Source organism: Kitasatospora sp. NPDC001547, from assembly GCF_042894165.1.
In the GTDB taxonomy this organism is placed as follows: domain Bacteria; phylum Actinomycetota; class Actinomycetes; order Streptomycetales; family Streptomycetaceae; genus Kitasatospora.
In genome coordinates this window covers 67,938-125,608 of the sequence record NZ_JBIAVL010000015.1, presented here as the reverse complement: position 1 = coordinate 125,608, position 57,671 = coordinate 67,938, and the positions used below count along the sequence as shown (strand labels likewise).

42 protein-coding genes and 1 pseudogene (2 of these 43 cut by a window edge) are annotated in these 57,671 nt (G+C 75.2%); 24 read left to right on the top strand and 19 right to left on the bottom strand.

The window, feature by feature from the left end:
• Positions 1-255 carry the beginning of an ROK family protein gene (locus ACFY0X_RS25835; protein WP_387757932.1) on the bottom strand. Its footprint begins 924 nt before the window's first position, so 255 of the gene's 1,179 nt are visible here — the first part of the coding sequence; it begins with the start codon at positions 253-255; its stop codon lies off the left edge, out of view.
• A gap of 471 nt (positions 256-726) precedes the next feature.
• Here ACFY0X_RS25835 and ACFY0X_RS25830 point away from each other — a divergent pair, with 471 nt between their 5' ends.
• Together ACFY0X_RS25830 and pepN are read left to right on the top strand one after the other, a co-directional pair.
• Positions 727-2,373, top strand: a complete 1,647-nt coding sequence (locus ACFY0X_RS25830) for a PQQ-binding-like beta-propeller repeat protein (protein ID WP_387757930.1) — start codon at positions 727-729, stop codon at positions 2,371-2,373.
• A 164-nt stretch (positions 2,374-2,537) separates the two neighbouring features.
• Entirely contained in the window at positions 2,538-5,117 is a 2,580-nt protein-coding gene (gene pepN / locus ACFY0X_RS25825) for an aminopeptidase N (protein ID WP_387757929.1), read from the top strand.
• A gap of 193 nt (positions 5,118-5,310) precedes the next feature.
• Here the strand turns inward: pepN and ACFY0X_RS25820 are convergent, their stop codons facing one another.
• Together ACFY0X_RS25820 and malQ are read right to left on the bottom strand one after the other, a co-directional pair.
• The gene (locus ACFY0X_RS25820) at positions 5,311-5,538 is read right to left on the bottom strand and encodes a hypothetical protein (protein WP_387757927.1); all 228 of its coding nucleotides are present in this window, start codon (positions 5,536-5,538) and stop codon (positions 5,311-5,313) included.
• Positions 5,539-5,558: 20 nt separating this feature from the next.
• Complete coding sequence (gene malQ / locus ACFY0X_RS25815; protein ID WP_387758040.1) at positions 5,559-7,664, bottom strand: 4-alpha-glucanotransferase; 2,106 nt, start codon at positions 7,662-7,664, stop codon at positions 5,559-5,561.
• 520 nt (positions 7,665-8,184) lie between these two features.
• On the opposite strand from malQ, the gene ACFY0X_RS25810 reads away from it, so the two are divergent.
• Positions 8,185-12,027 (top strand): beta-N-acetylglucosaminidase domain-containing protein, encoded by a 3,843-nt coding sequence (locus ACFY0X_RS25810; protein WP_387758038.1) that lies wholly within the window; start codon positions 8,185-8,187, stop codon positions 12,025-12,027.
• A gap of 356 nt (positions 12,028-12,383) precedes the next feature.
• Here ACFY0X_RS25810 and ACFY0X_RS25805 read toward each other — a convergent pair.
• Positions 12,384-12,887, bottom strand: a pseudogene (locus ACFY0X_RS25805) (HNH endonuclease); the annotation flags it as partial.
• A gap of 514 nt (positions 12,888-13,401) precedes the next feature.
• On the opposite strand from ACFY0X_RS25805, the gene ACFY0X_RS25800 reads away from it, so the two are divergent.
• The 8 genes from ACFY0X_RS25800 (at position 13,402) to ACFY0X_RS25765 (ending at position 22,770) form a co-directional block, all read left to right on the top strand.
• On the top strand, positions 13,402-14,580 hold the full coding sequence (locus ACFY0X_RS25800) for a mechanosensitive ion channel family protein (RefSeq protein WP_387757926.1): 1,179 nt from the start codon (positions 13,402-13,404) through the stop codon (positions 14,578-14,580).
• 206 nt (positions 14,581-14,786) lie between these two features.
• Positions 14,787-15,977 carry an ROK family transcriptional regulator gene (locus ACFY0X_RS25795; protein ID WP_387757924.1) on the top strand — a complete coding sequence of 397 codons (1,191 nt, stop codon included), beginning with the start codon at positions 14,787-14,789 and terminating at the stop codon, positions 15,975-15,977.
• Positions 15,978-16,096: 119 nt separating this feature from the next.
• The gene (locus ACFY0X_RS25790; protein WP_387757922.1) at positions 16,097-17,452 is read left to right on the top strand and encodes an ABC transporter substrate-binding protein; all 1,356 of its coding nucleotides are present in this window, start codon (positions 16,097-16,099) and stop codon (positions 17,450-17,452) included.
• Between the two features lie 26 nt (positions 17,453-17,478).
• Complete coding sequence (locus ACFY0X_RS25785; RefSeq protein WP_387757921.1) at positions 17,479-18,492, top strand: carbohydrate ABC transporter permease; 1,014 nt, start codon at positions 17,479-17,481, stop codon at positions 18,490-18,492.
• Between the two features lie 74 nt (positions 18,493-18,566).
• The gene (locus tag ACFY0X_RS25780) at positions 18,567-19,475 is read left to right on the top strand and encodes a carbohydrate ABC transporter permease (RefSeq protein WP_387757920.1); all 909 of its coding nucleotides are present in this window, start codon (positions 18,567-18,569) and stop codon (positions 19,473-19,475) included.
• On the top strand, positions 19,475-20,764 hold the full coding sequence (locus tag ACFY0X_RS25775) for a 6-phospho-beta-glucosidase (protein WP_387757918.1): 1,290 nt from the start codon (positions 19,475-19,477) through the stop codon (positions 20,762-20,764). Before ACFY0X_RS25780 ends, ACFY0X_RS25775 begins: the two co-directional genes overlap by 1 nt.
• A gap of 172 nt (positions 20,765-20,936) precedes the next feature.
• The gene (locus ACFY0X_RS25770; RefSeq protein ID WP_387757916.1) at positions 20,937-21,956 is read left to right on the top strand and encodes an N-acetylglucosamine kinase; all 1,020 of its coding nucleotides are present in this window, start codon (positions 20,937-20,939) and stop codon (positions 21,954-21,956) included.
• A gap of 127 nt (positions 21,957-22,083) precedes the next feature.
• Entirely contained in the window at positions 22,084-22,770 is a 687-nt protein-coding gene (locus ACFY0X_RS25765) for a hypothetical protein (RefSeq protein ID WP_387757914.1), read from the top strand.
• Between the two features lie 32 nt (positions 22,771-22,802).
• Here the strand turns inward: ACFY0X_RS25765 and ACFY0X_RS25760 are convergent, their stop codons facing one another.
• Together ACFY0X_RS25760 and ACFY0X_RS25755 are read right to left on the bottom strand one after the other, a co-directional pair.
• Complete coding sequence (locus ACFY0X_RS25760; RefSeq protein ID WP_387757912.1) at positions 22,803-23,459, bottom strand: response regulator; 657 nt, start codon at positions 23,457-23,459, stop codon at positions 22,803-22,805.
• Positions 23,456-24,682, bottom strand: coding sequence for a sensor histidine kinase (locus ACFY0X_RS25755; protein WP_387757911.1), 1,227 nt, complete (start codon positions 24,680-24,682; stop codon positions 23,456-23,458). The genes ACFY0X_RS25760 and ACFY0X_RS25755 overlap by 4 nt, the downstream gene beginning before the upstream one ends.
• Positions 24,683-24,815: 133 nt before the next feature.
• Here ACFY0X_RS25755 and ACFY0X_RS25750 point away from each other — a divergent pair, with 133 nt between their 5' ends.
• A complete protein-coding gene (locus ACFY0X_RS25750; protein WP_387757909.1) occupies positions 24,816-25,727 on the top strand; it encodes an ABC transporter ATP-binding protein in 912 nt (303 codons plus the stop codon).
• On the top strand, positions 25,724-26,563 hold the full coding sequence (locus tag ACFY0X_RS25745; RefSeq protein ID WP_387757907.1) for an ABC transporter permease: 840 nt from the start codon (positions 25,724-25,726) through the stop codon (positions 26,561-26,563). The genes ACFY0X_RS25750 and ACFY0X_RS25745 overlap by 4 nt, the downstream gene beginning before the upstream one ends.
• A gap of 9 nt (positions 26,564-26,572) precedes the next feature.
• On the opposite strand, the gene ACFY0X_RS25740 is transcribed toward ACFY0X_RS25745, so the two are convergent.
• Positions 26,573-27,136, bottom strand: a complete 564-nt coding sequence (locus ACFY0X_RS25740) for a DUF4291 domain-containing protein (RefSeq protein ID WP_387757905.1) — start codon at positions 27,134-27,136, stop codon at positions 26,573-26,575.
• Between the two features lie 82 nt (positions 27,137-27,218).
• On the bottom strand, positions 27,219-27,974 hold the full coding sequence (locus ACFY0X_RS25735) for a tyrosine-protein phosphatase (protein ID WP_387757904.1): 756 nt from the start codon (positions 27,972-27,974) through the stop codon (positions 27,219-27,221).
• Positions 27,975-28,305: 331 nt separating this feature from the next.
• Between ACFY0X_RS25735 and ACFY0X_RS25730 the strand changes: the two genes are divergently transcribed.
• The 5 genes from ACFY0X_RS25730 (at position 28,306) to ACFY0X_RS25710 (ending at position 38,043) form a co-directional block, all read left to right on the top strand.
• Positions 28,306-29,073, top strand: coding sequence for a GntR family transcriptional regulator (locus ACFY0X_RS25730; RefSeq protein WP_387757903.1), 768 nt, complete (start codon positions 28,306-28,308; stop codon positions 29,071-29,073).
• Between the two features lie 77 nt (positions 29,074-29,150).
• Positions 29,151-30,266: a PucR family transcriptional regulator gene (locus ACFY0X_RS25725; protein WP_387757901.1), complete on the top strand. Its 1,116-nt coding sequence runs from the start codon at positions 29,151-29,153 to the stop codon at positions 30,264-30,266.
• A gap of 215 nt (positions 30,267-30,481) precedes the next feature.
• Positions 30,482-31,195 carry a hypothetical protein gene (locus ACFY0X_RS25720; RefSeq protein WP_387758037.1) on the top strand — a complete coding sequence of 238 codons (714 nt, stop codon included), beginning with the start codon at positions 30,482-30,484 and terminating at the stop codon, positions 31,193-31,195.
• Between the two features lie 44 nt (positions 31,196-31,239).
• A complete protein-coding gene (locus ACFY0X_RS25715) occupies positions 31,240-33,270 on the top strand; it encodes a flotillin family protein (RefSeq protein WP_387757900.1) in 2,031 nt (676 codons plus the stop codon).
• Between the two features lie 45 nt (positions 33,271-33,315).
• On the top strand, positions 33,316-38,043 hold the full coding sequence (locus tag ACFY0X_RS25710) for a DNA repair ATPase (protein ID WP_387757899.1): 4,728 nt from the start codon (positions 33,316-33,318) through the stop codon (positions 38,041-38,043).
• Positions 38,044-38,047: 4 nt separating this feature from the next.
• Here ACFY0X_RS25710 and ACFY0X_RS25705 read toward each other — a convergent pair whose 3' ends face one another.
• Positions 38,048-39,211 (bottom strand): hypothetical protein, encoded by a 1,164-nt coding sequence (locus tag ACFY0X_RS25705; RefSeq protein WP_387757898.1) that lies wholly within the window; start codon positions 39,209-39,211, stop codon positions 38,048-38,050.
• 168 nt (positions 39,212-39,379) lie between these two features.
• Here ACFY0X_RS25705 and ACFY0X_RS25700 point away from each other — a divergent pair, with 168 nt between their 5' ends.
• Together ACFY0X_RS25700 and ACFY0X_RS25695 are read left to right on the top strand one after the other, a co-directional pair.
• The gene (locus ACFY0X_RS25700) at positions 39,380-40,234 is read left to right on the top strand and encodes a methyltransferase domain-containing protein (RefSeq protein WP_387757896.1); all 855 of its coding nucleotides are present in this window, start codon (positions 39,380-39,382) and stop codon (positions 40,232-40,234) included.
• A 7-nt stretch (positions 40,235-40,241) separates the two neighbouring features.
• On the top strand, positions 40,242-41,318 hold the full coding sequence (locus ACFY0X_RS25695; RefSeq protein WP_387757894.1) for a Rieske 2Fe-2S domain-containing protein: 1,077 nt from the start codon (positions 40,242-40,244) through the stop codon (positions 41,316-41,318).
• Between the two features lie 422 nt (positions 41,319-41,740).
• Here the strand turns inward: ACFY0X_RS25695 and ACFY0X_RS25690 are convergent, their stop codons facing one another.
• From ACFY0X_RS25690 to ACFY0X_RS25660, 7 genes are all read right to left on the bottom strand, one after another.
• Positions 41,741-43,435 carry an FAD-dependent oxidoreductase gene (locus tag ACFY0X_RS25690; protein WP_387757893.1) on the bottom strand — a complete coding sequence of 565 codons (1,695 nt, stop codon included), beginning with the start codon at positions 43,433-43,435 and terminating at the stop codon, positions 41,741-41,743.
• Between the two features lie 59 nt (positions 43,436-43,494).
• Positions 43,495-44,406, bottom strand: coding sequence for a diiron oxygenase (locus ACFY0X_RS25685; protein ID WP_387757892.1), 912 nt, complete (start codon positions 44,404-44,406; stop codon positions 43,495-43,497).
• Positions 44,407-44,658: 252 nt separating this feature from the next.
• Positions 44,659-45,921, bottom strand: coding sequence for an RNA polymerase sigma factor (locus tag ACFY0X_RS25680; RefSeq protein WP_387757891.1), 1,263 nt, complete (start codon positions 45,919-45,921; stop codon positions 44,659-44,661).
• Positions 45,918-46,295 carry a YciI family protein gene (locus tag ACFY0X_RS25675; protein ID WP_387757890.1) on the bottom strand — a complete coding sequence of 126 codons (378 nt, stop codon included), beginning with the start codon at positions 46,293-46,295 and terminating at the stop codon, positions 45,918-45,920. The genes ACFY0X_RS25680 and ACFY0X_RS25675 overlap by 4 nt, the downstream gene beginning before the upstream one ends.
• Positions 46,296-46,449: 154 nt before the next feature.
• The gene (locus tag ACFY0X_RS25670) at positions 46,450-47,499 is read right to left on the bottom strand and encodes an RNA ligase family protein (protein WP_387757889.1); all 1,050 of its coding nucleotides are present in this window, start codon (positions 47,497-47,499) and stop codon (positions 46,450-46,452) included.
• A 99-nt stretch (positions 47,500-47,598) separates the two neighbouring features.
• Positions 47,599-48,846 carry a 3-phosphoshikimate 1-carboxyvinyltransferase gene (aroA, locus tag ACFY0X_RS25665; RefSeq protein ID WP_387757887.1) on the bottom strand — a complete coding sequence of 416 codons (1,248 nt, stop codon included), beginning with the start codon at positions 48,844-48,846 and terminating at the stop codon, positions 47,599-47,601.
• Between the two features lie 251 nt (positions 48,847-49,097).
• Entirely contained in the window at positions 49,098-49,727 is a 630-nt protein-coding gene (locus tag ACFY0X_RS25660; protein WP_387757885.1) for a TetR/AcrR family transcriptional regulator, read from the bottom strand.
• Positions 49,728-49,849: 122 nt separating this feature from the next.
• On the opposite strand from ACFY0X_RS25660, the gene ACFY0X_RS25655 reads away from it, so the two are divergent.
• Positions 49,850-51,262, top strand: coding sequence for an amidase (locus ACFY0X_RS25655; RefSeq protein WP_387757884.1), 1,413 nt, complete (start codon positions 49,850-49,852; stop codon positions 51,260-51,262).
• A gap of 55 nt (positions 51,263-51,317) precedes the next feature.
• On the opposite strand, the gene ACFY0X_RS25650 is transcribed toward ACFY0X_RS25655, so the two are convergent.
• Complete coding sequence (locus tag ACFY0X_RS25650) at positions 51,318-52,076, bottom strand: response regulator (RefSeq protein ID WP_387757882.1); 759 nt, start codon at positions 52,074-52,076, stop codon at positions 51,318-51,320.
• Positions 52,073-53,293, bottom strand: coding sequence for a sensor histidine kinase (locus ACFY0X_RS25645; RefSeq protein ID WP_387757880.1), 1,221 nt, complete (start codon positions 53,291-53,293; stop codon positions 52,073-52,075). Before ACFY0X_RS25645 ends, ACFY0X_RS25650 begins: the two co-directional genes overlap by 4 nt.
• 191 nt (positions 53,294-53,484) lie before the next feature.
• Between ACFY0X_RS25645 and ACFY0X_RS25640 the strand changes: the two genes are divergently transcribed.
• The 3 genes from ACFY0X_RS25640 (at position 53,485) to ACFY0X_RS25630 (ending at position 56,469) form a co-directional block, all read left to right on the top strand.
• The gene (locus ACFY0X_RS25640; protein ID WP_387757879.1) at positions 53,485-53,724 is read left to right on the top strand and encodes a hypothetical protein; all 240 of its coding nucleotides are present in this window, start codon (positions 53,485-53,487) and stop codon (positions 53,722-53,724) included.
• A gap of 193 nt (positions 53,725-53,917) precedes the next feature.
• Positions 53,918-55,150: a hypothetical protein gene (locus ACFY0X_RS25635; RefSeq protein ID WP_387757877.1), complete on the top strand. Its 1,233-nt coding sequence runs from the start codon at positions 53,918-53,920 to the stop codon at positions 55,148-55,150.
• A gap of 68 nt (positions 55,151-55,218) precedes the next feature.
• Positions 55,219-56,469 (top strand): hypothetical protein, encoded by a 1,251-nt coding sequence (locus ACFY0X_RS25630; RefSeq protein WP_387757876.1) that lies wholly within the window; start codon positions 55,219-55,221, stop codon positions 56,467-56,469.
• A 101-nt stretch (positions 56,470-56,570) separates the two neighbouring features.
• Here ACFY0X_RS25630 and ACFY0X_RS25625 read toward each other — a convergent pair whose 3' ends face one another.
• A protein-coding gene (locus ACFY0X_RS25625; protein ID WP_387757874.1) for an AAA family ATPase crosses the window boundary here: on the bottom strand, positions 56,571-57,671 show its 3' portion. The gene runs 1,773 nt beyond the window's last position; only the last 1,101 of its 2,874 coding nucleotides appear in the window; its start codon lies off the right edge, out of view; its stop codon occupies positions 56,571-56,573.

Genomic DNA, 57,671 nt, shown 5'->3' with positions numbered 1-57,671 from the left:
GCCGACCACGATGCCGGCGTCCCCGCTGAGCGAGACGCTGCGGGCGCGGCGGCCGCCGGAGGAGGTGTCGGCGACCACGACGGTGCCGCTCTCCTTCAACTCCCGCACGATGTTGGAGACGGTGGCCGCGGACAGGCCGGTGCCGCGGGCGATCTCGGCCTGGGTCAGCGAGCCGGCCATCCGCACCGCGCGGAGCACCCGTTCCAGGTTCGCCCGGTGCAGCGAGGACTGCGAGCCCGGTGTGTCCGTCGACATGATCCACCCTCCCAGGGCGGGGACCCCTCCGCCGGGCGTCCCCTTCAACTCCTGAAGGGTACGGCCCGGGGGGCCGGACGGGGGCCCCGGTGGGAGCCGGCGGGCGCCCGGGGAGCGCGGACGGCGGGGCACCGGCGCACGCCGTGGCGCGGGGCGCGGGCGTGGCGGCCCGGTGATCGGAGGGTGAAGGTGTTGCACGGCCTGGACCTGCGAGGACGGGGATCCGCGGTCCTGGCGGCGGCGCAAATCTGCACACCACTACCATGGTGCCCAATTCTCACCCGTCCCATCGGAGCCGTGGACGGCACCGGCAGGGGGACGCTTCCAGACATGACGGGGAATCAGATGGCAGGGGATCACCCTACGCCGGGGGCAGGCGAAACGCCCGGCAACGGTCCGCAGGACAACCGGGGCGTCTCGTTCGGGCGCCCGCCGGGCGGTGGTGTCGATCCGGCCGCCGTCGCGGACCAGATGACGCAGCTCGACGGCGCGGCCGTTCCGGGCCCGGCCGCACCCGCGGGCCCGCCGCCCGCCCAGCCGCCGGCACCGCCCGCGCAGCCGCCCGTCGGCAGCCCGGAGTACGCGGCGTACGCGCCGACCGCGACCGGGTTCCCCACCCAGGCCCCGCCGCCGCCCGGCGCCGCGCCGGTCGGCCCGTACGACCCGGTCCCCGGCGCCCCGTACGGCGCGCCGGACGCCGGGCAGGGCTACAACGCCGGCGGCTACAACTACCAGCAGCAGCCCGGGTACGGCTACCCGGTCGCGCCCGTCGCGCCCAAGCAGCGCAACCCCGTGATGCTGTGGGGCGGGATCATCGGCGGCGTGCTGGCGATCTCGATCGTGATCGCCCTGGTCGTCCTGCTCAAGGACCCCGATCCCAAGCCCGACCCGGGCCCGGGCCCGGTCGCCACCGGCGGCACCGACAACGGCGGGACCACCGGCGGCCCCGGCCCCGGCACCAAGGGCGGCACCTTCACCGTCGCCTGGAGCGCACCCAAGCCGGCCACCTCGGACAGCTCCAGCCAGCTGCTCGGCGTCTGGGGCACCGACAAGCTCGCCGTGCGCGCCGACAGCTCCGGCATCAAGGCCTACAACCTGACCGACGGCAAGGAGGCCTGGACCATCCCCGTCCCGGCCGGCAGCAAGGAGATGTGCACCGCCTCGTACGGCGCCAACTCCAAGGGCATCGCCGCCGTCTCCTTCAACACCGGCGACAGCGACTGCTCCACCGTCGGCGCCGTCGACCTGGCGCAGGGCAAGCTGCTCTGGAGCGTCAAGGTCTCGGCCGACCGGATGTCCTCGCCGACCCTCAGCGTCACCGAGAACGTGGTCGCCGTCGGCGGCAACATGGTCGGCGCCCTGAGCATCGCCAACGGCCAGCCGGCCTGGCAGTACCAGCCCCGTGACAAGGACTGCATCCTGCGCGCCAAGGCGGCCGGCACCCAGATCGCGGTCAGCGACCGCTGCTACGGCACCAGCGGCCCGAAGTCGCAGCTGGTGATCGTCAACGCCGAGACCGGCAAGCCGGCCAGCACCCCGATCACCCTCACCGGCAGCATCGAGGAGGTCGACTCGGTCGTCCAGGACAAGCCGCTGGTGCTGCTGATGTCCAACGGTCCGCAGGGCGACTACGTCCTGCCGTTCGACAAGGACAACAAGCCGGGCAACCAGATGTCCGTCAAGGAGCCCGGTTCGGACAGCCTGCGGCTCTCCGGCCAGGACGAGGCCGTCACCCGCAACGTGGTCAGCGGCACCACGCTGTACGTCCAGGTCAGCGGCAGCAAGGCGGGCATCAACGCCTACGACCTGAACACCGGCAAGCGGCTGTGGGCGGCCAACTCCGGTTCGGCCAGCAACGACATGCGCCTGGTGGCCGGGACCGACAAGGAGGGCAAGGTCCGCGCCGTCGTCGACCAGGGCTACAACAAGCCGGCCCGCCTGGTGACGCTCTCGCCGACCGACGGCTCGCTGACCGACCTCGGCACCATGGCCATGCCGAGCAGCATGAGCATCGGCAGCAGCAGCACCGAGTACCTGATCTCGGACGACGGCGCCGCGGTCTACGCGTTCCGCCGCTACAGCGCCAGCGACGGTCCGCTGACCAAGTGGAAGAAGTGACGCCGGGGGCGTGCAGCCCCCGTCGTGGACCGACACGGTGAACCACCCGGGCGGGGTGGGCCGGGGCTGATCGCCCGGGCCCGCCCCGCCCGTGATTTTCCGGCCGCCCGGTCCGTTGGACGTGCGAGGATTCGGACCATCAGTCTGACAAAGGAGTGCAGCGAGTGCCCGGCACAAACCTGACCCGTGAGGAGGCCCGCACCCGGGCCGACCTCCTCCACGTGGACGCGTACGACATCGAGCTCGACCTCGGTTCGGCCCGCGAGGGCGGTACCTTCCGGTCCACCACCGTGGTCCGGTTCACCGCCACCACCCCCGGCGCGGACACCTTCATCGACCTCGTCGCCCCGAGCGTCGAGGAGATCACCCTCAACGGCGTGCGGCTGGACCCGGCGAGCTTCGCCGACAGCCGCATCCCGCTGCCGGACCTGGCGGCCGAGAACGAGCTGCGGGTCGTCGCGAACTGCGAGTACACCAACACCGGTGAGGGCCTGCACCGGTTCGTCGACCCGGTCGACGGCGAGACCTACCTGTACACCCAGTTCGAGGTGCCGGACGCCCGCCGGGTCTTCGCCAACTTCGAGCAGCCCGACCTGAAGGCCGCGTTCGCGTTCACCGTGACCGCGCCCGCGGGCTGGGTCGTGGTCTCCAACTCGCCGACCCCGGAGCCGGTCGGCGAGGGCGACACCCGGGTCTGGACGTTCGAGCCCACCGGCCGGATCTCCAGCTACATCACCGCGCTCGTCGCCGGCCCGTACGTCGGCGTCTTCGACACCTACGAGAACGGCGAGCAGAAGGTGCCGCTGGGCGTCTACTGCCGGCCCTCGCTGCGCGAGTACCTGGACCCGGAGGCCGTCTTCGAGGTCACCAAGCAGGGCTTCGACTACTTCCAGGAGAAGTTCGACTTCCCGTACCCGTTCGCCAAGTACGACCAGCTCTTCGTCCCGGAGTTCAACGCCGGCGCGATGGAGAACGCGGGCGCCGTCACGCTGCGCGACCAGTACGTGTTCCGCTCCAAGGTCACCGACGCCGCCTACGAGGCCCGCGCCGCGACGATCCTGCACGAGCTCGCCCACATGTGGTTCGGCGACCTCGTCACCATGGAGTGGTGGAACGACCTCTGGCTCAACGAGTCCTTCGCGACCTTCGCCGAGGCCGTCTGCCAGGCCGAGGCCCCCGGCTCCAGGTGGCCGCACTCCTGGACCACCTTCGCCAACCAGATGAAGACCTGGGCGTACCGGCAGGACCAGCTGCCGTCCACCCACCCGATCATGGCGGAGATCAACGACCTGGAGGACGTCCAGGTCAACTTCGACGGCATCACCTACGCCAAGGGCGCCTCGGTGCTCAAGCAGCTGGTGGCGTACGTCGGCCAGGACGCCTTCTTCCAGGGCGTCCAGGCGTACTTCAAGCGCCACGCCTGGGGCAACACCCGGCTCAGCGACCTGCTCGGCGCCCTGGAGGAGGCCAGCGGCCGCGACCTCAAGGCCTGGTCCAAGGCCTGGCTGGAGACCGCCGGCATCAACGTGCTGCGGCCGTCCGTCGTGCTGAACACCGACGGCGAGATCGAGTCCTTCGCGGTGCTCCAGGAGGCCCCCGCGCTGCCCGCCGGCGCCAAGGGCGAGGCCGTGCTGCGGCCGCACCGCATCGCGATCGGCCTGTACGAGCTCAACGGTGACGCGCTGGTGCGCACCGACCGGATCGAGCTGGACGTCGACGGCCCGCGCACCGAGGTGCCCGAGCTGGTCGGCCGGCACCGCCCGGCCGTCGTGCTGCTGAACGACGACGACCTCTCGTACGCCAAGATCCGGCTCGACGAGGACTCGCTGGCCGTCGTCACCGAGAACCTCGGCGGCTTCACCGAGTCGCTGCCGCGCGCGCTGTGCTGGGCCTCCGCCTGGGACATGACCCGCGACGGCGAGCTGGCCGCCCGCGACTACCTGTCGCTGGCGCTGTCCGGCATCGGGCGCGAGAGCGACATCGGCGTGGTGCAGTCCGTGCATCGCCAGGTCAAGCTCGCCCTCGACGCGTACGCCGACCCGGCGTGGCGCGAGGAGGGCCTCGACCGCTGGGCCGCCGCCGCGGAGGAGCACCTGCGCGCCGCCGAGCCCGGCAGCGACCACCAGCTGGCCTGGGCCCGCGCCCTCGCCGCGGTCGCCCGCACGGACGGTCAGCTGGGCCTGCTCGCCGGGCTGCTGGACGGCTCGGCCGAGATCAAGGGCCTCGCGGTGGACACCGAGCTGCGCTGGACCCTGCTGGTGCGCCTCGCGGCCACCGGTCGGGCCGACGAGGCCGCCATCGCCGCCGAGCTGGAGCGGGACAACACCGCGGCCGGCCAGGAGCACGCGGCCACCTGCCGCGCCGCCCGGCCGACCGCCGAGGCCAAGGCGGAGGCCTGGGCGTCGGTGGTGGAGTCCGACAAGCTGACGAACTATGTGCAGGAAGCGGTCATCGCCGGCTTCCAGCAGTCCGACCAGCGCGAGCTGCTCGCGCCGTACGCGGCGAAGTACTTCGCGGCGGTGAAGCACGTCTGGGAGACCCGCAGCCACGAGATCTCGCAGCAGATCATCGTCGGACTGTACCCGGCCCTGCAGGTGACGCAGGAGACGCTGGACGCGACCGACGCGTGGCTGGCCTCGGCCGAGCCGGCGCCGGCGCTGCGGCGCCAGGTCGTCGAGGCGCGGGCGGGCGTCGAGCGCGCGCTCAGGGCGCAGGCGGCCGACCGTGCGGCGGGGGCCCGCTGACGGTCCCCCGGAACCACGGAGGGGCGCCGGACGGGATCGTCCGGCGCCCCTTCGGGGTCGTGCGGGTCCTGGTGGACGCGACGGTCGGCTTGCTCCGAGGAGCTGCCTAGAGGAGGTGCCTAGAAGCGTTGCCTTGAGGCGTTGCCTTGAGGCGTTGCCTTGAGGCGTTGCCGTGAGGCGTTGCCTCGAGGAGTTACTTCTTCTTGCCCTTGCCGTACGGCAGGCCGGCCAGCCCGGCGATCAGCGCGAAGGCCACGAGCGGCAGAAACACGTACAGGCCGAGGGTCTCACCGACACTCAGGCCGGAGCCCGGGTCGTCACCGTCGTCCCGGGCGAAGGCCATGGCGGGCGACGTCAGCAGCATCATCAGCGTGACCGTTGCGGAGACCGCGCCGGCTCGCAAAGCGTTCCTCTTGTCCACGTTTCCAACTTACCCGCCGCTTATGGGACGGCGCGCGTCGGGGTCGGCCTGACGGAGGCGGCGGGGGCGAGGAGCTGGGAGAGCAGGCCGGCGGCGGGCGCGGCGGCGAGGCGTTCCAGGGTGACCGGCGCACCGGAGCCGTCGGCGACCGGCAGGCGCCAGTTCGGGTACTGGTCCCAGGTGCCGGGCAGGTTCTGCGGGCGCGGGTCGCCGACCAGGTCCGGCAGCCAGACCCCGACCAGCTCCGCCGGGGTGGCCCGCAGGAACCGGTACAGCAGCGGCGCCGTCAGCGGCTCGTCCTCGGCGAGCAGCCCCAGCCGCGCCAGCTCGGCCCGCCAGTCCGCCAGCTCCGCCGCCGCCTGCGCCTGCTCCTCCGCCAGCGGCCGGGCCAGCAGGCCCAGCCGGTGCCGCAGCTCGACGTGCTCGCCGGAGAGCCGGGCCGCCGTGCTGGGCAGGTCGTGGGTGGTGAGGGTGGCCAGGCAGCCCGGCCGCCAGCGGTCCGGACCGAGGACCGGAGCCCCGTCGGCCTGCCAGTCCCGCTCGAACCAGAGGACGGAGGTGCCGAGCACCCCGCGCGCCGCCAGCTCCTCCCGAACGCCCGGCTCCACCGTGCCGAGGTCCTCCCCGATCACCGCCGTCCCGGCCCGGTGCGCCTCCAGCGCCAGCACGCCGAGCATCGCCTCCGCGTCGTAGCGCACGTACACGCCCTCGGTCGGCGGGTGGCCCTCCGGCACCCACCAGAGCCGGAACAGGCCCATCACGTGGTCGATCCGCACCGCCCCGGCGAGCCGGGCGGTGGCCCGCAGCAACTCCGCGAACGGGGCGTAGCCGGCCTCGGCCAGCGCGTCCGGGCGCCAGGGCGGCAGACCCCAGTCCTGGCCGTGGGCGTTGAAGGCGTCCGGCGGGGCGCCGACCGAGATGCCGGCGGCCAGCACGTCCTGCAGTGCCCAGGCGTCCGCGCCGTCCGGGTGGACGCCGACCGCCAGGTCGTGGATCAGGCCGACCGGCATGCCGGCGTCCCGGGCCGCCCGCTGGGCGTGGGCGAGCTGCTGGTCGACCTGCCAGGTGAGCCAGCGGTGGAACCCGACCCGCTCCGCGAGCTCCTTCTCGGCCTGCCCGACCTGTGGGCCGTCCGGGTGACGCAGGCCCTTCGGCCAGTGGTGCCAGTCCGGGCCGTGCTCCTCGGCCAGCGCGTTCCACAGCGCGTGCCGGCGCAGCCACTCGCCCTCGCGGCGCCGGAACGCCTCGTACTCGGCCTGCCGCCCGGGGCCGCGCGGCACCTCGTACAGCAGCTCCAGGGCCTCGCGCTTGAGCCGCCACACGGCGTCCCGGTCGATCAGGGCGTCGTGGACGAGCACCTCCTCGCGCAGCCGGGCGGCGCGGCGGCTCAGCTCCTCGGCGCTCCGCCGTTGCTCCGCGGTCAGATAGGCGTACTCGGGGACGGCCTCGACCCGCAGGTGCACCGGGTCGGCGAAGCGGCGCGAGGACGGGCGGTACGGGGAGGGGTCGGAGGGGCTGGTGGGCACGCCCGCGTGCAGCGGGTTGATCTGCACGAAGCCCGCCCCGAGACCGGCCCCCGCCCACCGGACCAGCTCACCGAGGTCGCCGAGGTCGCCCATGCCCCAGGAGCGTTCGGACAGCACCGAGTACAGCTGGGCGAGGAACCCCCAGCTGCGGCCGGGCAGTTGCGGCAGCCGCTCGGGCGCGACGACCAGCGCGGCCCGGGCGGTCCGGCCCTCGCTCCGCGCCGTGAGCACGTGGCGGCCCAGCGGCAGGTCCCCCGGCACCCAGTGCGAGTGCCCCCGCGGCAGCTCCCAACTGCCGCCGCCCTCCAGCTCCACCCGCAACCGGGCGTCCGCCGGCACGTCCAGCGCCGTCCGCCTCCCCTGCCGCACCACCACGCACGGCGGCAGCAACCGGCCCCGCTGCCCGGCCCGGTGACGCTCCAACGCCTCCCGCACCTCCTGCGGCGACCCGGCCGCCACTCCCATCGCCCCCAGCACCGCGACCAGCGTCCGCGCCCCCACCGCCTGCCCGCCCGGCCCCGGGTACCGGGTGTCCACCCCGTACGCCTGCGCCAGCGCCACCAGTTCGGCGGGCGGCGGCGGAGCATCCTGCGCCGGCACCTGCTCGGCTCCGTCACTGTCGTGGTAAGCGGCCACTCGCGGCTCCTGCGATGTCTCGGCAACGCCCGGTCGGGACAGCCACAGTCCTACCCGCGTGACGCCACGATCACCCAGCGCGACACGACGGCCGAGCCAACCTGCCGGGCCGGGCCCCGCCGGCCCCGCGCGCGGGGCCGGCGCCGACACTGAGGACGGCGGTGCCGCCGGCTCCGCCGCGCTCCTGACCTTCGGGGCCGGGTAGGCGTCGGGGCTCGTGTCGTCGGGGGGCGGCGCGGGCCCTGACGTGGTGTCGGGGGCGGCGCGGGCCCTGACGTGGTGTCGGGGGCGGTTCGGGTGAAGAGACAAATCGGGGCAAGGTGGGAATATCCGTCGATGGCGTTGACACCCGGGTTGGCCAGCTGGTGGGGTGGCGGCGATGTGGTCGTGGCCTGGCGAGGAGGCTCCTGTGCAAGCCCGAGTGTCCGTTGTGGCCGGGCGGCGGCTGCGGTCGCAGTTGGAGCAGAGTCCGGCGTTGCGGGAGGTGTTGCAGCACCCCGCGGCGGTGGTGGCGCGGCGGGCCACCGCGCGGACGTGCCGTCAGCTGGCGCCGCGGACGGCGGACCGGCTGATCGCCGATCTCAAGGGGACGGAGCCGCTGTTGGCGTCGGTGCGGGAGGCCCGCCCGGGCCGGCGGACGATGCAGATCGCCGCCGGGGTCGCGGCCGCGGCGGTGGTCGGCGGGCTGCTGGCGGGCTCGTTGCCGTCGACGGCATACGCGGCGGCCTCGGCGCCGGACGTGGTGAGCACCGCGCCGCAGACGCCGCTGGGCAGCGTGACCGACCCGAAGGTGTTCCCGAAGCCGCAGCAGCAGACCGTGGCGGGCAGGCCCGTCGCGGTGCCCTCCGCGGTGACGCTGGTGACCGCCCCCAAGGTGGACCTCGGGGCGGTGCACGCCGTCCGGGAGGTGCTGGAGGTCGCCGGGGCGGACGAGGTGACGCCGCAGCCGGACGGCGGGACGCCGGCCGCCGGCGCGCTGGTGGTGTACGTCGGCGGGCCCGCCGAGGGCGCCGACGGGGAGGTGGACCGGGTGCTGCGGCAGCTGTCCGCGGCGGCCGGCGGGAAGGACGGCACCGGGCCGACGACCGCGGGGATGCCGGCCGGCGGCTACGTGCTGGCGGCCGGTCAGCTGCCCGCCCAGGGCGGCGGGACGTACGGCGCCGTGGTGCTGTCCGGCGTGGACGCCACCGGCACCTTCTACGCCGCGCAGAGCCTGCGTCAGCTGCTCGCCGCCGTACCGGCCGGGCAGGGCCAGGCGCCCGGCGCGGCCGGGCTCGGACTGCCCGGGATCACGCTGCGGGACTGGCCGACCGGCACCCCGGTGCGCGGCACCGCGGAAGCCTTCTACGGCACCCCGTGGACCGCCCAGCAGCGGCTGGAGCAGGTCGACTTCCTGGGCCGCTCCAAGCAGAACTTCTACCTCTACGCCCCCGGTGACGACCCGTACCGGCTCTCCCGCTGGCGCGACGCCTACCCCGAGGCGCAGGCCGAGGAACTGCGCGAGCTGGGCTTCCGGGCGCGGCAGAACCACGTCACGCTCGGCTACGCGATCGACCCGGGGCAGTCCTTCTGCTTCAGCTCGGGCAAGGACGTCGACGCCCTGGTGAACAAGCTGGACGGGCTGCGCAAGCTCGGCTTCACCGCCTTCCAGCTGCAGTTCCTGGACGTCAGCTACGACGAGTGGCACTGCGACGACGACAGTGACGAGTACGGCTCCGGGCCCACCGCCGCCGCCAAGGCGCAGGCCGCGCTGGTGCGGAAGGTGCAGGACCGGCTGATCGCGCGGAACCCGGGCCTGGCGCCGCTGTCCGTCGTCCCCACCGAGTACCACCAGCAGGGCTCCACCCCGTACCGCAAGGCCCTGGCGGCGGCGCTGCCGGAGGGCGTGCAGGTGGCCTGGAGCGGGGTCGGGGTGATCCCGGAGAAGATCACCGGCGCCCAGGCCTCGGACACCGCCGGGCTGTACGGGCGCCCGCTGCTCACCATGGACAACTACCCGGTCAACGACGCCAGCCCGGACCGGCTCTTCCTCGGCGCCTACAGCGGGCGCGACCCGGAGGTGGCCACCCGCTCGGCGGTGCTGCTGACCGGCGCCATGCGGCAGCCGGTGGCCTCCCGGATCGCCGTCTCGACGGCCGGCGACTTCGCCTGGAACCCGGCCGGGTACCAGCCGCAGGAGTCCTGGCAGGCCGCCGTGCGGTCGCTGGCCGGGCCGACCGGCGCCGCCCCGACGCCCGCCGGGACGGCGCTGTCCGCGGTCACCGCGCTGGCCGGGAACAGCACCTCCTCGCCGCTGTCCAAGCAGGAGTCCGGCTATCTGACGCCGCTGCTGGACCGGTTCTGGGCGGCCGCCGAGCCCACCTCCGGCAGCACCCCCGACCTGGCCAGGCTGATCGAGGCCGCCGCCCCGCTGCGGGACGCCTTCGCCAGCATGGCCACCGCCCAGCAGACCCTGGCGGGCACCCCGGCCACCACCCAGCTGGCCGCCGAGGCCGCGCCCTGGCTGGGCCCGCTGCGCGACTACGGGCTGGCCGGGCAGGCCGCCCTCGACATGCTGCTGGCGCAGCACGGCGGCGACGGCACGGCGGCCTGGAAGGCCCGGGTCGAGCTCAACCGGCTGCGCGAGCAGCTGGACCGGGCCCCGGCCACCGTCGGCGCCGGGGTGCTCGCCCCGTTCCTGGAGCGGGCCGTGCGCGCCGCCGACAACTGGTCGGGCGTGGGCGGCGGCGCGGTCGCCCCGACCACCACCATGGGCACCGCGCAGGACCACCTGCCCGCGCTGATGACCGACGGCGTGGCCGACACCTTCTACTGGAGCTCCGCTCCCCCGCAGCCCGGCGACGCGGTCGGCTTGGACCTCGGTGCGGGCCGCCCGGTCAGCGGCGTGACCGTGCTGATGGGCGGCTGGGGCAACGGCCCGGACGCCCGGACCGCCACGGACGACTACATCCGCGACGGCGTGCTGGAGTACTCCACCGGCGAGGGCGGCTGGAAGCAGCTCGCCACCGTCAGGAACCAGAAGACGGTCAGCGCCCAGCTCCCGCCGGGCACCGTGGTACGGGCCGTGCGGCTGCGGGCCACCGCCGCGCAGAAGACCGCCGTCGCGGTGCGCGAGTTCACCGTCACCGCCCCGGACGACTCCCCGGCCAGCGTCAGCGGCGGTCCCGACGCGGCGCCCGGCTCCCCCGCCGCCGCCGTGCTGGACGGCAACCCGGACACCGCGTACCGGGCCGCCAACGCGCCGACCGCGCTGGACGAGCCGCTCGTCGTCGAGCTCGGCGCGGCCCGTCCGCTGGACCGGCTCACCGTGCTGACCGACCCGGCCGTGCGCGCCACCGCCACCGTCGCGGTGCGCCGGGCCGACGGCACCTGGGCCGACATCGGCACCGTGCAGCCCGGCTACAACGAGCTGCCGGCCGGCGGGCTGGCCGCCGACGCCTTCCGGCTGACCTGGCGGCCCGGCGGCGACCCGCCGGTGGTCAACCAGGTGATCCCCTGGTACGCGGACGCCCCGGCGGCCCGGCTCAGCCTCTCCGACCCGGCCCTGGACGTGGTCACCGGTGCCGCCGCGCCCGTGCAGACCCGGGCCACCGTGGAGGCCGGCCGCCCCGAGGGCACCACCGGCGAGCTGCGCACCGAGGTGCCGGCCGCCGCCAAGGGCCTGACCGTGACCCCGGCCGGGCCGGTGACCGTGCCGCGCGGCGGCCGGGTGGGCGTGCCGCTGCTGGTCAACGCCACCGCGGAGACGCCGTCCGGGACGTACCAGGTGCCGGTGCAGTTCGTGTCCGGCGGGACGACCGTCCGGCAGCTGCTCCAGGTGCACGTGGTGCCGCCCACCGGCGGTCCGGACCTGGCGGTCGGCGCGAAGGCCACCTCCTCGGGCGACGAGACGGCGAACTTCCCGGCCTCGGCGGTCACCGACGGCGACCCGAAGACCCGCTGGTCCTCGCCCGCCAAGGACGACGCCTGGGTGCGGCTGGAGCTGCCGCAGGCGACCCGGCTGGGCGCGGCGGTGCTGCACTGGCAGGCCGCGTACGCCGCCTCGTACCGGATCCAGGTCTCGGCGGACGGGAACACCTGGACCGACGCGGCGACGGTGGACGGCGGCAAGGGCGGCGACGAGACGGTGCGCTTCGACGCGCCCGGCGTCCGGTACGTCCGGGTGCAGGGCGTGGCGCGGGCGACCAAGTACGGCTACTCGCTGTGGGGCGTCGAGCTGTACGCGGTGGCCCCGCCGGCCGCGCCGCAGCCCCCGGCCGGGCAGCCGGCCCAGCCGGGCGGCGCGCCGGTCGCCCCCGCGGCGCCCCCGGCGGCGACCAAGCCGTGACGGCCCGCACGGCCGGTCCCGGGAAGGGCCGCCGGAACGCGGCGGGACGCACGGCCGGTTCCGGGTAGGTCCCCCGGAACGCGGCGGGACGCACGGCCGGCCCCGGCAAGTCCCCGGGAACGCGGCGGGCCGCCGGCTCCCCGGTGCGGGGGGCTCGGCGGCCCATGAGGCGCGTACCGACGGTGTGACGGGCGGGCCCTTGTGGAGCTGGGTCAGGCGGAGAGCGGTGCGGGCTGCTCGCCGCGGCGGACGGGGGCGGGGTGGGCGGCGTGCGCCCGGCCGAGCGGGACGGGGTGGACCGGCTGCTCGGTACGGTCGTGGTGCTCGTACTCGCCCCACTGCGGGGCGCGCAGCTGGTCACCGCCGCCGTAGGGTTCCAGATAGGGCCGCCACCGCGGGTCCTTGATCCCGGTGCCGATGATGCGCCAGGCCAGGCCACTGGGCGGCGCGGGTGGTCGTTTCATCCGCCAGCCGAGTTCGGTGAGGTGGCGGTCGGCCTTGGTGTGGTTGCAGCGGCGGCAGGCCGCCACCACGTTGTCCCACCGGTGCTGGCCCCCGCGGCTGCGAGGGATGACGTGGTCGACGCTGGTGGCGGCGGCCCCGCAGTAGACGCAGCGGCCGTGGTCGCGGGCGAACAGCGCCCGGCGGGTGAGCGGGACGGGCCCGCAGAACGGGACCCGCACGAAGCGGGTCAGACGGACGACGGACGGCGCCGGAAGGGCGCTGGTGGCGCTGTGCAGAGTGACTCCCGAGTCCTCCAGGCTGACCGCCTTGTGGTTGAGGACCAGGATGAGTGCGCGGCGCATCGATACGACGCCGAGCGGCTCGTAGGACGCGTTGAGGACCAGGACATGCGGCACGGATGCCTCCTTGGACGCCTGCGGCGCGTGGCTCGCGCCGGGACGAGCGGTTGGACCGCGCCACGCGTGCGCGATCTCCCCCAGTGTCGCCTTACGCCTTTGTACGGCGCCACCACTCCTGTGTAACGGACCTGACGCGAACTCCGGGTGTGGTCTCTGTCATAGCCGGTATGCCCGGGGGAAGGTCGGGTTGCACCCGGGTGGCGGTGCGGCCCGCCCCGGTGACCCTGCCGGGTGGGCCTCCGGGGGCAGGGTTCGGCCGTCCGGAGCAGCGTCCCGAGTGGCCCCGGACGGCCGCGGACGGCCCCGGACGGCTTCGCGGCCCGGGTGGAGAGGGAGCGTGCGGGGGCGTTGACGGGGCGTTCGGGACGCTCCGTACGCCCTCGGGCACGCTCGCGGGAGGTTCCCGGCGCGTCCTGGCGGGCATCGTGCGGCGGATAGGCTAGCGCTCACGGTCCGCGGGCCGCTCGTCGGCGGTGCGGACCACCACGCACCCAGCCAGGAAGGTCCGCACGTGTTCAGCTCCGGTGCCACCGGTCCGTCCGACGCGTCCGCCGCGCTCGCCACCCCGACGCCGACCCCAAGCCCCACCGCGCAGCTGCCCGAGTTCGACCTGCGGATCCCGACCAGCGCGCAGGAGGTCTCGGACACCACCCGGCAGGCCGCCAGCTGGTTCGACACCCACTGGCAGGGCTGGCTGGCCTCCGGGCTGCGGATCGTCTTCATCATCGTGCTGGCCCTGGTGCTGCGGGCCGTGGTGCGCAAGCTCATCACCCAGCTGATAGGGCGGATGGCGCGCACCTCCGAGCACCAGGAGGAGAGCCGGCTGGGCGGGCTGCTGGCCAACACCGGGGTGGTGAACACGGAGCGGCGCCAGCAGCGCTCGGAGGCGATCGGCTCGGTGCTGCGCAGCGTGGCCTCCTTCACCATCCTGGGCACGGCGGCGCTGATGGTGCTGTCCGCGCTGGGGGTGAACCTGGCGCCGCTGCTGGCGAGCGCCGGTGTGGCCGGTGTGGCGATCGGTTTCGGCGCCCGCAACCTGGTCACCGACTTCCTCTCCGGGGTCTTCATGATCATGGAGGACCAGTACGGCGTCGGCGACGAGATCGACACCGGGGTGGCCACCGGCACCGTGCTGGAGGTCGGCCTGCGGGTGACCAAGCTGCGCGGCGCGAACGGCGAGATCTGGTACATCCGCAACGGCGAGGTGAAGCGGATCGCCAACATGAGCCAGGGCTGGGCGACCGCCTCGGTGGACGTGCAGGTCGGGTACAAGGAGGACCTCGTCCGGGTCGAGGACCTGATCCTGGCGACGGCCGAGCTGATGGCCAAGGAGGCCCCGTACGACGAGCTGATCTGGGCGCCGGTGTCGATCCTGGGCGTGGAGTCGGTCGCCCCGGACTCGGTGGTGCTGCGGGTCGAGGCCCGGACGGCCCCGGGCAAGGCCCTCTCCGTCTCCCGGGCGCTGCGCCAGCGGCTGAAGACGGCCTTCGACCGGGCCGGCATCAAGGTCAAGGAGGAGGTCCCGGCGGCCGCGGCGGCGGGGGCGACCGGCGTGGTGATCGCGCCCTCCCCGGTACCCGCCGCCGAGCAGGCCGCGCCGTCCGCGCTCGCCGACCCGAACTCCGCCCGTTTCAAGGCCGCCGAGCCGATCCCGTCCGCGAAGGGCGCGGACGACCCGGCGAAGGCGTAGCGGCTCCCCGACGGACCGCCCGAAGGCCCCGCTCCCACCCCGGGCACGGTGGGGGCGGGGCCTTCGGGCTGTCCGGTAACGCTTCGGCATCCTCCGCTCCACCCACCATTGACACCCCGACGACACGGCCCTTACGGTCCTTGCCAAGCGACTGGAAAGTTTCCTAACAGTTCACCGGAGCGAGCCGAAAGAGGAGGATTCCGGGCATGACCAAGAGCACCGCCAAGGCCCCCCTCGCCGGCACCCCCAGCCTGCTGCGCGCCATCAACGACCGCGCCGCCCTCGAACTGCTGCTGGAGAACGGGCCGCTCTCGCGCACCCAGATCGGCACCCTCACCGGCCTCTCCAAGCCCACCGCCTCCCAGCTGCTGGCCCGGCTGGAGGCGGCCGGGCTGGTGCTGCCGGTCGGCACCACGGCAGGGGGGCCCGGGCCCAACGCCCGGCTGTACCAGGTGAATCCGGCCGCCGGGTACGTCGCCGGACTGGACGTCACCAACAGCGAGATCCGGGTCGCCGTCGCCGACATCACCGGCACCACGCTGGCCGAGCACACCATGCCGACCAAGGGCGTCCCGGCCGCCGGGACCGTGTCGGCCGTGGCCGCCGCGGTGGCGGCGGCCGTCCGGGCCGCCGGCCTCCCCGAGGGCTCGCTGCGCACCGCCGCGGTCGGGGTCGGCGGCGCTCCCGACCCGGTCACCGGCCGGCTGCGCTACGCCTCCCACCTGCCGGGCTGGCACTCGCCGCGGCTGGTCGAGGAGCTGACCGCGGCGATCGGCGCGCCGGTGTCGATCGAGAACGACGTGAACCTGGCCGCCGTCGCCGAGCAGTCCTCGGGCGCCGCGGCCGGCTTCGAGGACTTCGTCCTGCTCTGGGCCGGGGCGGGGGTCGGCGCGGCGATCGTGATCGCCGGGCGGCTGCACCGCGGCTTCACCGGCGGCGCCGGGGAGGTCGGCTACATGCCGCTGCCCGACTCCCCGGTCGAGTGGGACGCCCGCCGCCGCAAGTTCGGCGGGTTCCAGGCCCTGGTCGGCGCCCCCGCCGTCCGGGCCCTGGCCCGGGAGCACGGGCTCGGCGCGGCCACCGCGCAGGAGTCCATCGCCAAGGCGCTGGCCACCCCCGGCGCCGGCGACGCCTTCCTCGCCGAGCTGGCCGGGCGGCTCGCCGTCGGGCTGGCGGTGATCGTCGCCGTCGTCGACCCCCAGCTGGTGGTCCTCTCCGGCGTGGTGCCGAGCGCGGGCGGCGAGCGGCTGCGCGCCCTCGTCGAGGACGAACTGGCGCGGATCTCCATCGCCCGGCCGGAGGTCCGCAGCAGCGCCCTGCCCGGCTCACCGGTCCTGCTCGGCGCCCTGCAACGTGCCCTGTCCGACGCCCGCGAGGCGGTCTTCTCCACCCACTGACGTCCACCCGCTGACGCTCCCGCTGTCACCTCGCCCACCTGCACCCACCTCTCCCCAACCCCCGAACGCGGGACCCGAGGCAACGAGGCCTGCCCGCGCACTCCCAGGAGGATCCCGAAGTGCACGCCACCACCTCCCGCCGAGGCCGTCGCACGATCGCCGCCGTCGCCGGCAGCGCCGTCCTGGCCCTGCTCGCCTCCGCCTGCACCGGTTCCAGCGACTCGGGCGGCACCGACGACTCGGCCAGCGGCAAGGACGTCACCATCACCTTCTGGCACGGCTGGAGCCAGGACAACGAGACCAAGGCGATCAACGACAACATCGCCGCCTTCGAGAAGGCCCACCCCAACATCCACGTCAAGGCCGTGGGCAACATCCCGGACGACAAGGTCAACCAGGCGCTGCGGGCCGGTGGTGACAGCGCACCGGACGTGGTCTCCTCCTTCACCACCAACAACGTCGGCATGTTCTGTTCGACCAAGGCCTTCGCCGACCTCAAGCCGATGCTCGACAAGAGCGGCATCGACCCGGCCAAGACCTTCCCGGCCGCGATGCTCGCCTACACCCAGTTCAAGGGCAACCAGTGCTCGCTGCCGCTGCTCGGCGACGCGTACGGCCTGTACTACAACAAGAAGGCCTTCGCCGACGCCGGCATCGCCAACCCGCCGAAGACCTTCAGCGAGTTCGCCGAGGACGCCGTCAAGCTGACCCAGGCCGACGGCGACTCCTACAAGCAGCTCGGCTTCATGCCGCTGTACCACGGCTACGAGTCCACCACCGAGCACTACCTCGGCCAGTACGGGCCGAGCTACTTCGGCGCCGACGGCAAGTCGAGCATCGCCGCCGACCCGAAGGTCGCCGCGATGCTGAAGTGGCAGAAGGGCCTGGTCGACCAGCTCGGCGGCTACGCCAAGCTGGAGAAGTACCGCGCCACCTTCGGCGAGGAGTTCAGCGCCAAGAACCCCTTCCACACCGGCCAGGTCGCGATGATCCTCGACGGCGAGTGGCGCACCGCCTCGCTCGCCGAGAACAAGCCCGGCTTCGAGTGGGCCACCGCCGCCTTCCCCGTCCCGGACGACCAGGCGGACACCTACGGCCGCGGCTACCAGACCGGCACCATCGTCGGCATCGCCAGCACCAGCAAGAAGCAGGCCGCCGCCTGGGAGTTCGTCAAGTACCTGACGACGGACACCGACGCGGTGGTGAACTTCGCCAACGCGATCCACAACGTGCCGAGCACCTTCGACGCGCTCAACTCGCCGAAGCTGGCCGCCGACGAGAACTTCAAGACCTTCCTGGACGTCGCCAGGAACCCCCACTCCGGCACCACCCCGCCGGCCGCCAACGGCGGCGCCTACATCGTGACCCTGCAGAACCTCGGCTACGACTACGAGTCCGGCAAGCAGGCCGACCTCCAGGCGGGCCTGGCCGCCGCGGCCAAGCAGATCGACACCGACATCGCCCAGGCCAAGTAGGCCCGGGAACGGTCCACGGAGCTCCCATGTCACTCGCGTTCGGCACCCGCAAGGGGAACGACGAGGCCGACGCGGCACCGACCGGCCCGGCGGCGCCCGGCACGCAGCACCTGCTGCGCCGCAAGCGCCGCCGGGAGGCGGCCCGCACCCTCGCCTTCCTCTCCCCCTGGCTGATCGGTTTCAGCGTCTTCTTCGCCTACCCGCTGATCTCCACCGCCTACTTCTCCTTCACCTCCTACAACGGCTTCGGCAACCCGAGCTTCAACGGCCTGAAGAACTGGGACTACGTCTTCAACCACCTGCCGGCCTTCTGGCAGGGCCTGCGCAACACCGTGTGGCTGGTCGTCGTGATGGTGAGCCTGCGGGTCGCCTTCGGCCTGGGCATCGGGATGCTCATCACCAGGGTGAAGACCGGCGCGGGCTTCTTCCGCACCGCGTTCTACCTGCCCTACCTGGCCCCGCCGGTGGCCGCCACCGTCGCCTTCGCCTTCCTGTTCAACCCCGGCACCGGCCCGGTCAACCACCTGCTCGGCGACCTCGGCCTGCCGCAGCCCGGCTGGTTCGCCTCCGAGGACTGGTCCAAGCCCGCGCTCACCCTGCTCGCCATGTGGGGCGTCGGCGACCTGATGGTCATCTTCATGGCCTCGCTGCTGGACGTCCCCCGGGAGCAGTACGAGGCGGCCCAGCTGGACGGCGCCGGCCCCTTCCAGCGGTTCCGGTACGTCACGCTGCCGAACATCTCGCCGATCATCATGTTCGCGGTGGTCACCGGGGTGATCCAGACCATGCAGTACTACACCCAGGCGTACGTCGCCGGGAAGGTCGCCAGCGGCATCGCGGGCAACTCCGGGCAGCAGTTCGAGCCCGGCTACCCGGGCGGCTCCACCTGGACCCTGCCGCAGATGGTCTACAAGCTCGGCTTCCAGAGCTACAACTACGGCGCGGCCTGCGTCGTCGCCCTGGTGCTGTTCGCCATCTCGATGGCCGTCACCTCGATCCTGCTCCGCCGCCGCTCCGGCTTCATGGCGAGCGACGACTAGGACGTGTCCGACGATTCCAGTCGGGCTCGCGACGCGAATCGTCAGACACGCCCGGGGCCCGGGAGGACCCGATCATGACCCTTGGCACCACACTCACCGCGGGGCCGGCCACGGCCGTCCCCTCCCGGTCCGGCGGCCCCGCCGCCCGGGCCGCCCGCCGCCGCGCGTTCCTCCACTGGGTGGCCGTGCACACCGTGGCGATCGCCGCCGCGCTGTTCTTCCTGCTGCCCTTCGTCTTCGTCTTCCTCACCTCGGTGATGTCGGACGGACAGGCGCTCACCACCGACTACTGGCCGACCGACTGGCACTGGGGCAACTACAGCAAGGTCTGGAGCACCCCCGGCTTCCTCACCTGGTGGCGCAACACCCTGCTGTACGCCGGGTTCGGCACCCTGCTGACCGTCGTCTCCAGCCTGCCGGTGGCCTACGCCCTCGCCAAGTTCCGCTTCCGCGGCCGCAACCTGGCCCTGATGGGGGTCGTCGCGATGATGATGCTGCCCCCGCAGGTCACCGTCATCCCGATGTTCCTGTTCTGGTCCAAGCAGATGGGCATGGACGGCTCGCTCTGGCCGCTGATCCTCCCGATGGCCTTCGGCGACGCGTTCTCCATCTTCCTGCTGCGCCAGTTCCTGATGACCATCCCCAAGGAGTACATCGAGGCCGCCCGGATCGACGGCTGCGGCGACCTGCGCACCCTGCTGCGGGTGGTCCTGCCGATGGCGAAGCCGGCCGTCGCGGCGGTCGCGCTGTTCCAGTTCTTCTACTGCTGGAACGACTACTTCGGCCCGCAGATCTACGCCAGCAACAACCACGAGGCCTGGACGCTCAGTTACGGACTGGAGTCCTTCAAGGCCGCCCACCACACCAACTGGAACCTCACCATGGCCGCCACCCTGCTGGTGATGGCACCGGTGATCGTCCTCTTCTTCTTCGCTCAGAAGGCCTTCATCGAAGGCGTGACACTGACAGGGGTCAAGGGCTGATGTCCGCACTCAAGTTGGCAATCGTCGGCGGCGGTTCGACGTACACTCCGGAGCTGATCGACGGCTTCGCCCGGCTGCGCGACACCCTGCCGGTCGGCGAGCTGGTGCTGATCGACCCGGCCGCCGACCGCCTGGAGCTGATCGGCGGCCTCGCCCGGCGGATCTTCGCCCGGCAGGGCCACGCCGCGGCCGTCACCGTCACCACCGACCTGGCGGCGGGCGTCGCGGACGCCGACGCCGTACTGCTCCAGCTGCGCGTCGGCGGGCAGGCGGCCCGCGACCGGGACGAGACCTGGCCGCTGGAGTGCGGCTGCGTCGGGCAGGAGACCACCGGCGCCGGCGGCCTGGCCAAGGCGCTGCGCACCGTCCCGGTGGTGCTGGACATCGCCGAGCAGGTGCGCCGGGCCAACCCGGACGCCTGGATCGTGGACTTCACCAACCCGGTCGGCATCGTCACCCGGGCCCTGCGGAACGCCGGGCACAAGGCCGTCGGGCTGTGCAACGTCGCGATCGGCTTCCAGCGCAGGTTCGCCGGGCACCTGGGCGTGGACCCGGAGCTGGTCCGGCTCGACCACGTCGGGCTCAACCACCTGACCTGGGAGCGCGGGGTGACCCTGCTGGACGCCCCGGGCGCCGCGACCGGTCGCGAGGTGCTCCCGGAGCTGCTGGCCTCGCACGGCAAGGAGATCGCCGAGGACCTCCGCCTGCCGCAGGCCCTCGTCGAGCGGCTCGGCGTGGTGCCGTCCTACTACCTGCGGTACTTCTACCAGCACGACGCGGTGGTGGCCGAGCTGCGGGAGCAGGGCTCGCGCGCCGCGCAGGTCGCCGAGATCGAGCGGCAGCTGCTGGAGCTGTACGCCGACCCGGCCCTGGACACCAAGCCCGAACTGCTCGGCAAGCGCGGCGGCGCCTTCTACTCGGAGGCGGCCGTCCAGCTGATCGCCGCGCTGCTCGGCACCGGCGGCGGGACGTCCGTGCAGGTGGTGAACACCCGCAACGACGGCGTGCTGCCCTTCCTGCCGGACGACGCCGTCATCGAGGTCCCGGCGGAGGTGGACGCGCGGGGGGTGCGCCCGCTGCCGCAGCGGCCCGTCGAGCCGCTGTACGCCGGCCTGATCGCCGCCGTCACCGCGTACGAGCACCTCGCCCTCGACGCCGCCCTGCGCGGCGGCCGGGACCGGGTCTTCGACGCCCTGCTCGCCCACCCGCTGGTCGGCCAGATCGAACTCGCCGACCAGCTGACGGACCGGCTGCTCGCCCACAACCGCGAGCACCTCGCCTGGGCCTGACCCGGCCCGCGACTCCCCCGCCCGGCGACCGCGGAAGGCCGCCGGGCGGGCAGCGCGAGGAGACCGTCCACCCCCGGCCGGGGACCCTCCGGCCGGGCTCCCCGGCCGCGACCACGGCCGGGCACCCGGCCGACGACCACGGCCCGGGCCACGTACGAGCCGCGGGGACCTGATGACCCACCAGTCCGAACCACTCCTGCCGGGCGTCCTCGCCATCGACGCGGGGAACTCCAAGACCGACGTCGCCCTGATCGGCACCGACGGCAGCGTCCTCGGCACCGCCCGCGGCGGCGGCTTCGAGCCGCAGAAGATCGGCGGCGCGGCGGCCGTGGCGGGCCTCGCCCCGCTGGTCGAGCAGGCCGCCGCCGCGGCCGGCCACCCGTCCTGGCGCGGCGTGCTCACCAGCCACGTCAGCGCCTGCCTGGCCAACGCCGACCTGCCGGTCGAGGAGGAGGCGCTGCGCGAGGCGCTGGAGTCCCACCCGTGGGGGGTCGGCAACACCGTCGTCAACGACACCTTCGGCCTCCTGCGGGCCGGCACCGACGGCCCGCGCGGCGTCGCGGTGGTCTGCGGCGCCGGGATCAACTGCGTCGGCCTCCTGCCGGACGGCCGCACCGCCCGTTTCCCCGCCCTCGGCGAGCTCACCGGCGACTGGGGCGGCGGCTCGGGGCTCGCCGTCGCCAGCATGTGGCACGCCGTCCGCGCCGAGGACGGGCGCGGCGGGCCGACCGGCCTGGCCCGGGCGATAGCCGAGCACTTCGGCCTGCCCAGCGCCGGGGCCGTCGCCGAGGCCGTGCACCTCGGGCACCTGCCGAGCGCGCGGCTGCACGAGATCACCCGGGTGCTGTTCGCGGTCGCCGGCGAGGGCGACGAGGTGGCGCTGGGGCTGCTCGACCGCCAGGCCGACGAGATCGTCCGGCTCGCGGTGGTGGCGCTCGGCCGCCTGGAGCTGCTGGACACCCCGACCCCGGTGGTGCTGGGCGGCGGCGTGCTCGCCGCCCGGCAGCCGCTGCTGCTGGACAACCTGACCGCCCGGCTCGCCGAGGCCGCGCCGCTGGCCGAGCCGCGCGTCGTCGTCGCTCCGCCGGTGCTCGGCGCGGCGCTGCTCGGCCTCGACCACCTGGCGGCGGGCGAGCGGGCGCAGGCCCGGGTGCGCGAGGCGTACGAGGCGGGCCGGCCGGTGGCGGTCTGACGCCGGCTCATCGACCTCCCTCCCCCCGCCGGACCCGCACGTCCGACGGGGGGAGGGAACCGCGGGCCTGCCCCCGATCGTGTCAAGCGGGTACCGACAACCGCCGCCGGCCGGGGAGACTTGTGCCATGGCCCCGCCCCGCACCCTCCTCGCCGCCGCCCTGCTGGCCTGCGGCACCGCAGCCGTCCTGACCGGCTGCACGCCCGCCGACTCCGGCGCCACGGTGGCCGCCGCCTCCGCCGCCGCCATGGCCGACGAGGGCGCGGACGACCTGCTGGACGAGGACGACGACCTCTTCTACGAGGAGGACGAGGAGTCCTACTCCGCGGCGGACGGACCGTCCTGGCCCGCCGCCTCCCCCGCTGCCTCCCCCTCCTCCGACGCCTCCTCCTCCGCTTCCCCCGAAGCCCCCGACGGGTCTTCCGACGAGCCGTTCGCCGCGCCCTCCGCCGGACCGGGGTGCGCCGCCCCCACCCTGCTCCCCGGTCACGAGGTCCTGCTCGTCGTCTCCACCGGCCCGGCCGAAGTCACCGCCCGGCCCGCCAAGTTCGGCTGCGGCTCCGCCCGCTACGAGCCGGCCGGCAGCCCCGTCCACTACGGCTTCGCGAGCGCCGGCGTGGCCGCGACCCTGGTCGGCGGTCCGCAGGACGACCCCGCCGGGGCCGTCCCCCTCGACGAGCTGATCACCCACATCGCCGACTGCCTGGCCGAACGCGAGCCGGACGCCCCGTACGGCTGCCACGGGAACGCCTACGACGTGGTGCTGGACTCCCACGGCCGGATCATGCGGATCGGCGAGGTCGAGGGTCCGTAGTCCGGGGCAGCGGGGAGAAACGGGGCACCGGGCTACGGGGTGACCAGGCCGAACTCGTAGGCCTGGATGACCAGGTGGACCCGGTCCCGGGCGTCCAGCTTGGTGAACAGCCGGGCGACGTGGGCCTTCGCGGTGGCCACGCTGATGGTGAGCTCCGCGGCGATCTCGGCGTTGGACAGGCCCCGGCCGACCAGGGTGAGCACCTCGCGCTCGCGCCCGGTGACGGCCTCGGCGACGGGTCTGCGTGGCTGGGGCGCCCCGGCCGGGCGGGCGGCGAACTCGCCGATCAGCCGGCGGGTGATGCCGGGCGCCAGCAGGGCGTCCCCGGCGGCGACCACCCGGATGCCGTCCAGGATGGTCTCCAGGGCGAGGTCCTTGACCAGGAAGCCGCTCGCTCCGGCCCGCAGCGCACCGTAGACGTAGTCGTCGTCGTCGAAGGTGGTGAGGACGAGGACCTGGGTGGGCAGGTCCGGGTCGGCGGTGATCCGGCGGGTGGCCTCGATGCCGTCCGTGCCCGGCATCCGGATGTCCATCACGGCGACGTCGGGGCGCAGCCGGTCGACCAGTTCCACCGCCTCGGCGCCGTCGCCGGCCTCGCCGACCACCTCCAGGTCGGGGGCGTCGGCGATCAGCACCCGCAGGCCGGTGCGGATGAGCGGCTGGTCGTCGACCAGGACGACGCGGATCACGGTCCCACCTCCACGGGGGTCTCGACGGCGGTGTCGGCCGCGGCCCCGTCGGGGAGCGGCAGTCGGGCGGCGACCAGGAAGCCGCCCCCGGAGCGCGGGCCGGCGCTGAACTCTCCGTGCAGCAGGGCGACCCGCTCGCGCATCCCGGCCAGGCCGTAGCCGGTGCCGTTCCCGTGGCCGTGCCCGTCGGTCACCGTTCCGGCGCCCAGGTCGAGAACCGTGACGCCGAGTTCCCGCGGACCGTACTCGACGGTGACCCGGCAGTCGCGCGTGCCGGAGTGCTTGACCACGTTGGTCACCGCCTCCTGGACGATCCGGTAGGCGGCCAGGTCCACCTCGGGCGGCAGCGGACGGGCCGCGCCGCGCCAGGTGAGCGCCACCCGGACCCCGGCGCTCGCCGCCCTCGCCACCAGCCGGTCCAACTCGCCCAGCCCGGGCGCCGCTTCGAGCGGCGCGGCCTCCCCCTCGCCCTGCCGCAGCGCGCCCAGCATCCGGCGCAGCCCGGCCAGGGTCTCCCGGCTGGTGGCCTCGATCGCCTCCAGGGCGGCCCGGGTCTCGGCGGGCTGGGTGTCCATGACCCGGCTGCCCATGCCGGCCTGGATCGCGATGATGCCGATGTTGTGAGCCACCATGTCGTGCAACTCCCGGGCGATCCGCAGCCGTTCGGCGGTGACGGCCTGCTCGTGGGCCCGGCCGCGCAGCGCCTCGGCGTGGGCGCGGCCCTGGTGCACGGTGTTGCCGACCAGCCAGGCGATCAGCACGGTGGCGGCGAGGCCCGCGTAGCCGACCGGCGCGATGGCGTAGCCGCTGACGACGCCGTGGAGGAACAGCCCCAGGAGGGTGGCGATCGGCAGCGCCAGGGCACTGAGCGACAGGCGGCGGGAGCGGGTGGCCGCGCAGTAGCCGACCACCCCGTCGGCGATCAGGAACTGGAGCGGCGCGGTCTCCGGGACCTGCCGCATCCCGAGCGCGTAGACGGCGCCCGCGAGCGCCACCACGACGGCGGCCAGCGGCAGCCGGACCAGCAGCGCCGCGACCAGGGTGGTGACCACCGCGGTGATCACCATCGGCATGTCCTCGGGGTTGCCGTAGTACGAGAACAGGTGGCGCAGCTCGTCCTCGCGGGTGAGGAAGCGGTAGACGATCACGGTCGTCCACAGCGCCCCCACCCACACGCCCGCGGGCAGGCGTCTGAGCAGCGGCGGACGGGGTTCGGTGATCATGGCGCGATGGTAGCCGCGGCCCGACGGCGGCACATCGGCCCGGGGGCGTAATCCCCGGGGCCAGTACGGCGGCCGGCGGTTGTGGCCCGCGGCCCGATGCCCGGGCCGGGCGCCGACCGCCACCGTGGTCCCCGTGATCGAGATCGAACGACTGACCAAGCGGTACGGCGCCACCACGGCCGTCGACCGGCTGAGCTTCACCGTCCGGCCCGGCGTCGTGACCGGCTTCCTCGGCCCCAACGGCGCCGGCAAGTCCACCACCCTGCGGATGGTCCTGGGCCTCAACACCCCCACCGGGGGCACCGTCACCGTGGCCGGGGTGCCCTTCGCCGACCGGCCGCGCGGCCTGCGGCACGTCGGGGCCCTGCTGGACGCGGGCGACGTGCACGGCGGGCGCAGCGCCCGGGCACACCTGTCGGCGCTGGCCCGCGCCAACCGCGTCCCGCCCGGGCGGGTGGACGAGGTGCTGGCGGAGGTCGGGCTCGGCGCGGCCGCCGGGCGGCGGATCGGCGGCTACTCGCTGGGCATGAAGCAGCGGCTGGGCATCGCCGGCGCGCTGCTCGGCGACCCGCCGGTGCTGCTGTTCGACGAGCCGCTGAACGGGCTGGACCCGGAGGGCGTGCTCTGGGTGCGCGGGCTGTTCCGGCGGCTCGCGGACGAGGGCCGCACGGTGTTCGTCTCCAGCCACATGATGGCGGAGATGGAGCACACCGCCGACCACCTCGTGGTGATCGGGCGCGGCCGGCTGCTCGCGGACCAGAGCCTCGCGGAGTTCTCGGCCCGCGACGCGGCCTGCTCGGTGGCCGTCCGGTCGCCCGAACTCCCCGAACTGGCCGGTGCCCTGCGCGCGGAGGGGGCCGAAGTACGGCTGGTGGAGCCGCGGTTCGGGGTCGTCACCGGCATGCCGGCCGCGCGGATCGGCGAACTCGCGTCGCGGCACGGCGTGGTGCTGCACGAGCTGGCCGTACGGACGTCCTCGCTGGAGTCGGCGTTCCTGTCACTGACCGCCGACAGCGTCGAGTACCCGGCGGGAGAGGCCCGATGAGCACCGTGACCCCGGCGTCCGCCGAACCCGCGCCCCGGTTCCTCGACCTGCTCGCCGCCGAGTGGATCAAACTCCGCTCGCTGCGCTCCACCTACTGGGTGCTGGCGCTGGCCTCGCTGGTGGCGATCGCGGTCAACGTGAACGCCGTCCACAACGACCTGCCCTACCTCGACCAGCCGCCGCTGCCGCCCGGCGGGGCGCCGTACTCGTACGACCCGCTGTTCCACGGCCTCGGCGGCATCGCGAGCGACCTGATGGCGATCGCGGCCGGCAGCCTCGGGGCGATCACCGTGTTCGGCGAGTACACCACCGGCCTGATCCGCACCACCTTCGCCGCCGTGCCGGACCGGCGGGGCGTGATCGCGGCGAAGGTGCTGCTGATCGGCGGGATCACCGGGCTCGCCGGGGCCGTGGTCTCGGCGGTCTCGTTCCTCGCCGTCAACGCGATGCTGGCCTCCCGGCACCTCGGGCTCTCCGTCACCGACCCGGGCTGCCTGCGGGCGGTGCTCGGCTACGCGGCGGTCGTGCCGGTCTGCGCGCTGATCGGGATGGCGCTGGGCGCGCTGCTGCGGCACGCCACCGCCTCGATCGTGTCGCTGGTGCTGCTGCTGCTCGTGCTGCCGATGGTGTTCGGCGGGGACCGCTACCGGTGGCTGAAGGAGATCGGCACCCACCTGCCGCCGGCCACCGTGCAGCGGCTCACCATCAGGCCGGGCTCCGCCGTCACGATGGGGAAGTACGCGCCGGGCGTGCTGGACTCCTGGATCACCATGGGGCTGTGGGGCGCGGCCGCCGTGGTGGTGACGGTGGCCGTGGTGCGGCGGCGGGACGTCTGATCCGCCCGCTCAGCCGAGGCCGAGCCGCCGCGCGGTCGCGGCGGCCGGCCGGTACGGGCGCTCGGGCGGCAGCAGCCGCTGGGCCTTCGCCCCCTGCCCACCGCGGACCAGCGCGGCGATCCGCCGCACCTGCGGGGTGAGGTCGGTGAGCTCGACGACCCACTCCTCGGCGAAGGCGTGGATCAGCGACCGGCCGACGCCCACCTGGATGCTGTAGTGGTTCAGCGCCGCTCCGCGCAGCGACCGCTCCGGGTCCCACTGCACGTGGACCGCTGCGTCCGCCAGCTCGTCCGGGTGCGCGGTGGTCGGCACGGCGCGGGCGAGCGCCTCCTCCCAGCCATCCCGGGTGGTCCGGACCGCCAGCACCCTGGTCTGGCCCGGCTTCTGCGCCCAGTTGCTGCGGTGCATCAGCCAGCGGAACGAGGGCTTGATCCAGGTCATCCGGTGGAAGCCGAACGGCGCCACGAACCGGCCGGCCGCCAGCGCCGCGTCGGCGACGGCCGGCGGGTAGGCCTGGTAGAGCACGATCGTCCGGTCGTCGTGGTCGGCACGGATCTCGCGCAGTGCGGTCATCTCGCGGCACCCCCTCGACCCGGCACGCTGCCAGGGCGGGCGGCGCGGTGCAACGGGATTACCCGGCGGCGCCGGGGGCGGCTCAGGCCACGGCCGCCTTGCTGCGGAAGGCGCCGAGGGTGGCCGCCGGGACGCCGCAGCCGGGGAGAAAGGAGGCCGCGCCGCCGTGGTGGGTGTGGACGCGGTCGAGGAAGACCGACATGGCCTCGGCCGGGGCCTCCAGGAGGGGCGCGGGGATGGTGAGGTGGCGGCCCCGGGAGTCGGTGACGCGGGAGGTGGAGCGGTCGTTGAGGGCGGTGCGGTGGCGTTCGGCGAGGCCGGCGAAGATCTGCGGGAGCGCGTCGGCGGTGCGGGTGTAGTCGGCGACGATGCGCTCGGCGGGGACGCCGAGGAGGTCCAGCAGGAGGGCGGTGAGCAGCCCGGTGCGGTCCTTGCCGGCGGCGCAGTGCAGCAGGACGGCGCCGGGGCGGACGGTGGCGTCCACGGCGGCGGCCACCGCCTCGGGCGCGGACTCCGCCAGCAGGACGTAGAAGTCGCCGAGGTCGGCGGCCGTGGCCATGGTGCCCATCCGCGCGGTGAGGACGTCCGTGGCGGGGTTCACCGGGGCGGCGACGACGGCTATCCCGGCGGCCTCGGCGGCGGCCCAGTCCCGGGGGTCGGTCTCGCGCGGGTCGCGCAGGTCCACGATGGTGCGGATGTCGCAGCCGCGCAGCTGGGCGACGGTGGCCTCGTCGGCGGCCGGGAACGGCTGGGCGGAGCGGTACAGCACACCGGGGCGGACCCGTCGGCCCTCGGGGTCGCCGAGGACGGCGGCGTCGCGGAAGTTGACCAGGGACATGCGGGAGGCCTTTCGGTGGTGCCGCACCCGGGACGGCACGGGAGATCCGGAGGGGGCGGAGACATCTAGACGTCTAGATGTGTAACCCCTCCGAGGGCCGCCGGGCAAGCCTCGGTGGCGCAGGCCCCGGCGGAGGTCCCGGCGGAGGTCCCGGCGGAGGTCCCGGCGGAGGTCCCAGCGGCGCAGGCCCCGGCGGCGCGGGCCTGCGCCGCGGCGCGCGTCCCGATCGGTGCATCCCTCCATCCCACTCCCATCGCCCGGCCACGGCGACCCGGGCCGTACGGCGCCCGACCGGCCCGGTCGATCCGGTCCGCTCCGTAGGATCGGACCCGTGGCGACGAACCCCCCGAGCTCCCCGAACACCCCGGTGTACCGCCGTCTGGCCCGCCGGCTCCAGGAGCGCATCGACGCCGGCACCTACCCGGCGGGCGCCCGGCTGCCCAGCGAGCCCGAGCTGAGCGCCGAGTTCGGGGTGAACCGGCTGACCGTGCGGCAGGCGGTGGCGGAGCTGGAGCGGGCCGCCGTGGTGGAGATCCGCCGGGGCGTGGGCACCTTCGTCCGCCCGCCCGCCGTCCGGGTGTCGATCGCCGTGGACCCGCGCAGCCAGCGCTTCGACCTCGGCAGCGTGCCCACCGCGCTGCCGAACGAGGCCCGCACGGACGGCGAGTTCGTGGTGGCCGCCCCGCCCGTCCTCGGTTCGGCGCAGGACGCGGAGGCGGCCCGCCGGCTGGGCCGCGCCCCGGCGGAGCTGTCCCGGGTGGACTCGGTGATCCGGCTGGGCGGGCGGCCCCGGGCGGCGTGCAGCTACTGGGTGCCGTTCGGCCCGCTGCCCGCCGAACTGCTCCGGCCGGGGCGCCCCGGGAACCTGGTGCCGGCCCTGGCGCGGGCCGCGGGGGTCGAGCTGGAGTACGACTGGCGGGCTTTCGGCGCCGTCGGCGCGGACCTCGCGGACGCCGAACTGCTGGGCGTCCCGCCGGGCACCGCGCTGCTGGTGCGCGAGGGCGTCAGCTGCACCCCGGACGGCGCCCCGGCGCTGTACGTACGGCGGCGGATCGACGGCAGCAGCGCGCGCTTCGTCCTGCACTTCCGCGACCGGTAGCGCAGGGCCGGTCCGCGCACCCGCCCTGATAGGTTCGGCGCCGGAATACCAGGCCGCACGGGGGTTGGCAGGACAGCGTGACCGAGGGGCTCGACCACGACATACCCGCCGAGCTGGCCGAGGTCTACCTCGTCCTGCTCGGCGACGTCTCCCGCACCGGTCGGCTGCTGCGCCGCGAGGAGCTGGAGCGCCTGCGCAGGCTCGGCGAGCACTGCGCCGAGGCCGGGTACGGGCTGCGCGAGGTGGTGTCGCACTGCCTGGCCGCCGCCCGGCGCGCCTGGCAGACGCTGCCCGGGACGACCGCCGCGAGCAGCGTCAACGAGCTGCGCCGCACGGGCGACGCGGTACTGTCCGCCACCGACGCCGCGCTGGCCGCGCTGGGCGAGGGCCACGAGCGGGCGCAGCGCCTGGCCGTGCGCCAGGAGGAGGCGGCCCGGCGGGAGTTCGTCGACGACCTGCTGTTCGGCCGTGGCGACCTCGGCCTGCTCGCCGAGCGCGCGGAGCGGTTCGGGCTGCGGCTGGCGGGCGCGTACACGGTGGCGGTCGCGGTCGGCGACGAGCCGTTCGCGGACGTGCATCCGCTGGTGCACCGGGTCGAGCGGGAGCTGGCCGGGCGGTTCGGCGAGCGGAACGTCCTGCTGGCGGGCAAGGACGGCCGGCTGGTGTGCGTCGCCCCGGACTCCGACCGGGCTGTGCTGGAGGCCTTCGCCGAGCTGACGCTGCGGCCCGGCACCGGCGGCCAGCCGGTGCGGCGGGTGGCCACCGGCCGCCGGCACTCGGGCCCGAGCGGGGTGCCGCGCAGCTACGAGGAGGCGCTGGACACGCTGGACTACGCGCACCGGCTGAACCTGCCGGCCCGGCGGCTGCGGGCCGAGGAGCTGCTGGTCTTCCCGGTGCTGATGCGCGACCGGTCGGCCATGGCCGACCTGGTGCGCAGCGTGCTGGGCCCGCTGACCGAGGCCCGCGGCGGCGCCCGTCCGCTGCTGGACACCATCGCCGTGCAGGCGGAGGCCGGGTACGTGAACGCGGAGGCGGCGCGCCGGCTGGGGCTGAGCGTGCGCACCCTGGGCTACCGGCTGGAGCGGATCAAGGCGCTCACCGGCTACGACCCCTCGGACGCGCTCCAGCGCTTCACCCTGGAGACGGCGGCCATGGGCGCGCGGCTGCTGAACTGGCCGGAGCGGCCGCTGTAGTCCCGCCGCGGCGAACCCGCGCGGTGCTGCCGGGACCGTCCGGGGGCCGTCCTGTTGCCGAGCCGTTGCAGTGTCACGCCGGACGCGCGTACCAGGGTGTCAAGAGGGCGTAAAGATTGCCGGATCCTGGCAATGTGCGGCGGGGCCCGGCACTGCCATGATCTCCCCGGCGCCGATGCGCGGTGCCGGGGGAAGGACGGGGGAGCGTGGCCGGGTTGGGGGGATTCTTCGCGGCCGCGCTGGCCTTCCCGACGGCACTGTTCAGCTTCGCGCTGGTGGTGGTGGCCGGGTACTGGCTGCTGATGCTGCTGGGCGGCCTGGTGCCCGGCGCCGTGCACGGGGGGCACGGCGGCGGGCACCACGCGGACGTCGGGCACGGGCACGTCGGGCACGGGTACGTCGGGCACGCGGGGCACGGTGCCGGGGGGCACGGTGCCGACGACGGGTCCGACCGGCACGGGGCCGGCCACCACGCGGGCGTGCTGGACGCGCTGGGGCTGGGCGGGGTGCCCGTGACGGTGGCGGTGTCGCTGCTGGTCGCGCTCGCCTGGTTCGTCAGCCTGGCCGGCACCGTCCTCACCTCGGGGGCGCCGGCGCGCGGCGGCGTGTTCGCCGTCGCGCTGGTCGCCTCCTGGGCGGGCACCCGGGTGTTCGTCCGGCCGCTGTCGCGGCTGTTCCCGCAGGACCGGCCGGTCACCCGCAGGGACTTCGTCGGCCGGGTCTGCGTGATCCGGACCGGCCGGGTGACGGCCGGCTTCGGGCAGGCCGAGGTCACCGCGGAGGACGGCTCCACCGCGACCGTCCAGGTCCGCACGGCGGAGCCCGAACCGGGCCTGACGGCCGGGCGGACCGCCCTGATCTTCGACTACGACGCCGAGGGCGAGCACTTCCTGGTGGCCCCCTTCGACCCGCCGTCCGGCCTCGCCTGACCATCTCCCCGCACCAACCCGCCATCTCGTCAAAGGACTCCGTGATGGACACCATCGCCGTGGGTTTCGGCGTGCTCGTCGCCGTCGTACTGCTCATCGTGCTCGCCGTGCTGCTGTTCGTGGGCCGTCTGTTCCAGAAGGTCGAGCAGGGCAAGGCGCTGATCGTCTCCCGGACCAAGAAGGTGGACGTGACCTTCACCGGCGCGGTCGTCCTCCCGGTGCTCCACAAGGCCGAGTTGATGGACATCACCGCGAAGACGGTGGAGATCCACCGGGCCGGCCGGGACGGCCTGATCTGCCGGGACAACATCCGCGCGGACATCCGGATCTCGTTCTTCGTCCGGGTGAACAAGACCGTCGAGGACGTCGTCAAGGTCGCCCAGTCGATCGGCACCGCCCGGGCCAGCGACCCGCAGGCGATCCAGGAGTTCTTCGCCGCCAAGTTCGCCGAGGCGCTCAAGACCGTCGGCAAGCAGCTGGACTTCACCGACCTGTACACCCACCGGCACGAGTTCCGGGACCAGATCATCGCGGTCATCGGCACCGACCTCAACGGCTACACCCTCGAGGACGCGGCCATCGACCACCTGGAACAGACCCCGATGAGCCAGCTGGACGGCGACAACATCCTGGACGCCCAGGGCATCCGCAAGATCACCGAGCTGACCGCGATCGAGCATGTGCGCACCAACGAGTACCAGCGCACCGAGGAGAAGGAGATCACCCGGCAGAACGTGGACGCCCGGGAGACCGTCCTGGAGCTGGAGCGCCGCCAGGCCGACGCCGAGATCCGCCAGCGCCGCGAGATCGAGACCCTGCGGGCCAAGGAGGACGCGGTGATCGCCCGGGTGCAGGAGGAGGAGCGGCTGAACGCCCAGACCGCCTTCCTGCGCACCGAGGAACTGCTCGGGGTGCAGCGGGAGAACCAGGCCCGCGAGGTCGCGGTGGCCCAGAAGAACCGCGAGCGGGTGATCGCGGTGGAGAACGAGCGGATCGAGAAGGACCGCCTGCTGGAGGTCGTCGGCCGCGAGCGGGAGACCGAGCTCGCCGCGATCGCCAAGCAGAAGGAGGTCGAGTCCGCCAGGCGCGAGGTCGCCGACGTGGTCCGCGAGCGGGTCGCGGTGGACCGCACCGTCGCCGAGCAGGAGGAGGCCGTCAAGACGCTGCGCGCCACCGAGGAGGCCGAGCGCGTCCGCAAGGCCGTCGTCATCCAGGCCGAGGCCGAGGCGCAGGAGAAGCTCGTCAAGGACATCAAGGCCGCCGAGGCCGCCGAGCAGGCCGCCGGGCACAAGGCCCGCGAGGCGCTGGTGCTGGCCGAGGCCCGGCAGCAGGCCGCCGAGCTGGACGCGGCCGCCAAGATCCGGATGGCCGAGGGCGTCCGGGCGGAGGCCGCCGCCGAGGGGCTGGCGCTGGTCCAGGTCCGCGAGCAGGAGGCCGCGGCGGTGGAGAAGGTGGGCCGCGCCGAGGCGGTCGTCCAGGCCGAGAAGGCCAAGGCCGCCGCGCTGGAGATCGGCGGCCGGCTGAAGGCCGAGGCCGAGGGCCTGACCGAGAAGGCCGCGGCGATGGCCAGGCTGGACGAGGCCTCGCGCGGGCACGAGGAGTACCGGCTGCGGCTGGCCGCCGAGAAGGACGTCCGGCTGGCCGGGCTGGACGCCCAGCGGCAGATCGCCGAGGCCCAGGCGGCGCTGGTCGCGGCCGGGCTGGAGAAGGCGAAGATCGACATCGTCGGCGGGGACTCGGTGTTCTTCGACCGGCTGGTGCAGTCGGTGACGGCCGGCAAGAGCGTGGACGCCTTCGTCGGCCACTCGCAGACCGCGCAGACCCTGGCCGGCCCCTGGCTGGACGGACGGGCCGGCTTCACCGAGGACCTCACCAGGGTGCTCTCCTCGGTCTCCACGGCGGACGTGCAGAACCTGACGGTGTCCGCCCTGCTGATGGGGCTGATCGGCTCGGGGGCCGGCGGCCAGGCCGGGCAGCTGCGCCAACTGCTGGAGTCGGCGCGGCAGCTGGGCGTCGCCGAGACCCCGATCGGGGCGCTGGCCGGCGGCGCCGTCTCGGCCAACGGCGCCAAGTAGCGCACCGCGCACCCGATTCCACCGAGCCGACTGAGGAACGTGACCGTGACCGTGGACGCCCTCGACGCCCGACCCGACACCGGCAGCTACGAGGTCCTGCGCGGCCGGCTCGCCCGAGCCGCCGCCGAACTCGCCGACCGGGCCCAGGCGTTGAACGCCCGCCGGGTCGCCGAGTTCGGCGGCGGGGAGCTGCGGCTGGCCGGCACCGGGCGGCTCACCACCGCCCGGGCCTGCCTGCCTCAGGACCTCACCGCCGCCGGCGGGCTGCTGCTGCTCGGCACCCGTCCGGCCGGACCGGCCGACGCCGCCGAGGACTTCGCCGACGTCCTCGGCCTGCACCACCCCGACCTCTCCCCCGCGCCCGCCGAGGGCACCCTGCTGGACGAGCCCCGGCTCCGCCAGGACCTCGCCGACCTGCGGCGCTACTTCCGCGACGCCCGGCTGGAGCGGCTGCGCCCGGTGGACGGCCGGCTGCTCGCCGTCTTCCGCACCGGCCCGGCCGCCGCCGACGTCCGGGTGCTGCGCTGGCGGCTGGACGACGGCTCCGCCGAGGACGCCCGGCCCGGCTACCTGGACGGGCGCGGCGAGCGCGACCACACCCCCGCGGACGGACAGCAGCTGCCCTGGACCGCCCTCACCCGGGACGACCAGCTGCCCGCCGGCCCCGGCCGGCCGCCCCGCGCCGACCTGGCCGGCGAGCTGCTGGTCGGCGTCGACGGCGGCCGGCTGACCGTCGCCGCCCCGGACGGCCGGGAGCTGCACCGCGAACCGCTGGCCGAGCCCCTCCAGACGCTCGCCGACGCCCGGATCGCCCACGCCCGGCTCGGCACCCTGCTGCTGGTGCGGGTGCGCCCGTACCAGGAGGAGACCGAGCGGCACCTGGTGGTCCACCTGCCCACCGGCACCGTCACCCGGATCGACGCGCTCGGCCAGGCCTGCCTGCGGCTGCCCGCCGACCAGGGCGTCGCCTTCCCCGGCGGCTGCCACCTGGTGGACGGCACCGTGCGCGTCTTCGACCAGCCGGTCGACGGCCTGGTGTACGAGCGCACCGTCCTCTCGCCCAACGGCGAGGACGTGCTGTACGAGTTCCGCTCCCCCGCCGACGGCCGCGCCCTGCTCCAGCCGTACAACAGCGTCCGCCAGGAGGCCGCCGCCCCGCTGCCCTGCCAGGGCTACGCGCTGCTCGCCGACGGCACCCTCGTCGCACTGCGCCCGGCCGAGGACGGGCCGACCAGGCTGCACCCCGTCCAGCTCTGGCGGACCCCGTTCACCAGCGAGCGCTTCGCCGCCGAGCAGCCGCCCGGCAGCGGGCCGCTGGCCCGGATCGGCAACGCCGACCTGGTCCGCGGCCTGGCCGACTGCCTGGCCCTGGCCCGGCTGGCCGCGGCCGGCGCCGACACCCCGGCCGGCCACCGGGCCGTCCTCGCAGCCTGCACCCGCACCGCCGACCGGCACCACTGGCTCGGCCAGAGCGGCCTCGGCGACCTCGCCGCGCCGCTCGCCGAGATCCGCGACACCGCCCGGCAGGTCGTCGCCGAGTACGAGGCGGTCGCCCAGCTCACCGCGCACGCCGCCCGGCAGGTCGAGGAGGCCGCCGAGCACGTCGAGGGCCTGCTGCGCACCGCCCGCGGCGAGACCCTGGCCGACGCCGCCGAGTGGGTCGACCGGCTGGCCGGGCTGCGCCGCGCCCAGGGCCGCGTCGAGGCGCTGCGCGACCTGCCGCGCGCCGACCCGGAGCGGATCGACGCGCTCGCCGCGCACCTCGCCGGGGGCCTGGCCGAGGCGGCCGACCGCGCCGTCGAGCGGCTCGCCGAGCCGACCGCCTTCAAGCCGCACCGGCGGCGGGCCGGCGAGCTGGCCGAGCGGTGCGCCGCCATCGCCACCGCCGCCGAGGCCGAGCCGCTCGGCCTCGAACTGGCCACCCGGAGCGAGGCGTTGCAGACCGTCTCGGAGCTGGTCGGCACCCTCGACCTGGCCGACGCCACCACCCGTACCGCGATCCTCGACCGGCTCGCCGACGTACTCGGGCTGCTCAACCGCGGCCGGGCCGCGCTGACCGTACGCCGCCGGGAGCTGCGCACCCGCGAGGCCGCCGCCGAGTTCGCCGCCGAGACCGCCCTGCTCGGGCAGGCCACCACCGCCGCGCTCGCCGCCACCGGCACCCCCGAGGCCTGCGACGAGCAGCTCGGCCGGCTGCTGCTGCGGATCGAGCAGCTGGAGACCCGCTTCGCCGACGCCGACCCGGCCCTCGGCGAGCAGCTCACCGGCCGGCGCACCGAGATCCACGACGCGCTCACCGCCCGCCGCCAGCACCTGCTGGAGGAGCGGGCCCGGCGCGCCGACCGGCTGGCCGCCTCCGCCGAGCGCGTCCTCGACACCCTGTACCGCCGGCTGGCCGGGCTGGACACCGCCGCCGAGATCGACGCCGCCCTCGCCGCCGACCCCACGGCCGTCAAACTCCGTGACCTGGCCGGGCAGTTGACCGCGCTCGGCGACCGGGTCCGGGCCGAGGAGCTGACCGGACGGCTGCGCGCCGCGCGCGGCCGCGCCCAGCGGGCCCTGCGCGACCGCGCCGAACTCGCCGGGGACGGCCCCGGCACCCTGCGGCTGGGCTGGCACCTGTTCACCGTCACCGCCCAGCGGCCCGAACTCGCCCTGGTGCCCTGGCGCGGCCGCCCCGCCTTCACCCTCACCGGCACCCACTACCGCTCCCCCGTCACCGACCCGGCCTTCGCCGCCACCGAGCGGTACTGGGACCGCCCGCTGCCCTCGGAGACCCCTCGGCTGTACCGCGCCGAGTACCTCGCGGCGAGCCTGCTGCCGGCCGCCGAGGCGGCGGCGCCGGCCACCGACGCCGAGCTGCTGGAGTTCGTCCGGCGGGCCGCCGAGCAGCGCCCGGACGAGGGCTACCAGCGCGGCGTGCACGACCACGACGCCGCGCTGCTGCTCCGCGCGCTGCTCCGACTCGGCGCCGGAGCCGGGCTGCTGCGCCACCCGGCGGGCGCCCGGGCGGCCGCCCAGCTGTACTGGGCGCACGGCGCCGACGAGCGCCGGCGACTGCTCTGGCACACCCGGGCCCGCTCGTTGGGCCTCGCCCGGGACGCCTTCGGGGGCGCCCCGGCGCAGGCCGCGCTGGACGCGCTCGCCGACGAACTCTCCCGTGCCGTCGCGGAGTTCGTCCCCGATGCGGAGCCGGCCGGCCCCTACCTGGTCGCCGAACTGACCGCCGCCTCCCCCGGCTTCGCCCACTCGACGGGCGCCGCCGCCCTGCTGGAGAAGTTCCGCGCCGCCCCCGAGTCGGCCGGCCTCACCGAGGCGCTGGCCGCCCTGCCCGAGGAGCCCGGACTCCTGCCCGTACGGCGCCAACTCGCCGCCGCCTGGCTGGCGTCGGCCGCCCCCGACGCCGATCCGGCCGACCTCGCCGAGGCCGCCGCCGCCCTGCTCTGCCCGTCCCTGCCGCGCCGCCCGTCCGAGGGCGCCGTGGGCACCCGGATCACCGGGCTGCTCGGCGACCACCCCCGGCTCGTGGGCGGCGCACTCGACCTGCGGTTGGACGAACTGCTCGCCAGGGTAAGCGAGTTCGAGCGCGTCGAGGTGCCCGGCCACCGGGCCTACCAGCGGCTGCGCGGCGAGTTGCTGGCCGCCGAGCACGCCCGGCTGCGGCTCGACCAGTACCGGCCCGCCCCGCTCAACGGCTTCGTCCGCAACCGGCTGATCGACCAGGTGTACCTGCCGCTGGTCGGCGACAACCTCGCCAAGCAGCTCGGCACGGCCGGGGCCGGCGGCCCGGTCGACCGCAGCGGCCTGCTGCTGCTGGTCTCCCCGCCCGGCTACGGCAAGACCACCCTGGTCGAGTACCTCGCCGAGCGGCTCGGCCTGCTGCTGGTGTCCGTCAGCGGCCCCGCGCTCGGCCACCGGGTCACCTCGCTGGACCCGGCAGAGGCCCCCGACGCCACTTCCCGGCGCGAGGTCGAGAAACTCAACTTCGCCCTGCACGCGGGCGACAACGTGCTGCTCCACGTGGACGACGTCCAGCACACCTCGCCCGAGTTCCTCCAGCGGTTCATCCCGCTGTGCGACGCCCGGCGCCGGATCGACGGCGTCTGGGACGGCGAGGCCCGCGAGTGGGACCTGCGCGGCAAGCGCTTCGCCGTCGTCATGGCCGCCAACCCCTACACCGAGTCCGGCCGCCTCTTCCGGCTGCCCGACATGCTCGCCAACCGCGCCGACGTGTGGAACCTCGGCGACGCCGTCGCCGGGCGGGAGGACCTCTTCGCGCTCAGCTTCGTCGAGAACGTCCTGCCCGCCAGCCCCCACCTGGCCCCGCTCGCCACCGCCGAGCGCGGCGACCTCGACACCCTGCTCGCCCGCGCCGGCGGCCTGCCCGGCGGCACCCTGGCCGGCGCCTGGCCCGCCGCCGAGGTCGAGCGGATGACCGCCGTCCTGGCCGGCCTGCTCCACCTGCGCTCCACCGTCCTGGCCGTCAACCGCGCCTACCTCGCCTCCGCCGCCCAGGACGACCGCACCCGCACCGAGCCGCCCTTCCTGCTCCAGGGCTCCTACCGCAACATGGCCAGGCTCGCCCAGCGCCTCGACCCCGCCCTCACCCGCCCCGAACTCGACGCCCTGCTCACCGACCACTACCGCGCCGAGGCCCAGCCCCTGGGCGCCGACGCCGAGGCCCAGCTGCTCAAGCTGGCCGAGCTGCGCGGCACCCTGACGGAGGAGCAGGCCACCCGCTGGGCTGAGCTGAAGCGCTCCTGGCGGGGGTGAGCGGTCACCCCCTGCCGAGGACGGCGGCCTGGAGCTCCAGCCAGAGGCCGAGCGTGGGTGCTGTCGACTTGAAGGTGCGGTCCGAACCGTGCAGCCGGGCGTAGCTGGCGACCAGCAGGTGCGAGACCCGCTCGGTCTCGCCCGGAAGATCGCGGTGGATGAGGTCCGTCCACTTCGGCGAGGTCCTGCCCCCGTCGTGGAGCGTCTCCAGCGGCAGCATCCGGCAGGCTGTCCAGGTGACCAGCTCGGGCGCGTACTCCAACAGCTTCCAGTGGCCCTTGCTGTTCCGCTTGAGCATCCGGGCGATCATCCGCTGGGTCTCCCGCCGGGCCTCCACCGCGCGCTGGATGCCGATGGCGTGCAGGCCTTCGTTCACCAGGCTGCGGTACGCCCGGCCGGACATGTCCGACCAGAGCGCGTTCAGACCGTCCGGCGTCTGGAGTTGGTTGCTCAGGTCCGGGTGCGGCGCAGGCGAGAGCGCCGCGAGCGCGCGGAACACGTCTGCGGGGGTGAATCCGACGGGGTGCGGTCCGGACACGACCCCGCGTCGGGGATCGAAGTAGCTCCCCTCCTTCCTGAACTCCTCCTTGGCCCGGAGGAGGTGCGGACAGAGCGCGAGATTGTCCTGCGGCTCGAAGGGATTGAAGGAGTGAGCGGCCCGGTCGCACACCTCGCGGACCCGGTCGGCGTCCTCCTCCTCGACGACGGCGACCCACAGCAGGGCCTTGCCGAGCTCCTCCGGGGACAGTTCACGCGACTGGTGGGCAGCCTCCACGATGCGCTGGAACCCGTTGACGCATCGGACGCCCACCAGCCCGAGCCGCCCGGCTCCGCCCGTACGGTCGGGATCCCAGTACAGGCTCCGCGCACTGAGAACGACGGGCGGCCCGAAGATCCCCGCTTCCTCGGGCCGTTCACGGAGCACGTCGGCGAAGGACCGGTTCACCGCACTGTCCGGCAGGTAGCCCCGCCGCGCCCCGAGCACGTCGGCCGCGTCCGGCCGTTCGGCCAGCACGGCCAACTCGTTCGCCGCGACCAGCGCGGTCCAGTGGCTGCCGATCCGCACGGCGTGGTGTGCCCGGAGAATGTGGCGGTCGAGGGCCGGCGGGGTGTCGGCCGCCCATGAGATCCCCGGCCATGGAGTGATCGGCACGTGGTTGTTGTCCATGGCCGGTTCAACGCCGCGCGGGCGGTCAGGTTGCGGCGCGCGGCCGACCGGTCGGCTGAAAAGCGCCGCCGCCGATCCGCTTGCCCTACGACCCTACGATTCCCCTCATCGGGGGCATCCGCGCGGGGGCGGGGTAGGGGGTGGCCGGGACTGGGTAACCCAGCCGGCATGGGCGCTCAGGGACTCGATCTGACCGGGTTGCGCAGGGTGTACGGACGGGCGGGGAGCCGGTGGTTCTACACCCGGGTGGCGCGCAACGCGCGGCACTGGGGGTGGACGGAGCCGGGGCAGTCGAAGTGGCGGCTGTGGCGGGCGCAGCGGCAGTTGCAGGACGTGCTGGGGCGCAAGCTGGCGCTGCCGGCCGGGGCGCGGGTGCTGGACGCCGGGTGCGGGGCCGGGGTGGTGGCGCGGGCGATGGCGGTGCGGTTCGGGCTGACGGTGACCGGCGTCGACGTGCTGGACTTCCACCTCGCCGAGGCCCGTCGGCTCAGCGCCCGGGCCCGGATGGGCGAGCGGACGGCGTTCCGCTGGGGCGACTTCCACCGGCTGCCGTTCGGCGACGGGGAGTTCGACGGCGCGTACTCGATGGAGACCCTGGTCCACTCCTACGACCCGGCCCGGGCGCTGGCCGAGTTCCACCGGGTGCTGCGGCCGGGCGGGCGGCTGGTGCTGCTCGGCCCGATGAGCACCGGCCCGCTGGACGAACTTCCGCCCCGGGCAAGGGCCTTGCTCGAACCGTACCTGGACGCGATGACGATGGTGGGCGCCAAGGTCTACCACGCCGGCAACCTGCCGCGGCTGCTGGGCGAGGCCGGGTTCGAGGTGGAGGAGGCGCTGGACGCGACCCGGTACTACCTGCCCACCTCGGAGGCGGTGTACGCGTACTTCCGGCTGCCCTGGGAGGTGCTGCGGCGCTTCGGCGATCCGGCCAAATGGCTCAACCTCCGTTCCACGGTGGAGATGTACGCCGTGCGCGAGCACGTCGCCTGGTACGTTCACACGGCCGTCAAGCCATCGAGGTGACCTTGCCGTGGAGGACCGCTCCGCCCCGCTGCCGTACCCGGGCGGCTGGTTCTGCGTCGGCCGGGCCCGGGACCTGCCGCCCGGGCGGGTGCGCACCGCCCGGCTGATGGGCGAGGACGTGGTGCTGTACCGGACCCGCCGGGGCGCCGTACGGGCGGTCGGCCCGCACTGCCCGCACCTGGGCGCGCACTTCGGGGCGGGCGGGACGGTCCGGGGCGAGGACCTGGTGTGCCCGTTCCACGGCTTCGCCTTCGGCCCGGACGGCTCGTGCACCGGCTCGCCGGACGGCGTCCGGCTCCGGGCCTCGTTGGCCCGGCGCCATCTGTGCGAGCGGGACGGCGCGCTGTTCGTCTGGTGCGTTCCGGGCGGCGGCCCGGGCGGCGGCCCGGGCCGCCGCCCGCCCGCGTGGGAGCTTCCGCCGGCGGTCGGGGTGCGGCCGCTGGCGTGGTGGAGCGGGGAGGTGCTCTCCCACCCGCAGGAGGTGATGGAGAACAGCGTCGACTTCCGGCACGTCCGGGTGCTGCACGGCCTGGACACCCGGGAGACGGCCCCGCCGGAGCCGGCCGGCCCGCTGTTCACGGTCCACCAGCGCACCACGACCCGGTTCCCGGGGCTGGGCGCGGTGAGCCTGGAGCAGCCGGTGACGCTGGTCGGGCTCGGGATGATGCGGCTGGTGGCCGAACTGCCCCAGCTGGGCAGCAGCCTGCGGGTGTGGGTGCTGGCGACGCCGGTCGCGCCCTGGCGGACCAGGGTGCGCATGGCGGTGACCGCCACGGCGCCGGTGCCGGGCGTCGGCGCGGTGCGGGCCGTCGACCGGGCGGCCTCCTGGGCGGCGCTGCGGGCCTCGGTGCGGATCATCAAGCAGGACCGCCCGGTGCTGGCCCACAAGCGGTACCTGGCGCAGCCTCGGCTCGCGCCCGGGGAGCGCTCGATCGGGCTGTTCCGCCACTGGGCGCAGCAGTTCTACCCGGGGTTCCACCCGGAGCCCGCCGGCCCGGGGCGGACCGGGGACACCGGGCTCCACTCCGGGCCCCACTCCGGGCCCCCGGCCGGGCTGCGGCCCGGGCCGGACGCGGCCGGCTGAGCCCCGGCCGGAGCGGCCAGCGACTCCCATACCGGGTCGGGCAGCCCGGGAACGGCGCGCCCCTCGGCCTGCCAGCGGCGGGCCAGCTCGGCGTAGATGGGCGCCTCCGGACCGGGTTCCGCCACCGACGGGCCGGGCGCCGTCGCGGGCGGCAACGGCTGCTGCGGACCGTCCGGACCGCCGCGCAGGATCGTTTCTTCACCCGGCTGTCGTCCGGATGCCGGCAACCTCCCAAAACCACTCACACCCACCCAACGCACCCCGCCCGCGCCGGGACACGGCCACGTCAACCGGGCACGCCGCAGGTCAACCCCCTGCGGGGACCGGCCGGGTGCGCAGGAAGTCGGCCCACCCGACTTCCTGCGCACGTCCTGCCCGGCCCGAGGCGCCACCCCGGGCCCGCTCCGCCCCCGGCCGCCCCGCTACCGCCGGCGCCCCGCCGCCAGCAGCTCGGGCACACTGGCGAGCTTCACCCGCGGCCGCCCCTCGGCCTCGCCCCGCTCGCGCTCCGCGCGGTCCACCGCCCGCAGCTCCCGCAGCCCGACCGCGTCCGGCCGCCGGTGCCGCACCAGCCGTTCGAAGTCCCGGCGACCCGCCTCCGGGGCGGGCAGCGCCAGGGCGACGGCGTCGTCCAGCAGCGCGTCCACGGTCTCCCGCGCGCAGGCCCGGTTGGCCCCGATCCCGCCGGACGGCCCGCGCTTGGCCCAGCCCACCACGTACGTCCCGGGCAGCGGCCGACCGGTCGCCGGGTCGACGACCCGCCCGTTGCGGTGCGCGACCGTCCCGCTCCGCTCGTCGAACGGCAGCCCGGGCAGCGGCACGCCCCGGTGCCCGATCGAGCGCACCACCAGCCCGGCCCGGAGCACGTCCGTCGCCCCGGTGCCCTCGACCCGGCCGTCCGCCGCCAGGGCGGTCCGCTCGACGGTCAGGGCCTCGACCCGCCCGTCCCCGGCAAGCTCGACCGGCGCCGACAGGAACCGCAGCACGATCCGCCGGCCCGGCCCGGGCTCCGCGGCCCCGTCGTACGGCACCAGCGGCAGCCCGGCCAGCAGCGCCGCCTGCGCCGCACCGGCCCCCGCACCCGCGCCCGCGCCCGACCCGGCATCCGCGTCCGCCGCCTCGATCGCCGCCCGCACCTCCGGGTGGTCCGCCACCACCACCTCGACGCCCGGCAGCTGCCGCAGCGCCAGGAACTCGGCCCTGGTCCACGCCGCCTGCTCCGGCCCCCGCCGGGCGAGCAGCACGACCTCCCGGACCCGGCTGCGGCGCAGCGCGGCCAGGGCGTGGTCGGCGATGTCGGTGGCGGCGAGCCGGTCGGGGTCGGTGAGCAGGATGCGGGCGACGTCCACCGCGACGTTGCCGTTGCCGATCACCACCACGCGCTCCGCCGACAGCTCCACCGCGCCGGCGGGCACCGTCGGTTCGGCGTTGTACCAGCCGACGAAGGCGGTCGCGGGCAGGCTGCCCGGCAGGTCCTCGCCGGGGATGCCGAGCCGGCGGTCGGCGGCCGCGCCGACCGCGTACACCACCGCGTGGTGGTGCGCGGCGAGCTCCTGGTGGGTGACGTCCGTGCCGATCTCCACGTTGAGGTGCATCCGCAGCCGGGGATCGTGGAAGACGCTCGCGAAACTCTCCGCGATCCGCTTGGTGGACTGGTGGTCGGGCGCGACGCCGTGCCGCAACAGCCCGCCGGTGACGGGCAGCCGGTCGACCATGGTGATCTCGGCACTGGTGCTGCGCAGCAGTTCCTGCGCGGTGTACCCGGCGGACGGTCCGGTGCCGACGACGGCGATCCGCAGCTTCCCGAGTTCGCCCGGCAGGCTGCGCGGGAAGCTGGGCGCGCCCCAGGCGTGGTCGCTGGGGTGGTCGCGGTACCAGTCGCGGTTGAGGTCGCCGAACACGGTGTCCGGCCCGCGCAGCCGGTCGACCGGGAACACCGCGTCCACCGGGCAGGCGTCCGCGCAGGCGCCGCAGTCGATGCACGCCCGCGGGTCGATGTACAGCATGTCGGTGGTGCCGAACTCCGGCTCGTCCGGGGTCGGGTGGATGCAGTTGACCGGGCAGACGGACACGCACGAGGCGTCGTTGCAGCAGGTCTGGGTGATCGCGTAGGCCATGGCCGGGGTGGGTCCTCGCTGCGCGTGGGGGACGGGAGGGGACGGCTGCTGACTGGCCGTCAGAGCATGTGCACCCGGCGGTAGACGGCCGCCGCGCGGCTGGTGAGCAGCCCGGTCTCGGCGAGGAAGGCCATCAGGTGCCGGGAGCTGGTGCGCATCATCGCCTTGCGGTGCTCGTTGGCCCGCACCTCGGCGAGCGCCCGCGGCACGTCGAGCCCGGCGGCCTTGTACACGCCCGGGTGCACCATGCTGCTGACGATGACGTACGCGCCCGCGGCGATGCCGGCGGCCGAGGTGCGCCGCCGGGCCGGGCCGGCGTGGCGCATCCGCTCGCGGATCTCCTGCCGGGCGAACTTCATGTGCCGGGACTCCTCGACCACGTGGATCCGGGAGGTGCCGCGGACGATCTCCAGCACGTTCTCGCCGCGCATCCAGTCGCGCTGCATGACGTCGAGCACCTCTTCGGCCACCAGGATGCCGCCGTAGGCGAGTTCGCCCTTGGCGAGCGCCTTGAAGGCGCGCCCGGCCTGGGCGATCACCTTGTTCGGGCGGTAGGCGGGGACGCCCATCTTCTCGCAGGCCCGGGCGAACATGATCGAGTGGCGGCACTCGTCGGCGATCTCGGTGAGGGCGAACCGGAACTCGGCGCTGGCGGGGTTCTTGAGGTACTGGTCGCGCAGCACCATCTGCTGGAGGATCATCTCGAACCAGATGCCGGTGTTCATGATCGAGCAGACCTCGTGCCGGGTGAGGGTTACCCGCTGGCGTTCGGTCATCTCGTCCCACAGCCGGGTGCCGTAGAGGGTGCTCCACTCCGGGTTGAGGCCGTAGTGGTCCTCCGGGAGGGGGGCGTCCCAGTCGATCTCGGCCGAGGGGTCGTAGGAGAGGGTGGCGGCCGACTCCAGCAGCCGCTTCGAGACGTCGTCGTCGGACTCGGTGTGGCCGTGCCCCGTCTGCCGGGTGAGAGCCATGGCTGCCTCCAGGTGCCTGCTCCTGCGGGCTCCCGCTCACCCGCTTATTAGACGGACAGTACAATAAGAGCCGGTCGCCGAGAACCCCCTGCGCGACAGTGAACCGGCGCGGACGACGGCGGCCTGGATCCCCGACCCCGGAGGCCCCCGACCGCCGCCCGCACCCTCTCCGCCCTCCCCCGGCTCCGCCGCCTACGCCCTCACCCCACCGCCCGCTGCGCCGGGCTCACCCCACCGCCCGCTGCGCCGGGCTCACCCCGCCACCCGCTGCGCCCGGGCCACCAGGTGGCGGCGCTCCGGAGCACTGGCCGTACGGGCCGCCGCCTCCCGGTAGGCGCGGGCGGCCCCCGCCGGGTCGGTGCCGAGCCGGTCCAGCAGGTGCGCCCGGACCGCGAGCAGCCGGTGGTGGCGGGCCAGGCGCTTGTCCTCGGCCAGCTCCGCGACGAGCGCGAGCCCGGCCGCCGCCCCGTGCACCATCGCGACCGCGACCGCCCGGTTGAGCGCGACCATCGGGTTCGGGTCGAGGCGCAGCAGCAGGTCGTACAGCACCAGGATCTGCGGCCAGTCGGTGTCCCGCGCCGTCACCGCCTCCCCGTGCACCGCGGCGATCGCCGCCTGCACCTGGTACGGCCCGGCCTGTCCGCGCGTCAGCACCGCGGCGATCAACTCCAGCCCCTGGTGCAGCAGTTCCTGGTCCCAGCGGCCGCGGTCCTGCTCCTCCAGCGGCACCAGCTCGCCGTGCGCCCCGGTGCGGGCCGGCCGGCGGGCGTCGGTGATCAGCATCAGCGCGAGCAGCCCCGCCGTCTCGGCGTCCCCGGGGGTGAGCCGCAGCAGCATCCGGGTCAGCCGGATGGCCTCGACGGACAGCTGCGGCGCGGTCAGCTCCTCGCCGCCGCTCGCCGTGTAGCCCTCGTTGAAGACCAGGTACAGCACGTGCCGGACCTCGGCCAGCCGTGCGGCGTCGCCCTCCGCGGCCGGCAGTGCCAGCCGCCCGCCGTCCGCCCCGGCCGCCGTCTTCAGCGTCTGCTTCGCCCGGCTGATCCGCTGCGCCATCGTCGACTCGGGCACCAGGAACGCGGCGGCGATCTGCGCGGTGGTCAGGCCGCCGACCGCGCGCAGCGTCAGCGCGATCCGGCTCGGTACCGACAGCACCGGGTGGCAGCAGAGGAACAGCAGCGCGAGCGAGTCGTCCGCCGCCGGATCGGGTGCGTCGGCCGGCGGCGCGAGCAGCGCGGACTGCGGCGTGGCCAGCGCCGACGCCTCCTCCCGGCGGCGGCGCGCCGACTCGCTGCGCACCTGGTCCACCAGCCGCCGGTCCGCGACCGTCACCAGCCAGCCCCGCGGGTTGACCGGCGTCCCGCTCCGCGGCCACTGCGTCGCGGCGGCCAGCAGCGCCTCCTGCACCGCGTCCTCGCAGGCGTCGAACGCCCCGCCGTGCCGCCGCACCAGCACGCCGAGGACCTGCGGCGCCAGTTCGCGCAGCAGGCCCTCGACGGCGACGGTCGTGCCGCTCACTCGCGCCCCGGGAGCTCGCTCGCGGCGGACTCGTGCATGACCGGCCACAGCTCCACCGGCTCCACGTCCGCGAACGGCATGTCCGCCGCGATCTGCTGGGCCCGCTCCAGGCTCTCGCAGTCCAGCAGGTAGAAGCTGGCCAGGTACTCCTTGGTCTCCAGGTACGGGCCGTCGGTGACCACCGGCACCCCCTCCGCCCGCCGCACCAGCTGCGCCGCCGCCGCGTCCGCCAGCCCGTACGCGCCGACCAGCTCCCCGCTCTCCCGGTACCGCGTGTTGAACGCCTCCTGCTTGGCGATCGCCTCCGGCCACGCCTCGGCCGGGAAGGAGTCCCACTTGGCCTGGTTGCCGTAGATCATCGCGACGTACTTCATCTCGGGTGTCCCCTCCGCCTCGCGCGCCCCGTCGGCGCGTTGTCACCTCTCAGTCGGAGCGGCGGAACCCGGCCTCGACATCGGCCGGGAAGTTCTCGGAGATTTCTTCTTCCGCGCCCCGGGAGCTGCAGACGATCAAGCTACGGCACCCCGCTCAGCCGCGCCGGTCCGCCCCGTCGAAGGCCGCCAGCGAGCGCGCGCCCGGTTCCAGCGAGCGCCGCAGGGCGGCGAGCACGGCGGGCTCCAACCCGCCCACGGCTTCGGCGAGTTCGTCCGCGACGTCCGCCGCGATCTCGGCCGCGACGGCGTCCGCCGGAGTGCGCGGGCCGAGCTTGCCGACGGCCGCCGCGGCCCGGGCGGGGGTGAGCAGGGCGGCGGCCCGGACGAGGAGCCAGGCGGGCACGCCGGCCGCGCCCTGCGGCGGGGGGAGGTACGGGCGGGCGCCGTCGTAGCGGCCGTCCTCGGCGAAGGCCCGCTGCTTGACCTTCACCAACGGCCGGGCCGGGCCCGGCTCGTGCCACTGGCCGGCCGGTTTGAGGACGTACCCCTCGGCGAGGTTGTCCGGCAGTCCGGGCAGGCCGAACAGGGCGGGCACCCGGCTGGGGAAGCGCGCCGGCAGGTTGTGCAGGGCGTTCAGCGGGCCGTGCCCGAGCAGCGGCACGCAGGTGAGCCCGGCGGCCCGAGCGGCGGCGCGCAGCGTGCGGTCGGCGATCCACCACCGGCCTCCGGGCGTCTCGACGGTGGCGTCGAACGGCAGCCAGCGCAGGCCGGGGGCGTACCAGACGCCGGTCTGCACCGGGTCGACGCCGGGGGCGGCGGGCACGTCGGGGTGCGGGTAGCGGCCGCCGGCCAGTTCGCCGTAGACCGTCACCACGGCCGCGGCACCCCACGGCTCGCGCACCGCGGCGGCGAACCGGGCCGCCGCGACGGACAGGGCGGGCCAGATCCGGCTCACGCCGAAGAACCCGTCCAGCCCCTCGTCGTCCAGCAGTTCACGCCGTTTCGCGGGCCGGACGGAGCCGCCCTCGCAGACCACGGCGAAGTGCGCCCCGTGCACCTTCTCCGCCGCGGTCCACTCGCGGGCGCCGCGGCCGCCCGGGCTACCGGGGTTGCTGGAGCTGCCGGAGCGGCCGCGCGCGGGGATCTTGGGGTAGGGCCGCAGTCCGGGCCCGTCGGACTCCGTCTCGAACACCGTCTCGGACACGAACGGCATCCTCGCCGCGCGGCCCGCCGGCCGGCAACCGGGATTCCGGCGGACGACCGGTCGGCCCGGGGCCGCCGGGTCGCCTTCCGCCGGGCGGGCTCAGACCCCCCACTCCGCGCGCAGCCGGGCGAAGGCATCGTGGAAGCCCGGGAAGGTCTTCCGCACGCAGCCCGGGTCGTCGAAGGTGATGCCGGGGGTGCGCAGCGCGGTGACGGCGAAGGACATCACGATCCGGTGGTCGGAGTGGGTGGTGATCCCGACCGGGCGCGGGGTGCCGGGCCGGATCTCGATCCAGTCCTCCCCGGTGGCCACCGGGACGCCCATCGCGCGCAGGTTGTCCGCGCAGGCCTCCAGCCGGTCGCACTCCTTGACCCGGGTGTTGTGGACGTCCTCGATCCGCACCGGCCCGGTGGCGAACGGCGCGATGGCCGCGAGCGTGGGCATGGTGTCGGAGATGTCCCGCATGTTGACGGTGATCCCGCCGAGCGGGCCGTCGCCGGCCACCGTCGTGCGGTCGTGCCCGACGTCCACCCGGGCGCCCATCCGCCGCAGCACGTCCACGAACCGCAGGTCGCCCTGGAGCGCGTCCCGGCCGAGGCCGGGGACGGTGACCTCACGGCCGGCCAGGGCCGCGGCGGCGAAGAAGTAACTGGCGGTGGAGGCGTCCGGCTCGATCGGGTAGTCGGCGGCCCGGTAGCCGCCGGAGGGCACCTCGAACACCTCGCCGGCGGGGGTCCGCTCCCGCTTCACCTCGGCCCCGAAGGAGCGCATCATCGCCAGGGTGATGCCGATGTACGGGGCGGAGACCAGCCGGGTGACGGTGATCCGCAGGCCGTCCCGGGTGAGCGGGCCGAGCAGCAGCAGCGCGGTCAGGTACTGCGAGGACTGCCCGGCGTCCAGGGTGAGTTCACCGCCGCGGACGCCGTCCGCGACGACGGTCAGCGGGTGGTGGCCCTCGGCCTCCTCGTGCCGCAGGTCCACGCCCAGCTCGCGCAGCGCCCGGGTGAGCGGGGCGACCGGGCGGCGGCGCATCTGGGCGGAGGCGTCGAAGCGGTAGGTGCCGTGGCCGGCGGCGGCCAGGGTGGGCAGGAAGCGCGCGGTGGTGGCGCCGTCCCGGCAGTACACCTCGGCGCTCGGCACGGCGGGCCCGGCCGGGCGGCCCGCCACCCGCCACGAGTCCGCCGTCCGCTCGACCCGGTACCCGAGGGCGTCCAGGCCCTCGGCGAAGCCCTCGGTGTCGTCCGAGGCCAGTGGGCGGCGCAGGGTGGTCACGCCCTCGGCGGCGGCGGCCAGGAACAGCGCCCGGGCGGTGATGGACTTGGATCCCGGGATCTCCACAGCAGTCACGGCAGGCTCTCCCAACAGGGGTGTCCGACAGGTGTCTCCGGTGACGTCAGGGCCGATCCTGCCCCACCGGGCCGCCGCCTTCGGCGACCATCCACGGACTGGACGGTGGCCGGGGCGACAACGGCGGGCGAAGGCTCGGCGGCCTTGGACGGTCCTCGACGGCGTCCCGTCAGGCGGCGGGCGGTGAGCGGCGGGCGCGGGCGGCGGGCGGCGGGCGGCGGGCGGACCCCCCAGGGGGCGGGGGCGACGGTTCAGCAGCGCGCCCAGAGGCCGGCCAGGTGCGCGTGCAGGACCTCCTCCGCCTCCGCCACCGTCCGGTGCCCGACCAGGACGTGCGCCGTGAGCCCGTCGGCGAGGGCGAGCAGCGCACGGGCCTCGGTGCGGGCCACCACCGCCCCGCCCGCGGCGGCCCCGCCGATCACCGAGCCGCCGACGACCTGCCCGCCGGCGGCCTCCGCGACCAGCCGCACCATCAGCTCCTCCAGTGCCGCGTAGCTGCTCCGCAGGGCCGCCGCCAGCGCCGGGTTGACGGCGGCGCCGGCGAGGAAGGCGAGCCAGATCCTGGCCTCGGCCCGGTGCTCCTCGCGCAGCAGCGCCACCTCGCCCGCCACCAGCCCCAGTTCGCTCGCCGCCGACTGCGCCGGCCCGGCCGTGAGCCGGCCGCGCACCCGCTCGGTGACCCGCTCGCCGACGTGGGTGAGCGCGAACAGGAGCATCTCCTCCTTGGTGCGGAAGCAGCGCTGGACGGCGCCCATCGAGACCTCCGCCCGGGTGGCGACGTCCCGCAGGGTGACGCCCTCCAGGCCGTGCTCGTCCACCAGCAGGCAGACGGCCTCGGCGATCCGCCGGCGCCGACCCTCGTGGTCCACCTGTTTCGGCATCGCCGGTCTCCTCGTCCTGTCCTCGGATTTTCCGATGCGAGCGTATCGGTTCTCGGGCTAGGGTTCCGTACCGATGCGACCGCATCGGTACCAGCCCCAACGCGCCGCCGAGGAGAACCCCCATGCCCCTGTGGAGCAAGCCCGCCACCGAACTCGCCGCCGCCGTGCGCTCGGGCGCGGTGACGGCCCTGGACGTGGTGGACAGCCACCTGGACCGGATCGCCGAGGTCAACCCCGGCCTGAACGCCGTCACCCAGCTCCTCGCCGAGCGCGCCCGCGCCGACGCCCGGCAGCTCGACCGCCGCCGGGCCGCCGGTGAGGATCCCGGCCCGCTCGCGGGCGTGCCGTTCACCGTGAAGGAGTGCACGCCGATCGCCGGCGTGCCCACCACCTTCGGCACCCCGCGCCTGCGCGACCACGTCGCCACCGCGGACGCCGTCCCGGTGGCCCGGCTGCGCGCGGCGGGGGCGATCCCGATCGGCCACAGCAACCTGCCGACCCTGATCCTCGCCGGGATGCACACCCGCAGCGAGCTGTACGGCGACACCCGCAACCCCTGGCACCCCGGCCGCACCCCCGGCGGCACCAGCGGCGGGGACGGCGTGGCCGTCGCCGCCGGGATGGCCCCGCTCGGGCTCGGCAACGACTCCGGCGGCTCGGTCCGCATCCCGGCCTCCTTCTGCGGGGTCGCCGCCCTCAAGCCGACCACCGGCCGCTTCCCCGCCGACCAGCGCCTGATCGGCCCGGACGACCCGGGCCCGGCCTCCCAGCTCCTGGTCACCGACGGCCCGCTGGCCCGTACGGTCGCCGACCTGCGGCTCGCCTACGAGACATTGGCGGGCACCGACCCGCGCGACCCGCGCGCCGTGCCCGCCCCGCTGGACGGGGAGCCGCTCGCCGGCCCGGTCCGGGTCGCCGTCGTCGCCGATCCGGGCGGCCACGGCGTCCACCCGACCGTCCGCCGCGCCGTCGGGACCGCCGCCGACGCGCTGCGCGACGCGGGGTACGACGTCCGGGAGGTCCCCGACGTCCCGCGGCTGGACGAGGCGCTCGACGCCTACCTCCGCCTCACCAACACCGAGTTCGCGCCGAGCTGGCCCGTCGTCCGGCAGCTGCTGGGCGAGGGCGGCGACCGCTACATCGACCTGACCATGCGCGTCGCCCCGCCCACGGACGCCCCCGGCCTGATCCGGCTGATGGGCACCTGGATGGGCATCCGCCGCTCCTGGACGGAGTTCCTGCGGGAGTACCCGCTGCTGCTGGGCCCGGTGTTCACCGAGCCGCCCGTCGAACCGGGCCTGGAGTCCCGGGACCAGGCGGGCCGCGACCGGGTCGCCACCGCCATGCGGCTCTGCTCGGCGACCAGCTTCGTCGGCGTCCCGGCCGTCGCCGTCCCCACCGGCCTCGCCGCGGACGGCCTGCCCACCGGCGTCCAGCTGGTCGGCCGGGCGTTCCGGGAGGACCTCTGCCTGGCCGCCGCCCAGGCCGTCGAGGACCGCCTCGGCACGCTCACCCCGATCGACCCGAGGCCGTGAAGCCGTGCAGCCGTGGAGCCGTGAGGGGTCGTGAGGGGCCGTGAGGCCGGAACCCCTACACCCCCGGCAGCCCCGGCACCACCAGCCCGCTCTCGTAGGCGATCACCACCGCGTGGGTCCGGTTCTGCGCGCCGAGCTTGCCCAGCACGTTGCCCACGTGGGTCTTGACGGTCTCCTGGCTCACCGCGAGGGCCTGGGCGATCTCCGGGTTGGACAGCCCGGTCGCCATCAGCCGCAGCACCCCCTCCTCCCGCCCGGTCAGCGCCGCCCGGGGCAGCGCCTCGCCCGGGTCCAGCGGCCGGGCCGCCACCATCCGGCGCAGCGCGGCGGGGAACAGCACCGCCTCCCCGGCCGCCGCCACCCGCACCGCCTCGGCGATCTGCGGGACGGGCCGCCGCTTGAGCACGAAGCCGCTGGCCCCGGCGCTCAGCGCGGCGGTGACGTAGGCGTCGTTCTCAAAGGTGGTGATCACCACGACCTTGGGGGGCTCGGCGTGCTCCCGCAGCAGTTCGCGGGTCGCGTCGATGCCGTTGCGGCGCGGCATCCGCACGTCCATCAGCACCACGTCCGGCCGCAGCCGCCGGACCCGCTCGACCACCTCGACGCCGTCGGCGGCCGTCCCGACCACCGCGATGCCCTGCTGGGCGCCCAGCAGGGTGCCCAGCCCGCTGCGGGTGACGGCGTCGTCGTCGGCGATCAGCACGGTGACGTCGGGCGGCGCGCCCTCGTCGCGGCCGGGCGTGCCCGCGTCTCCGCCGGACGCACCCGGGCCGGAGCCCGGGCGGGAGTCCGGGCCGGAGCCCGGCCCGCTCACGCCGACCACCGCATCGGCAGCCGGACCGCCAGCCGCCACTGCCGCTCCCCGTACGGCCCGGCCTCGAACTCGCCGTTCAGCAGCCGCACCCGCTCGGCCAGGCCGGGCAGGCCGTGGCCGGAGGTCGGGAAGCCGCCCGAGCCCGGCGCGGCCTGGCCGCCGCCCACCCCGTTGACCACGCTCAGCTCCAGCGTCTGCGGCCCCGCCGCCACCAGCAGCTCGATCGGCCCGCCGGCGCCGTGCCGCAGCGCGTTGGTCAGCCCCTCCTGGACGATCCGGTAGGCGGCCCGGGAGAGCGTGCCCTGCACCTGCGCCAGGTCCCCGGTGGTACGCGGCTCCACGACCGCGCCCGCGTGCCGCAGCCGGTCGATCAGTTCGGGCAGGTCGGTGAGGGTCCGGGTCGGGGCGGTGCCCGACTGCTCCTCGCGCAGCACGCCCAGCACGTAGTCGAGATCCTCCAGCGCGGCCCGGGTGGACTCCTCGATGCTGCGCATCGCGGCCCGCGCCGCCGCCGGGTCCGCGGTGAGCACCTCGCCCGCGACGGCCGCCTGGATGGTCGCGGCGGTCAGGGTGTGCCCGATGGAGTCGTGCAGTTCGTGGGCCAGCCGGTTGCGTTCGGCCAGCTGCCGTTCCCGTTCGGCGGCCATCGCGAGCCGCTCGGCCGGCGAGGGCCCGAGCAGCCGGGGTGCCAGCGACCGCAGCGCACCCGACGCCCCGGCGAACAGCGCCGCCGCCAGGGCCAGGCTGAGCGCCCCCACCATCCAGCTCCAGACGCCCGTCACCTCGGCCGCCCAGCCGAAGAGGCTCACCCGCGCCTCACCGGACGCCCGCCGCCCCGGCAGCGTCAGCCCCATCACCAGCAGGGTGCTGCCGCCGACCAGCACCGTCCACCCGAGCGCCACGTGCGCCAGCAGGAAGACCGGTGTCCGCCACCGCTCCCCCGCGGCTCCCTTCACCGGGTCGGGCACCGCGACGCCCAGCAGCCGCCGCGCCACCTTCACCAGCACCCGGCGCACCACCGGGGGAAGCCCGGCCGCCGCGATCAGCACCGCCCACAGCGGCAGGGCCGCCCAGGCCGCGTCCGGCCGGCCCGACACCCCCAGCGTCGCCCCGAGCGCCACCATCGCCACGGGCAGCGACGCCAGCGCCCCGAGCACCGCGAACAGCACTCCCGTGTACGTCGACCTGCGCAGCAGCAACCGCATTCCCTTGATCATGCTGGTCAGTATCACCGGCCGTCCCGCCCCGGCCCTCCCCCGATCGAGGGAGGACCTCCGGGGGCCGCGACAGTCTCCGACGGGCCCGTCCGTCGCCGCCGTACCGGATTCGGCCGGAACGCGACCACTCGTTCGCATGAATCCGGCGCGAAGTCGCCTCCGCGCCTCCGGAGTTCCAGACCATCGCAGCAATGACGATCAATCAGAAGCTCTTGCGCCAGGGCCTGTTGGCGACAGCGGCCTCCACCCTCACCGCCCTGGCCGCGGCGACCGCCCAGGCCGCGCCCGCCCAGCGGAACGACGGCCCGCACCTCTGCAGGGTGTCCGTCCGGGCCACCGGGGCCTGGGCACCCCCTCCCGGCCTGGCCTCCTTCACCGTGCGCGTCCGGGGCACCGGCGGCGGAGGCGACCCGGGAGACACCGACCGGTAGCGAGGCCCGGAACAGGCCGACGACCGGTACGCGAACGAGCCGACGGGATCCGGCCGTTCCGCCGATCCTCCTGCCAACGAACGGCCAGTGGACGAGACTTGGCCACCGGACCGGGCACCCGACCAGCCTCGGCATCCGATGGAACAGCAACTCACTTGATCTGCACCATCGTTGACGAGACAGGAGTTTTCGGATGGCTGGTTCCCCCATGCCCAGTCGCGCCGCGCCACGCACCGCCGCCCTGGCCGCCGCCGTGGCGTCCGCCGCCCTGCTGCTCGGCCCGGCGCCCGCCGCCGCGGCCGATCCGGGGCCGCCGCCGCCGACCCCGTACCTGCTGCCGCTGCCCGCGGGCGCCGCCCCGCTCAGCTCGGTGTACGGCCTGAACAACGCGGGCGACGTGCTCGGCGAGACCTACCTGAACGTCCCCGGCCAGTTCGCCCCGCGCGCCCTGCGCTGGAACGCCCACCAGCCGGGCGTCACCGTCCTCCGACCCCTGCCCGGCGAGAACGGCACCCGCCCGAGCACCCTGAACGAGGCCGGCACCGCCGTCGGGGTCTCCGTCGGGACGCTGACCGACAACCACCCGGTCCGCTGGGCCCCGGACGGCACCCCGACCGCCCTGGAGCTGCCGGCCGGGGCCCGCGGCGGCGGCGCGAGCGCGGTCAACAACGTCGGTGTGGTGATCGGCAACTCCTACGACGCGGCCTTCCGTCCCGTGCCCGTGAAGTGGCGGGCCGACGGCACCAGGGTCGACCTGCCGCTGCTGGACGGCGACGAGACCGGCTGGACGACGTCCGTCAACGACGCGGGCTTCGTCATCGGCCTGTCCGAGCGGAGCCTCGGCGGGGAGTCCCGGAGCCGTGCGGTGCTCTGGAGTCCGTCGGGCGAGGTGACCGAGCTCCGACTCCCTCCGGGGATCATCACGGCCGCGGGCACCCGGATCACCGCCACCGGTCTGATCCTCGGCCCGGGGCGGCGCGAGAGCGGCGCCGACGCCGACCGGGTGGTGGCCTGGGAGGCGGACGGCACCGTCCGGGACGTCGCCCACGGCCGGCCCGGCTCCGTCAACAGCGCGAACACCATCGTCGGGACGACCTCCGACGCCGCCGGCGCCGAGCACGCCGCGCGCTGGACCCTGGACGGCACCACGACGCTGCTCGACGACCCGGCGGGCCGGCCGACGAGGGCGAGCGCGATCAACGGCGCGGGCACCGCCGTCGGCTTCGCGCGGGGCCCGGGCCCGTACCGCGACTCGCCGCTGCTGTGGCGGCCCGACGGGACGGCCTTGCCGCTCCCACCGTCCCCGCTCGGCCCCTACGCCCAGGCCCTGCTGGTCAACGAATCCGGGGTGATCGCCGGGGACGCGAGCTGGCACGACGCGCCCAACAGCCGGGACCTCCCGCGCGCGATGGTGTGGAAGCTCTGATGGCCGCGCCCCGTCCGTACCCCCGCCCGCACCCCCGCCCACACCCCCACGACCCAGGAGCCCGCCTGATGACCGCCCTACGCACCCGCCGTCCCGCATCCCTCTCCCCCATCCGTCCCGCCGCCCTCGGCGCCGCCACGACGGCCGCCGCCCTCCTGCTCGGCCTCGCCCCGGCCGCGGCGGCCACCCCCGCCACGACGGCCGCCCCGCTGCCCGCCCCGCGGTTCCTGCCGACCCCACCGGACACCGCCTGGAGCCTGGTGTGGGGCCTGGGCCGCGACGGCGCCGTCGTCGGCGAGTACTACCGCAACACCCCCGGTGGAATCGGCCCGCACGCCATCCGCTGGCATCCCGACCACCTCGGCTACACCGACCTGGCAGCACTGCCCGGCGACCTGTCCAGCCGCCCGGCCGGGTTCGACGACACGGGCACCGTGGTCGGGGCGTCCTACCGCGCGCTGGGCGACAACCACCCGGTCCGCTGGGCCCCGGACGGCACCCCTACGGCCCTGGAACTGCCGGCCGGGGCCCGCGGCGGTGGCGCGAGCGCGGTCAACAACACCGGTGTGGTGGTCGGGGGCTGGTACGACGCCGTGTACCAGTCCAAGCCGTTGAAGTGGCAGGCCGACGGCACCAGGGTCGACCTGCCGGTGCTGCCCGGCGACACCATGGGCTCGGCCGTCTCGGTCACCAACGCGGGCGTCGTCGCCGGCACCTCCGAGCGGCGCCTCGCCGACGGCCGCTACGAGGAGACCCCGGTGCTCTGGAACCCGGCGGGCGCCGTGACCGCGCTCCCGCTGCCACCGGGGGTCGACGGGGCCAGGGTGGCCCGGATGACCGACGGCGGCGTGGTCCTCGGACAGGGCCGGCGCGCGGGGGGCACGGAGTTCGACCGGGTGCTGGTCTGGACGCCCGACGGCACCGTCCGGGACGCCGGGACCGGCCGGACGAGGGCCGTCAACAGCGCGGGCACCGTCGTCGGGGCGGCCTTCGACGCCGCCCGCTCCACGCTCGCCGCCCGCTGGAACCCGGACGGCACGCGGACCCTGCTCGACGACCCGGCGGGCCGGCAGAGCGAGGCGATGGCCGTCAACAGCGCGGGCACCGCGGTCGGCGTCGCGCAGGGGCCGGACTGGAACCGGACCACGGCGCTGCTGTGGCGGCCCGACGGGACGGCCGTGCCGCTCCCGCCGTCCCCGCTCGGTCCGTACGCCGACGCCAAGTTCATCAACGACGACGGGGTGGTCGCCGGGACCGCCGTCGAACTGGACGCGGCCGGTGAGCCGGTCTCCTCCCGCCCGGTCGTCTGGACGCGCTGACGGCGCACCACCCGGCCGTCGGCCGCCCGGCGGCGGCGCACCGCCCGGCCGTCAGGACGACGCCGGCGGCACCACTCCGGACGGGCGGTGGGTCCGCGGACCTACCGCCCGTCCGGCCGTCCTCGGTCCCGCCCCGGCTCCCGCGGGCCGAGGGCGTCGCGCAGCATGGCGCGCGAGGTGATGCCGAGCTTCTCGTAGATCTGGTACAGGTGCGCGCCGACCGTCCGGTGCGAGATGAACAGCCGTTCGGCGATCTGCTTGTTGGTGAGGCCGGAGGCGGCGAGGTGGGCGACCTCCAGCTTCTGGGCGCTCAGCCCGTGGGTGTTCGAGTCGTCGGGCCGCGGCCGGTTCCGGCCCGTCGCCCGCAGTTCGTTCCCGGCCCGCTCGGCCCACGGCAGGGCGTCCAGTTCCTCGAAGACGGCCAGCGCGGCGCCGAGTCGGGCCCTGGCCTCGGCCATCGCCCGGGCCCTGCGCAGCCGTTCGCCGTACGCGAGCAGGACCCGGGCGTGGTCGAAGCGCCACCGGTCGCCGCCGGGGGTGTCCAGCGCGCGGGCGAAGCCGCGCAGCGCCTCCTGGTCGTCGTCGGCGCACAGGGCGGCCGACGCCTCCAGCAGCATGGCGTGCCGGGAGGACACCGCTCCCAGGCCGGCCTCGCGCATCGCCTCGACGTGCGCGGCGGCCTCCTCGCGCCGGTCGGTGCGGACGGCGGCCTCCACCAGGTGCGCGGCCACCCACAGCGCGTGGGGGACGTGGGAGGCCAGGGTGCCGGCCGGGCTGACGGCCTCGGCGTGCCGGTAGGCGAGCGCGTGGTCCCCGCGGCCGAGCGCCGCCACGGCCGCGGCGTGGTGGGCGTAGTGGGCGGCGCAGGGGGCGCCGTGGCGCTCGGCCCAGTCGATGACGTACCCGGCCGTCGCGAGGCTCTCCTCCGTGTGTCCGCGGGCGCCGAGGACGACGGACCTGATGAACAGGAAGTACCAGGCGAAGGCGCGGTACCCGTGGTCCTCGCAGGCCCGCAGCCCCTCTCCGGCCAGGTCGAGCGCCTCGTCCCAGCGTCCGGTGAGGTAGTCCTCCAGGCACAGGTGGATGAGCGCGGAGAGGTAGCGCCTGGCCGGGCCGCCGTCGCGGCCGGACCGCACCACCTGCCAGGCCGCGTCGCGGATCTCGCCGAGGCGGTCGAGGTAGAGCGCCCCGGTGCCGACGCG

Excerpts from the sequence above, each read along its gene's own strand:
- ACFY0X_RS25780 (WP_387757920.1), top strand. The coding sequence starts at position 18,567 with ATGACCCTTGGCACCACACTCACCGCGGGGCCGGCCACGGCCGTCCCC.
- ACFY0X_RS25755 (WP_387757911.1), bottom strand. The coding sequence starts at position 24,682 with ATGATCACCGAACCCCGTCCGCCGCTGCTCAGACGCCTGCCCGCGGGC.
- ACFY0X_RS25740 (WP_387757905.1), bottom strand. The coding sequence starts at position 27,136 with ATGACCGCACTGCGCGAGATCCGTGCCGACCACGACGACCGGACGATC.
- ACFY0X_RS25630 (WP_387757876.1), top strand. The coding sequence starts at position 55,219 with ATGACCGCCCTACGCACCCGCCGTCCCGCATCCCTCTCCCCCATCCGT.
- ACFY0X_RS25765 (WP_387757914.1), top strand. The coding sequence starts at position 22,084 with ATGGCCCCGCCCCGCACCCTCCTCGCCGCCGCCCTGCTGGCCTGCGGC.
- ACFY0X_RS25635 (WP_387757877.1), top strand. The coding sequence starts at position 53,918 with ATGGCTGGTTCCCCCATGCCCAGTCGCGCCGCGCCACGCACCGCCGCC.
- ACFY0X_RS25715 (WP_387757900.1), top strand. The coding sequence starts at position 31,240 with ATGGACACCATCGCCGTGGGTTTCGGCGTGCTCGTCGCCGTCGTACTG.
- ACFY0X_RS25745 (WP_387757907.1), top strand. The coding sequence starts at position 25,724 with ATGAGCACCGTGACCCCGGCGTCCGCCGAACCCGCGCCCCGGTTCCTC.
- ACFY0X_RS25675 (WP_387757890.1), bottom strand. The coding sequence starts at position 46,295 with ATGAAGTACGTCGCGATGATCTACGGCAACCAGGCCAAGTGGGACTCC.
- ACFY0X_RS25775 (WP_387757918.1), top strand. The coding sequence starts at position 19,475 with ATGTCCGCACTCAAGTTGGCAATCGTCGGCGGCGGTTCGACGTACACT.
- ACFY0X_RS25735 (WP_387757904.1), bottom strand. The coding sequence starts at position 27,974 with ATGTCCCTGGTCAACTTCCGCGACGCCGCCGTCCTCGGCGACCCCGAG.
- ACFY0X_RS25660 (WP_387757885.1), bottom strand. The coding sequence starts at position 49,727 with ATGCCGAAACAGGTGGACCACGAGGGTCGGCGCCGGCGGATCGCCGAG.
- ACFY0X_RS25770 (WP_387757916.1), top strand. The coding sequence starts at position 20,937 with ATGACCCACCAGTCCGAACCACTCCTGCCGGGCGTCCTCGCCATCGAC.
- ACFY0X_RS25795 (WP_387757924.1), top strand. The coding sequence starts at position 14,787 with ATGACCAAGAGCACCGCCAAGGCCCCCCTCGCCGGCACCCCCAGCCTG.
- ACFY0X_RS25655 (WP_387757884.1), top strand. The coding sequence starts at position 49,850 with ATGCCCCTGTGGAGCAAGCCCGCCACCGAACTCGCCGCCGCCGTGCGC.
- ACFY0X_RS25700 (WP_387757896.1), top strand. The coding sequence starts at position 39,380 with ATGGGCGCTCAGGGACTCGATCTGACCGGGTTGCGCAGGGTGTACGGA.
- ACFY0X_RS25685 (WP_387757892.1), bottom strand. The coding sequence starts at position 44,406 with ATGGCTCTCACCCGGCAGACGGGGCACGGCCACACCGAGTCCGACGAC.
- ACFY0X_RS25640 (WP_387757879.1), top strand. The coding sequence starts at position 53,485 with ATGACGATCAATCAGAAGCTCTTGCGCCAGGGCCTGTTGGCGACAGCG.
- ACFY0X_RS25830 (WP_387757930.1), top strand. The coding sequence starts at position 727 with ATGACGCAGCTCGACGGCGCGGCCGTTCCGGGCCCGGCCGCACCCGCG.
- ACFY0X_RS25785 (WP_387757921.1), top strand. The coding sequence starts at position 17,479 with ATGTCACTCGCGTTCGGCACCCGCAAGGGGAACGACGAGGCCGACGCG.
- ACFY0X_RS25645 (WP_387757880.1), bottom strand. The coding sequence starts at position 53,293 with ATGATCAAGGGAATGCGGTTGCTGCTGCGCAGGTCGACGTACACGGGA.
- ACFY0X_RS25690 (WP_387757893.1), bottom strand. The coding sequence starts at position 43,435 with ATGGCCTACGCGATCACCCAGACCTGCTGCAACGACGCCTCGTGCGTG.
- ACFY0X_RS25705 (WP_387757898.1), bottom strand. The coding sequence starts at position 39,211 with ATGGACAACAACCACGTGCCGATCACTCCATGGCCGGGGATCTCATGG.